General features: G+C 73.4%; 53 protein-coding genes and 1 pseudogene (2 of these 54 cut by a window edge). 28 read left to right on the top strand and 26 right to left on the bottom strand.

The annotated features are described in order from the left end of the window. From RM572_RS01490 to RM572_RS01510, 5 genes are all read left to right on the top strand, one after another. Positions 1-1,004: the 3' portion of a zinc-dependent alcohol dehydrogenase gene (locus tag RM572_RS01490; protein WP_311671431.1), read on the top strand. It extends 43 nt beyond the left edge of the window; only the last 1,004 of its 1,047 coding nucleotides appear in the window; its start codon lies off the left edge, out of view; its stop codon occupies positions 1,002-1,004. Between the two features lie 53 nt (positions 1,005-1,057). Beyond that, positions 1,058-1,921, top strand: coding sequence for a sugar phosphate isomerase/epimerase family protein (locus RM572_RS01495; RefSeq protein ID WP_311671432.1), 864 nt, complete (start codon positions 1,058-1,060; stop codon positions 1,919-1,921). Further along, entirely contained in the window at positions 1,918-3,321 is a 1,404-nt protein-coding gene (locus RM572_RS01500) for an MGH1-like glycoside hydrolase domain-containing protein (RefSeq protein ID WP_311671433.1), read from the top strand. The genes RM572_RS01495 and RM572_RS01500 overlap by 4 nt, the downstream gene beginning before the upstream one ends. Then, positions 3,318-5,297 carry an amylo-alpha-1,6-glucosidase gene (locus tag RM572_RS01505; protein WP_311671434.1) on the top strand — a complete coding sequence of 660 codons (1,980 nt, stop codon included), beginning with the start codon at positions 3,318-3,320 and terminating at the stop codon, positions 5,295-5,297. The genes RM572_RS01500 and RM572_RS01505 overlap by 4 nt, the downstream gene beginning before the upstream one ends. Positions 5,298-5,471: 174 nt before the next feature. Next, a complete protein-coding gene (locus RM572_RS01510; protein ID WP_311671435.1) occupies positions 5,472-5,927 on the top strand; it encodes a PaaI family thioesterase in 456 nt (151 codons plus the stop codon). Positions 5,928-5,947: 20 nt separating this feature from the next. On the opposite strand, the gene RM572_RS01515 is transcribed toward RM572_RS01510, so the two are convergent. After that, positions 5,948-6,325 carry a nuclear transport factor 2 family protein gene (locus RM572_RS01515; protein ID WP_027763769.1) on the bottom strand — a complete coding sequence of 126 codons (378 nt, stop codon included), beginning with the start codon at positions 6,323-6,325 and terminating at the stop codon, positions 5,948-5,950. Next, positions 6,322-7,155, bottom strand: a complete 834-nt coding sequence (locus RM572_RS01520; protein ID WP_311671436.1) for a GNAT family N-acetyltransferase — start codon at positions 7,153-7,155, stop codon at positions 6,322-6,324. Before RM572_RS01520 ends, RM572_RS01515 begins: the two co-directional genes overlap by 4 nt. A gap of 113 nt (positions 7,156-7,268) precedes the next feature. On the opposite strand from RM572_RS01520, the gene RM572_RS01525 reads away from it, so the two are divergent. Beyond that, positions 7,269-7,496, top strand: coding sequence for a dodecin (locus tag RM572_RS01525; RefSeq protein WP_027763767.1), 228 nt, complete (start codon positions 7,269-7,271; stop codon positions 7,494-7,496). A gap of 19 nt (positions 7,497-7,515) precedes the next feature. On the opposite strand, the gene dusB is transcribed toward RM572_RS01525, so the two are convergent. Further along, positions 7,516-8,667, bottom strand: a complete 1,152-nt coding sequence (gene dusB, locus RM572_RS01530; RefSeq protein WP_311671437.1) for a tRNA dihydrouridine synthase DusB — start codon at positions 8,665-8,667, stop codon at positions 7,516-7,518. Positions 8,668-8,773: 106 nt separating this feature from the next. Here dusB and RM572_RS01535 point away from each other — a divergent pair, with 106 nt between their 5' ends. Next, positions 8,774-9,283 (top strand): metallophosphoesterase family protein, encoded by a 510-nt coding sequence (locus RM572_RS01535; protein WP_311671438.1) that lies wholly within the window; start codon positions 8,774-8,776, stop codon positions 9,281-9,283. Between the two features lie 157 nt (positions 9,284-9,440). Then, positions 9,441-10,409, top strand: a complete 969-nt coding sequence (locus RM572_RS01540) for a carbohydrate kinase family protein (RefSeq protein WP_311671439.1) — start codon at positions 9,441-9,443, stop codon at positions 10,407-10,409. An 82-nt stretch (positions 10,410-10,491) separates the two neighbouring features. On the opposite strand, the gene RM572_RS01545 is transcribed toward RM572_RS01540, so the two are convergent. The 3 genes from RM572_RS01545 to RM572_RS01555 all read right to left on the bottom strand — a co-directional run bounded on the left by RM572_RS01545 (position 10,492) and on the right by RM572_RS01555 (position 15,784). Continuing rightward, positions 10,492-12,909, bottom strand: a complete 2,418-nt coding sequence (locus RM572_RS01545) for a SpoIIE family protein phosphatase (RefSeq protein ID WP_311671440.1) — start codon at positions 12,907-12,909, stop codon at positions 10,492-10,494. Between the two features lie 132 nt (positions 12,910-13,041). Next, a complete protein-coding gene (locus RM572_RS01550; protein WP_311671441.1) occupies positions 13,042-14,256 on the bottom strand; it encodes an MBL fold metallo-hydrolase in 1,215 nt (404 codons plus the stop codon). A gap of 145 nt (positions 14,257-14,401) precedes the next feature. Further along, positions 14,402-15,784: a glycine--tRNA ligase gene (locus RM572_RS01555; protein WP_311671442.1), complete on the bottom strand. Its 1,383-nt coding sequence runs from the start codon at positions 15,782-15,784 to the stop codon at positions 14,402-14,404. A gap of 172 nt (positions 15,785-15,956) precedes the next feature. Between RM572_RS01555 and RM572_RS01560 the strand changes: the two genes are divergently transcribed. From RM572_RS01560 to RM572_RS01580, 5 genes are all read left to right on the top strand, one after another. After that, positions 15,957-16,976 (top strand): metal ABC transporter substrate-binding protein, encoded by a 1,020-nt coding sequence (locus RM572_RS01560; protein WP_311671443.1) that lies wholly within the window; start codon positions 15,957-15,959, stop codon positions 16,974-16,976. A gap of 44 nt (positions 16,977-17,020) precedes the next feature. Continuing rightward, positions 17,021-17,785 (top strand): metal ABC transporter ATP-binding protein, encoded by a 765-nt coding sequence (locus RM572_RS01565; protein ID WP_311671444.1) that lies wholly within the window; start codon positions 17,021-17,023, stop codon positions 17,783-17,785. Beyond that, positions 17,782-18,666, top strand: a complete 885-nt coding sequence (locus RM572_RS01570) for a metal ABC transporter permease (RefSeq protein ID WP_311671445.1) — start codon at positions 17,782-17,784, stop codon at positions 18,664-18,666. The genes RM572_RS01565 and RM572_RS01570 overlap by 4 nt, the downstream gene beginning before the upstream one ends. A gap of 82 nt (positions 18,667-18,748) precedes the next feature. Continuing rightward, complete coding sequence (locus RM572_RS01575; protein ID WP_027763758.1) at positions 18,749-19,159, top strand: Fur family transcriptional regulator; 411 nt, start codon at positions 18,749-18,751, stop codon at positions 19,157-19,159. 222 nt (positions 19,160-19,381) lie between these two features. Continuing rightward, positions 19,382-20,260, top strand: a complete 879-nt coding sequence (locus RM572_RS01580) for an aldo/keto reductase (RefSeq protein ID WP_311671446.1) — start codon at positions 19,382-19,384, stop codon at positions 20,258-20,260. 31 nt (positions 20,261-20,291) lie between these two features. Here the strand turns inward: RM572_RS01580 and RM572_RS01585 are convergent, their stop codons facing one another. From RM572_RS01585 to RM572_RS01595, 3 genes are all read right to left on the bottom strand, one after another. Further along, the gene (locus RM572_RS01585) at positions 20,292-21,128 is read right to left on the bottom strand and encodes an isoprenyl transferase (protein WP_311671447.1); all 837 of its coding nucleotides are present in this window, start codon (positions 21,126-21,128) and stop codon (positions 20,292-20,294) included. Between the two features lie 66 nt (positions 21,129-21,194). Continuing rightward, positions 21,195-21,953 (bottom strand): DNA repair protein RecO, encoded by a 759-nt coding sequence (gene recO / locus RM572_RS01590; RefSeq protein ID WP_136184237.1) that lies wholly within the window; start codon positions 21,951-21,953, stop codon positions 21,195-21,197. Positions 21,954-22,084: 131 nt separating this feature from the next. Next, positions 22,085-22,801: a TerB family tellurite resistance protein gene (locus RM572_RS01595; protein WP_311671448.1), complete on the bottom strand. Its 717-nt coding sequence runs from the start codon at positions 22,799-22,801 to the stop codon at positions 22,085-22,087. Between the two features lie 338 nt (positions 22,802-23,139). On the opposite strand from RM572_RS01595, the gene RM572_RS01600 reads away from it, so the two are divergent. Together RM572_RS01600 and RM572_RS01605 are read left to right on the top strand one after the other, a co-directional pair. Beyond that, positions 23,140-23,349: a hypothetical protein gene (locus tag RM572_RS01600; RefSeq protein ID WP_311671449.1), complete on the top strand. Its 210-nt coding sequence runs from the start codon at positions 23,140-23,142 to the stop codon at positions 23,347-23,349. A gap of 115 nt (positions 23,350-23,464) precedes the next feature. Continuing rightward, positions 23,465-23,956: a general stress protein gene (locus RM572_RS01605; RefSeq protein ID WP_136184235.1), complete on the top strand. Its 492-nt coding sequence runs from the start codon at positions 23,465-23,467 to the stop codon at positions 23,954-23,956. Positions 23,957-24,058: 102 nt separating this feature from the next. Here the strand turns inward: RM572_RS01605 and leuA are convergent, their stop codons facing one another. Further along, positions 24,059-25,849, bottom strand: a complete 1,791-nt coding sequence (gene leuA / locus RM572_RS01610; protein ID WP_311671450.1) for a 2-isopropylmalate synthase — start codon at positions 25,847-25,849, stop codon at positions 24,059-24,061. A 287-nt stretch (positions 25,850-26,136) separates the two neighbouring features. Here leuA and RM572_RS01615 point away from each other — a divergent pair, with 287 nt between their 5' ends. Next, positions 26,137-27,219, top strand: coding sequence for a M4 family metallopeptidase (locus tag RM572_RS01615; RefSeq protein ID WP_311671451.1), 1,083 nt, complete (start codon positions 26,137-26,139; stop codon positions 27,217-27,219). 125 nt (positions 27,220-27,344) lie between these two features. On the opposite strand, the gene RM572_RS01620 is transcribed toward RM572_RS01615, so the two are convergent. After that, on the bottom strand, positions 27,345-28,175 hold the full coding sequence (locus RM572_RS01620; RefSeq protein WP_311671810.1) for a lysophospholipid acyltransferase family protein: 831 nt from the start codon (positions 28,173-28,175) through the stop codon (positions 27,345-27,347). 339 nt (positions 28,176-28,514) lie between these two features. Here RM572_RS01620 and RM572_RS01625 point away from each other — a divergent pair, with 339 nt between their 5' ends. Next, positions 28,515-28,784: a protealysin inhibitor emfourin gene (locus RM572_RS01625; RefSeq protein WP_311671452.1), complete on the top strand. Its 270-nt coding sequence runs from the start codon at positions 28,515-28,517 to the stop codon at positions 28,782-28,784. Between the two features lie 97 nt (positions 28,785-28,881). Here the strand turns inward: RM572_RS01625 and RM572_RS01630 are convergent, their stop codons facing one another. Continuing rightward, positions 28,882-30,222 (bottom strand): family 4 glycosyl hydrolase, encoded by a 1,341-nt coding sequence (locus RM572_RS01630; protein WP_311671453.1) that lies wholly within the window; start codon positions 30,220-30,222, stop codon positions 28,882-28,884. Between the two features lie 223 nt (positions 30,223-30,445). Here RM572_RS01630 and RM572_RS01635 point away from each other — a divergent pair, with 223 nt between their 5' ends. The 6 genes from RM572_RS01635 to era all read left to right on the top strand — a co-directional run bounded on the left by RM572_RS01635 (position 30,446) and on the right by era (position 36,071). Further along, positions 30,446-31,549 (top strand): carbohydrate kinase family protein, encoded by a 1,104-nt coding sequence (locus RM572_RS01635; RefSeq protein ID WP_311671811.1) that lies wholly within the window; start codon positions 30,446-30,448, stop codon positions 31,547-31,549. 128 nt (positions 31,550-31,677) lie between these two features. Continuing rightward, positions 31,678-32,766 (top strand): PhoH family protein, encoded by a 1,089-nt coding sequence (locus RM572_RS01640; RefSeq protein ID WP_311671454.1) that lies wholly within the window; start codon positions 31,678-31,680, stop codon positions 32,764-32,766. A 9-nt stretch (positions 32,767-32,775) separates the two neighbouring features. Further along, positions 32,776-33,276 carry an rRNA maturation RNase YbeY gene (gene ybeY, locus RM572_RS01645; protein ID WP_027763745.1) on the top strand — a complete coding sequence of 167 codons (501 nt, stop codon included), beginning with the start codon at positions 32,776-32,778 and terminating at the stop codon, positions 33,274-33,276. Next, positions 33,273-34,634, top strand: a complete 1,362-nt coding sequence (locus RM572_RS01650; protein WP_311671455.1) for a hemolysin family protein — start codon at positions 33,273-33,275, stop codon at positions 34,632-34,634. The genes ybeY and RM572_RS01650 overlap by 4 nt, the downstream gene beginning before the upstream one ends. A gap of 17 nt (positions 34,635-34,651) precedes the next feature. Continuing rightward, the gene (locus tag RM572_RS01655) at positions 34,652-35,035 is read left to right on the top strand and encodes a cytidine deaminase (protein WP_394813508.1); all 384 of its coding nucleotides are present in this window, start codon (positions 34,652-34,654) and stop codon (positions 35,033-35,035) included. A gap of 73 nt (positions 35,036-35,108) precedes the next feature. Next, entirely contained in the window at positions 35,109-36,071 is a 963-nt protein-coding gene (gene era, locus RM572_RS01660) for a GTPase Era (RefSeq protein WP_027763743.1), read from the top strand. Positions 36,072-36,144: 73 nt separating this feature from the next. Here era and RM572_RS01665 read toward each other — a convergent pair whose 3' ends face one another. From RM572_RS01665 to hrcA, 7 genes are all read right to left on the bottom strand, one after another. After that, positions 36,145-37,059 carry a ribonuclease Z gene (locus RM572_RS01665; protein ID WP_311671457.1) on the bottom strand — a complete coding sequence of 305 codons (915 nt, stop codon included), beginning with the start codon at positions 37,057-37,059 and terminating at the stop codon, positions 36,145-36,147. A gap of 46 nt (positions 37,060-37,105) precedes the next feature. Next, positions 37,106-37,483: a histidine triad nucleotide-binding protein gene (locus RM572_RS01670; RefSeq protein ID WP_027763741.1), complete on the bottom strand. Its 378-nt coding sequence runs from the start codon at positions 37,481-37,483 to the stop codon at positions 37,106-37,108. Positions 37,484-37,650: 167 nt separating this feature from the next. Continuing rightward, positions 37,651-38,172, bottom strand: a complete 522-nt coding sequence (locus RM572_RS01675; protein ID WP_311671458.1) for a pyridoxamine 5'-phosphate oxidase family protein — start codon at positions 38,170-38,172, stop codon at positions 37,651-37,653. An 85-nt stretch (positions 38,173-38,257) separates the two neighbouring features. Then, on the bottom strand, positions 38,258-39,007 hold the full coding sequence (locus RM572_RS01680) for a 16S rRNA (uracil(1498)-N(3))-methyltransferase (protein ID WP_311671459.1): 750 nt from the start codon (positions 39,005-39,007) through the stop codon (positions 38,258-38,260). Further along, entirely contained in the window at positions 39,004-40,089 is a 1,086-nt protein-coding gene (locus RM572_RS01685; RefSeq protein WP_311671460.1) for a nitronate monooxygenase, read from the bottom strand. Before RM572_RS01685 ends, RM572_RS01680 begins: the two co-directional genes overlap by 4 nt. 89 nt (positions 40,090-40,178) lie before the next feature. Further along, entirely contained in the window at positions 40,179-41,309 is a 1,131-nt protein-coding gene (dnaJ, locus tag RM572_RS01690; protein ID WP_311671461.1) for a molecular chaperone DnaJ, read from the bottom strand. After that, positions 41,310-42,326, bottom strand: a complete 1,017-nt coding sequence (gene hrcA, locus RM572_RS01695; RefSeq protein WP_027763735.1) for a heat-inducible transcriptional repressor HrcA — start codon at positions 42,324-42,326, stop codon at positions 41,310-41,312. A 216-nt stretch (positions 42,327-42,542) separates the two neighbouring features. Between hrcA and RM572_RS01700 the strand changes: the two genes are divergently transcribed. Both RM572_RS01700 and RM572_RS01705 read left to right on the top strand, forming a co-directional pair. After that, positions 42,543-43,262: an MBL fold metallo-hydrolase gene (locus tag RM572_RS01700; RefSeq protein ID WP_311671462.1), complete on the top strand. Its 720-nt coding sequence runs from the start codon at positions 42,543-42,545 to the stop codon at positions 43,260-43,262. A gap of 22 nt (positions 43,263-43,284) precedes the next feature. Next, on the top strand, positions 43,285-44,145 hold the full coding sequence (locus tag RM572_RS01705; protein WP_311671463.1) for a DUF3097 domain-containing protein: 861 nt from the start codon (positions 43,285-43,287) through the stop codon (positions 44,143-44,145). A gap of 19 nt (positions 44,146-44,164) precedes the next feature. On the opposite strand, the gene RM572_RS01710 is transcribed toward RM572_RS01705, so the two are convergent. From RM572_RS01710 to lepA, 5 genes are all read right to left on the bottom strand, one after another. Further along, positions 44,165-44,716 carry a Uma2 family endonuclease gene (locus RM572_RS01710; RefSeq protein ID WP_311671464.1) on the bottom strand — a complete coding sequence of 184 codons (552 nt, stop codon included), beginning with the start codon at positions 44,714-44,716 and terminating at the stop codon, positions 44,165-44,167. A gap of 75 nt (positions 44,717-44,791) precedes the next feature. Further along, complete coding sequence (locus RM572_RS01715) at positions 44,792-46,390, bottom strand: MFS transporter (RefSeq protein ID WP_394813489.1); 1,599 nt, start codon at positions 46,388-46,390, stop codon at positions 44,792-44,794. A gap of 197 nt (positions 46,391-46,587) precedes the next feature. After that, positions 46,588-47,820: a radical SAM family heme chaperone HemW gene (gene hemW / locus RM572_RS01720; RefSeq protein ID WP_311671465.1), complete on the bottom strand. Its 1,233-nt coding sequence runs from the start codon at positions 47,818-47,820 to the stop codon at positions 46,588-46,590. 70 nt (positions 47,821-47,890) lie between these two features. Beyond that, positions 47,891-49,777: an AMP-dependent synthetase/ligase gene (locus RM572_RS01725; RefSeq protein ID WP_311671466.1), complete on the bottom strand. Its 1,887-nt coding sequence runs from the start codon at positions 49,775-49,777 to the stop codon at positions 47,891-47,893. A 258-nt stretch (positions 49,778-50,035) separates the two neighbouring features. Further along, positions 50,036-51,910 (bottom strand): translation elongation factor 4, encoded by a 1,875-nt coding sequence (lepA, locus tag RM572_RS01730; protein WP_311671467.1) that lies wholly within the window; start codon positions 51,908-51,910, stop codon positions 50,036-50,038. A gap of 257 nt (positions 51,911-52,167) precedes the next feature. Between lepA and rpsT the strand changes: the two genes are divergently transcribed. Then, positions 52,168-52,434 carry a 30S ribosomal protein S20 gene (gene rpsT / locus RM572_RS01735; RefSeq protein WP_027763728.1) on the top strand — a complete coding sequence of 89 codons (267 nt, stop codon included), beginning with the start codon at positions 52,168-52,170 and terminating at the stop codon, positions 52,432-52,434. A 255-nt stretch (positions 52,435-52,689) separates the two neighbouring features. Here rpsT and holA read toward each other — a convergent pair whose 3' ends face one another. After that, positions 52,690-53,679, bottom strand: coding sequence for a DNA polymerase III subunit delta (holA, locus tag RM572_RS01740; protein ID WP_311671468.1), 990 nt, complete (start codon positions 53,677-53,679; stop codon positions 52,690-52,692). Positions 53,680-53,759: 80 nt separating this feature from the next. Between holA and RM572_RS01745 the strand changes: the two genes are divergently transcribed. Both RM572_RS01745 and RM572_RS01750 read left to right on the top strand, forming a co-directional pair. After that, entirely contained in the window at positions 53,760-54,011 is a 252-nt protein-coding gene (locus tag RM572_RS01745; RefSeq protein ID WP_311671469.1) for a hypothetical protein, read from the top strand. Positions 54,012-54,083: 72 nt separating this feature from the next. Beyond that, positions 54,084-54,563: a pyridoxamine 5'-phosphate oxidase family protein gene (locus tag RM572_RS01750; protein WP_311671470.1), complete on the top strand. Its 480-nt coding sequence runs from the start codon at positions 54,084-54,086 to the stop codon at positions 54,561-54,563. A gap of 54 nt (positions 54,564-54,617) precedes the next feature. Here RM572_RS01750 and RM572_RS01755 read toward each other — a convergent pair. After that, a pseudogene (locus RM572_RS01755) lies at positions 54,618-56,287 on the bottom strand (ComEC/Rec2 family competence protein); its annotated part runs 832 nt beyond the window's last position; the annotation flags it as partial.

Raw genomic sequence — 56,287 nt, forward strand, 5'->3', positions numbered from 1 at the left:
TCGCCGAACTCCCGAGCACGCCGCTGCCCCCCGGGCACCTGCGGGTCCGCACCCGCTACTCCGGCATCTCCGCAGGCACCGAACTCACCGCCTACCGCGGCACGAACCCCTACCTGACCCGCACCTGGGACGCCGGGGCGCGGATCTTCCGGGACGGCGCGGCCGGCATCGAGTACCCGGTCGTCGGCTGGGGCTACTCCGAGGTCGGCGAAGTCACCGAGGTGTCCCCCGACGTCGCCGGCACACCCGGCACTCCCGCCGTCGGCGACCTGGTCTGGGGCATCTGGGGCCACCGCAGCGAGGGCGTCGTCCCCGCGGAGAAGCTGAACGGCCACACCCTCCCCGCCGGTCTCGAACCATTGGCCGGCGCGTTCGCCCGGGTCGGCGCCATCGCCTACAACGCGGTGCTGGCCTCCGACATCCACGTCGGCGAGGACGTTGCGGTGTTCGGGCAGGGCGTCATCGGCCTGCTCACCACGCGCCTCGCCCAGCTCAACGGCGCCCGCGTCACCGCCGTCGACGCCCTCGACGGCCGCCTGGAGTGGGCCGCACGCTACGGCGCCGCCCTCACCCTCAACGCCCGCACGGACGACGTCGCCGAAAGGGTCCGGGAGGCCACCGGCGGGCTCGGCGCGGACGTCGCCATCGAGATCAGCGGCGCCTACCCGGCCCTGCACGAGGCGCTCCGCGCGGTCACGGTCGGAGGCCGCGTCGTCGCCTCCGGCTTCTACCAGGGCGACGGCGCCGGGCTGCGGCTCGGCGACGAGTTCCACCACAACCGGGTCCAGCTGGTCTGCTCGCAGATCGGCGGCGTGCCGCAGCAACTCGCCGGCCGCTGGACCGTCGAACGGCTGCAGCAGACCTTCCTGCGGCTCGTCGCCGAGGGGCGGGTCGACGTGGAGTCCCTGGTCAGCCACGTGGTGCCGGTCGCCGACGCCGCCGAGGCGTACGTCCTGCTGGACGAACGGCCGCAGGACGCGCTGCAGACCGTCCTCGAGTTCTGACCCTCCCCCTCCACGCCACGCCACGCACGGAACCCTCCGGAAAGGCCCCCTCCATGTTCAGAACCGCCTGCCAGGAACAACTCCTCCCCGGCGACACCCTCCAGGAGAAGTGGGAGTTCGCCCTGGCCGCGGGATACGACGCCGTCGAGGTGCGCGGAAAGGGCGACTTCGCCTTCCGCGACCGCCTGCCGGAGCTGCGGCAGGCCGCCGCCGACGGCGTCGTCATGCCGACCGTCTGCGTCGACATGCCGCACTTCCTCGGCGCGTTCGACGACGAGCAGCGCAAGGACGCCGTCGCCCAGATGAAGTCGCAGCTCAGCGTCATCGCCGAGATCGGCGGACGCGGCGCGCAGACCCCCGCCTCGTACGGCATGTTCTCCCGTCGGCTCCCGCCGTTCACGCCGCCGCGCGGGGAGGAGGAGGACCGCGAGGTGCTGCTGGAGGGCCTGTCCGAACTCGGCGCACACGCGAAGGCGGAGGGCGTCACGCTTTTCCTGGAACCGCTGAACCGCTACGAGGACCACATGGTCAACCGCCTCGACCAGGCCGTGGACCTGATCCGGGAGGTCGGCCTGGACTCGGTGCGGATCGGTATCGACAGCTACCACATGAACATCGAGGAGTCCGACCCCGCGGCGGCGATCCTCGCCGCCGCCGCGTACATCGGGCACGCCCAGGTCTCCGACTCCAACCGCTTCCAGCCCGGCGCGGGCCACCTGGACTGGCCGGCCTGGCTGGGCGCACTGGACGCCGCCGGCTACACCGGCGAACTGGCCCTCGAATGCCGCCTGACCGGCGACCCGGCGGAGGCCGTACGGTCCGTCCCGCCGTTCCTCACGCGCGCGGCCGGACTGCGGGAGACCGGACTGCGGGAGACCGGACTGCGGCAGGCCGGACTGCGGGAGGCCGACGGATGACCGCGCCCGTCCTCACCCGCCCGCACGGCCCCGCCCACACCCCACAGGGGCGCACGGCGCTGCGCCGCGCCGCCCGCCGGGTGCTCCTGCACAACTGGACCGGCACCTCCACCGTGCCCTCCCACGGCCTGTACCCGCACCAGTGGAGCTGGGACTCCGCGTTCGTCGCCATCGGCCTGCGGCACCTGTCCGTACGCCGGGCGCAGCGCGAGCTGGAGACGCTGACGGCTGCCCAGTGGGGCGACGGGCGGGTACCGCACATCGTGTTCAACCGGGCCGTGCCGCTCGGCGCGTACTTCCCCAGCCCCGACTTCTGGCGTTCCTCCACCGCCGGGGCGGCGGCCGGGGCTCCCCAGGAGGTGGAGACCTCCGGCATCGTGCAGCCGCCGGTACATGCCCTCGCGGCCTGGCTGGTGCACGAGGCCGACCCGGCCGCGTCGCGCCGTCGCGGCTTCCTCCCCCGGCTCTACCCGCGTCTGGCCGCCTGGCACCGCTACCTGGCCGACCGCCGCGACCTGGGCGGCGGCGGGCTGGCCGCCGTGCTGCACCCGTGGGAGCCCGGCATGGACAACAGCCCGTGCTGGGACGGGCCGTTGCAGCGCGTCGAGCCGGTCCCGGCGAGCACGTTCCGCCGCGCCGACCTCGACCACGGCGCCGCCTCCGACCGGCCCACCGACCTGGACTACGGCCGGTACGTGCGGCTCGCCGCCGACTACCGCGACCGCGGCTACCGGGACGGCGGCCCCGGCGGGGCGCACGCCTTCGCCGTGGAGGACCCGGGCACGAACGCGCTGTTCGCCGCCTCCGAGCACGCTCTCGCCAGGATCGCGGCCGAGGTCGGCGCAGCCCCGGGGCCACACGTCCGGCGCGCGGAGGCCCTGACCGACGCACTGGTGACCCGGCTGTGGGACGCGCAGACGGGAGTGTTCCGGTGCCGCGACCTGCGGGCCGACGCGCTCGTGCCCGAAATCGGTGTCGGCGGGCTGATCCCGCTGCTCGTGCCCGGCCTGCCCGCAGACGTGGTGCGGGCGCTGGTGCGTACGGCCGCCGGGCCGCACTTCGGCCTCGGCGACACCGTGCGCATGGCGCCCAGCTACGACCTCGCCGGTCACGCCTTCGACCCCGGCCGATACTGGCGCGGCCCCGCCTGGTTCAACGTCAACTGGCTGCTGGAGCGCGGCCTGCGGCAGCACGGGTACACCGACCGGGCCGACGCCCTGCGGGACGCCGCCCTGGACGCAGCGGGCGGCTCCGGGTTCGCCGAGTACGTCGACCCGTACAGCGGGGAGGCGCGCGGCACCCGCGACTTCAGCTGGACGGCCGCGCTGGCGCTCGACCTGCTCGCCGCCGCGCCCGCGCCCGTGCTTGCTGCACCCACTCCCGAGGAGGACACCGCGTGATCCCCGACTCCCGACTCCTCGTCCACGACGGCACGTTCGCCGTGCTGGACGCCGCCGGCGACGTCACCGGCCGCAGCGGCGCGTCCCCCGACGGGCTGTTCCTGCACGACGGCCGCCACCTCAGCCGGTGGCGGCTGGGCCTGGACGGCTCGGACCCGGACGTGCTGGTGCCGCTGAGGACCGACGGCAGCGGAGGAACGGCCGTGCTGTGTCCGCCGTTCCGCCGCGACCGGCCCCCGGCCTGCACCGTGCACCGTGAGCAGGCCGTGGACTCGGGCGCTCTCGTCGAACGGCTGCGGCTGACGGCCAACGTCGGCCACGAGGTCACCGTCCGCGTGGCGCTCACGGCGGCGGCCGACTTCGCCGACGTGTTCGCCCTGCGCGGCGACCACACCTTCGGCACGCCCGGCGCCGAGCGCAGCGCCGAACCCCTGGCGGACGGCGTCGCGTTCGGCTACCGGCGCGAGGGCTGGCGAGCCGGAACGACGGTCACCGCCCAGCCCCCGCCCGAGTCCGTCACCCCGGTGAACGCGGCGGACGGGCGTCCGGCGGACGGCGGCGACGCGCACCGGCTGGAGTGGACCGTCACCCTCCCGCCGCACGGCAGCGCCCGCATCGACCTCCGGGTGACCGCCCGTCCGCACACCGGTCTCGGCTCCGGCGAGCCGGCCTCCTCGCCCGCCGCCGCGCGCGACCGCGTCTCGGGCGAGGTGGACGCCTACGTCTGCGCCGACCCCGCGCCGGCACGGCTCACCCGGTGGCCGGAACTGCTGCGTGCCTGCGAGCAGGGCCTCGCCGACCTGGCCGGGCTGCGCGTACCCGCCGCCGGACCGGACGACGAGCCGCTGCTTCCGCCCGCCGCGGGCGTGCCGTGGTTCCTCACCCTCTTCGGCCGGGACTCGCTGCTCACCTCCCTGTACGCGCTGCCGTACCGGCCGGACCTGGCCGCCGCGACGCTGCCCGCGCTCGCCGCCACCCAGGCCACCGGAGCCGACCCTTCCCGGGTCGCCCAGCCCGGCAAGATCGTGCACGAGATCCGGCACGGCGAGCTCGCCCACTTCGGCCAGGTCCCGTTCGGCCGCTACTACGGCACGGTCGACGCCACGCCGCTCTTCCTGGTGCTGCTCGGGGAGTACACCGACCACACCGGCGACACGGCGACGGCCCTGCGCCTGGAGCAGCACGCACGAGCCGCCGTGGACTGGATGTTCCGGCACGGCGGACTGGACGAGCGCGGCTACCTCGTCTACGAGTCCGACGCGGGAGGGCTGGCCAACCAGAACTGGAAGGACTCCCCCGGCTCGATCTGCGACGCCGACGGCACCCCCGCGCAGGGCGCCCTCGCCGTCAGCGAGGTGCAGGGCTACGCCTACGACGCGCTGCGCCGTACCGCCCGACTGGCCCGCACGGTGTGGGACGACGCGGCGTGGGCCGACCGGCTGGAGGAGGCGGCCGACGACCTGAAGTCCCGTTTCCGGCGCGACTTCTGGATGGACGCCGAGGACTTCCCCGCCCTCGCCCTGGACGGCTCCGGGCGCCGGGTCACCGCGCTCGGCTCGGACGCCGGGCACCTGCTGTGGTCCGGCATCCTCGACGGCCGTGACGCGCGAGCCGTCGGACGGCGCCTGCTGGAACCGGACTTCTTCAGCGGCTGGGGCGTCCGCACGCTCGCCGCGGGCCAGCCCGCGTACCACCCGCTGACGTACCACCGGGGCAGCGTCTGGCCGCACGACAACGCGGTCATCGCGCTCGGCCTGGCGCGCCACGGCCTGCACGACGAGGCCCGCCGCCTCGCCGAGGGCGTCCTGGCGGCAGCCGAACGCACCGGCTGGCGACTCCCGGAGGTCCTGGCCGGCCACGGCCGCGACGACCACCCGGAGCCCGTCTCCTACCCGCACTCCTGCTCCCCGCAGGCATGGGCGGCCGCGACGCCGCTCGCCCTGCTCACCGCCGTGGGGGCCGCACCGGGCGCCTGACACCCCGGCCCCGCCCCCACCCGCCGCCCCCGGCCGCACTCCCCCCCTCGCGGCCGGGGGCGGTCCCCGTCCGCAGCACTTCCCACACGTGACCTCCCCTCCACAACCCTTGTTAACGGACGTTAACGCATGTCAGGCTGAGCAGCGACACCTGTGGACGAGGAGAGGGCCGCCATGCACGACGCCGACCTGGATCCGGCGCGCGAGAAGCTGATACGCGAGAGCATCGACCGCCAGACCATGCTGGCCACGCTCGGGGTGGAGGTTGCGGAGGTCGGCGCGGGGCGCGTCGTCCTGGAGCTACCCTTCCGCGGCGACATCTGCCAGCAGAACGGCTTCGTGCACGCCGGCGCGATCACGACGGTCGCCGACTCGGCGTGCGGCTACGCCGCGCAGACGCTGATGCCGGAGGGCAGCGACGTCCTCAGCGTCGAGTTCAAGGTGAACCTGCTGCGCCCGGCGGTCGGCGAACGGTTCCGGGCCGAGGCCGCCGTCGTCCGCGCCGGCCGCACCCTCACGGTCTGCTCCGCCGACGTCTTCGCCCTCGCCGCGGACGGCTCCAGCAAGCAGATCGCCCTGATGCAGGCCACCATGACGACCGTTCACCCAGCCCCCCGACCCGCCTCCTGACCCGGTGCCGCACCGTGCGGTCACGCCGCCGGGGTGACGTGGGAGTGGGTGCAGAGCCAGCCGGTGGGCGTGCGGAGGTAGACGTCGGTGGTCCACTCGTCGGCGTGGAACGCCTGGCCGCGGTAGTGGGCGGTGTTGACCACCCGCGCGGTGAGGACGGCGGTGTCCCCGTACACGCGGACCCGGGCCGTGCCCTCGACGGTGCGCATCATCTCGTGCGTCAGGTCGCCGGAGGCGACCAGCGACAGGAACTTCTCCCGGGTGCCGATGCCGTCCTGGTCGACGAGGACCCAGTCGTCCGTCATGTAACGGCCGATGGCGCGCACGTCGTTGGCGACGATCGCGTCCGCCCAGGCCTGGGCGAGTGCGAGGAGGCGTTCCTCGTCGGTGCCGTTCATGCCGGAGCCTCGTTCCTGCGGTGGCCGGGCGAGGAGGGATCGAAGACGTACGGCCTCGTGGTCGTCAGGCGGTGGAAGCCGAGCCGCTCGAGGACCGGGCGGCTGGCGTCGGACGCGTCGACGTGCAGGTAGCGGAAGCCGCGTTCGGCGGCGTGCCGTGCGCGGGCGGCGACCAGCGCACGGTACAGGCCGCGGCCGCGCCACTCGGGAAGGGTGCCGCCACCCCACAGCCCGGCGAAGCCGGTGCCGGCGGGTTCCGGCGGGAGGCTCGACCGGGCGGCGGAGACCGGGCGGTCGCCGGCCAGGGCGACGACCAGGTGCACGGTCTCGGGCGCCGTCTCCAGCACGGGTCCCAGCCAGGAGCGCAGTGACGTGCCGTCGGGGCCGAACACCGCGTCGTGGACCTCGTCCAGGAGGTGCAGGTCGGCCGGGTCGGTGACGGTGTGCAGGCGCACGCCCTCGGGGAGCGCGGCGTCGGTCGGTACCGACGTCACCTCGGCGACCATCACGGCCTCGTCCGGCCCCGGCGTGAAGCCGGCGCGGCGGAGGCGTCCGGCGAGGTCGGCGGGGCGGTCGTGCGCATACACCTTCCACTCGAACGGATGACCGTACGCGGCGAAGGCGCGGAGCTGGGCGGCGATGGCGGCGTCGGCGGTGTCCTCGTCCAGGTCGGACCAGCACACGCCGTGCCAGCCGCGACCGTCCGGGACCACGTGGCGGAGGACGGCGCCCGCGCCGTGGTCGCGTTCGAGCCGCGCGCCCGGGCCCTCGGCGGGCGCGTCGCGCCGTACCACCGCGTCGTAGCGGCGGAGAGCGCTGTGCAGGTCCATGTGTCCATCCCAGCACCGGGGCGGCGGCCGCACCACCGTATTTCCGCGGCGTAGAGCGGCCGGATCGGGGAACCCCGTGAGGCCGGACCGTCCGCGTACGAGTTGGAGGCGCCATGAGCGAGCACACCTACCGGGTGACCGAGATCGTCGGCACGTCGCACGAGGGCGTGGACGCCGCGATCAAGAACGCGATCAGCCGGGCCTCGGAGACGCTGCGGCACCTGGACTGGTTCGAGGTGGCGGAGGTACGCGGACACATCGAGAACGGCCAGGTCAAGCACTACCAGGTGGGTCTGAAGGTCGGTTTCCGCCTGGAGGACGGCCAGTCGGCGGGAGCGTAGGCGGGCCTCGCCTCCGGAGTCAGCCGCCGGAGGTGTCGAGTTCGGCGTCGGGGGTGACGCAGGCGGCGTCGTAGGGGTCGTCGAGCCAGCCGTCGGGGAGGACGACCCGGTTGCGGCCGGCGGTCCGGCCGCGCGGGCCGTCCGCGCCGGCGGCGGGCCAGGGCTGGTCGAGGTCCAGCTCGCCGAGCAGGTCGCCCATCTCGCTCAGCGAGGAGGCGACGGCCAGGCTGCGCCGCATGTCGGAGCCGACGGAGAAGCCCTTGGTGTACCAGGCCACGTGCTTGCGGAAGTCGATCACTCCGCGCGACTCGTCCTCCAGCCATGCGCCCAGCAGCCGCGCGTGCCGCAGCATCGTGTCCGCGACCTCGCGCAGCGTGGGTCGGGCGTAGTCCTCCGCGCCCCGGCCGTCGAACGCGGCGACCAGATCGCCGAAGAGCCAGGGGCGGCCCAGGCAGCCGCGGCCGACGACGACGCCGTCGCACCCGGTCTCGCGCACCATCCGCAGCGCGTCGTCCGCCGACCAGATGTCGCCGTTCCCGAGCACGGGGATGTCGGAGAGCGCACCGACGGTGTCCTTGAGGCGGGAGATGGCGTCCCAGTCGGCGGTGCCGCCGTAGTGCTGGGCGGCGGTGCGGCCGTGCAGGGCGACGGCGGTGACGCCCTCCTCGACGGCGATGCGCCCGGCGTCCAGGTAGGTGAGGTGGTCGTCGTCGATGCCCTTGCGCATCTTCATCGTCACCGGCAGATGTCCCGCGCCCGTCACGGCCTCGCGCAGGATGGCGCGCAGCAGGTTCCGCTTGTACGGCAGGGCGGAGCCGCCGCCCTTGCGGGTGACCTTGGGGACCGGGCAGCCGAAGTTGAGGTCGATGTGATCGGCCAGGTCCTCTTCGACGATCATCCGGACTGCCTTGCCGACGGTCACCGGGTCGACGCCGTACAGCTGGATCGAGCGCGGACGCTCGCCGGCGTCGAAGTGCACCAGCCGCATCGTCTTCTCGTTGCGTTCCACCAGCGCCCGCGTGGTGATCATCTCGCTGACGAACAGGCCGCGGCCGCCCGAGAACTCCCGGCACAGGGTGCGGAAGGGGGCATTGGTGATCCCTGCCATCGGGGCGAGGACCACCGGGGGCGAGACGGTGTGGGGGCCGATCTGCAGCGGCTGTGTCGTCATGGCCGGGGACGGGCCTTTCGTCGGGGAGTCGGGGGCCGGTCCCCCATTGTCGCGCACCCGTGCCCGGTGCCGGACCGGGCGGGTGGGCCGGCCGTACGGTGAGGGGATGCGACTGCTGCTCACCTCCGACACCCACCTCCCGAAGCGGGCCCGGGAACTCCCCGGCGAGCTGCTGGAGCGGGTGGCGGAAGCCGACGTCGTCGTGCACGCGGGCGACTGGGTGGACACGGCGACGCTGGACCTGCTGGAAGCCCGGTCGCGGCGCCTGATCGGGGTGTACGGCAACAACGACGGGCCCGAGCTGCGGGCGCGCCTGCCCGCGACGGCGTACGCGGAGCTGGGCGGGCTGCGCTTCGCGGTGGTGCACGAGACGGGCGGCCGGCAGGGGCGGGAGCGGCGCTGCGCCCAGCGCTTCCCGGACGTGGACGTGCTGGTCTTCGGGCACAGCCACATCCCGTGGGACACGCGGGCGGAGGGTGGCCCGCGGCTGCTGAACCCGGGGTCGCCGACGGACCGACGACGCGAGCCGTACTGCACGTACATGACCGCCGAGGCTGCGGACGGGCGGCTGTCCGGGGTCGTCCTGCACCGTCTGCCGCGCCGTGCCCCTTCCTGACGCAAGCGCGGGGGCGTCCCGGGCCCGCGGGGACGCCGCTCGTGCCCGTTCCGCACCCGTCTCACCGGCCGGACGGCCGGGCCCTCCCCCGCCCTCGTTCGCGCGGCTACGGTGACGGTGATCCGCACGCCGTCGAGCCGAGAGGCAGCCGCTCACCGTGAACTCCCGACCCGCCACCGCGCCCGTCGCAGGTCCCGTCGCCGTGCTGGGCGAGTGCGTCGCGGACGCCTTCGTCGAACCGGGTACGGCCCCGCCGGGCGCCCTCCGGATGGAGGTGCGGGCGGGCGGCGGCCCGGCGAACACCGCAGTGGCCCTGGCCCGGCTGGGCACGCCGACCCGCTTCCTGGGCCGGCTCTCCGACGACGTCTTCGGCCGCCTCTTCCGCACACACCTGGAACGCTCCGGGGTGGACGTGCGGGCGACCGTGCGGGCGGCGGAGCCGAGCACGCTGGCGGTGGCGGACCTGGCCGACGACGGCAGCGCCGCGTACTCCTTCCACGCCCGCGGGACCGCCGACTGGCAGTGGACGGCGGCCGAGCTGAGCGCGGCCACGGACGGGCTGCTGTCCTGCCTGCACACCGGTTCGCTCGCGCTGGTGCGGCCGCCCGGCGGGCAGGCGGTGGAGGCGCAGCTGGCGGACGTGCGGGAGCGGGCGACGGTGTCGGTGGACCCGAACGTGCGGCCGCTGCTGGTCGACCCGGCCGACTACCGGGAGCGGCTGCCGCAGTGGTGCGCGGCGGCGGACGTGCTGCGGCTGTCGGACGAGGACCTGGCGCACCTGCGGCCGGGTGAGAGCCCGGAGCGGGCGGCCGGGTGGTTCCACGAGCACGGGGTGCCGCTGGTGGTCGTGACGCTGGGCGCGCAGGGCGTCTTCGCGTCGCTGGACGGGAAGACGCTGCACGCGGCGACGCCGCGGGTCGAGGTGGTGGACACGGTCGGCGCGGGCGACTCGTTCATGGCCGGGTTCCTGCACGCGCTGCACGCGGCGGGGGCGCTCGGCGGGCGACTGGACGGGCTGACGGCGGCCGGGGTGGAGGCGGCGCTGGCGTTCGGCGCACGGGTGGCCGCGGCGGTGTGCGCGGTGCGGGGTGCGGACCCGCCGTGGGCGGCCGACCTGACCGAGTGAACGGCCGGGACCACGCCCGGCCGGGCGGGACCGCGCGGACAGCCCCCGTCGCCCGCCGTGCCGGATGCGGCGGTGGACGGCGTCAGCGGGCAGCGGGCGGCAGGGGCTGTTCGGCCCAGATGGTCTTGCCCTGTCGGGCGTAGCGGCTGCCCCAGCGGCCGGCGAGCTGCGCGACCAGGTAGAGCCCGCGGCCGCCCTCCTCGGTGCTGCCCGCCCGTCGCATCCGCGGCTGGGTGTTGCTGGGGTCGGAGACCTCGCAGATCAGGGTGCCTGCGCGGATGAGGCGCAGCTCGATGGGACCTCCCGCGTGCCGGACCGCGTTGGTGACCAGTTCGCTGGTGACCAGTTCGGTGGTGAACACCAGGTCATCCAGGTCCCAGTCCACGAGCCGCCGCGCGACCATCCTGCGCGCGTCGGCAACCACCTCCGGGTCGGCCTCCAGCGTCCAGGCGGCGGTGTCGGCGGGCGGCACGGCCCGGGTGCGGGCGAGCAGAAGGGTGATGTCGTCCGGGACCTGCGTGGGGGCCAGCCCGGCGACGACGTCCCGCCCCACCTCGGGGAGCGGACGCAGGAACGGATCGGCCGTGCGCAGACCGTGCAGCAGGGCGGCCATGCCGGTGTCCACGTCGCCGTCGCCCCGCTCCACCAGCCCGTCGGTGAAGAGGGCGAGCACGCTGCCCTCGTCCACGGTGGTCTCCACCGGCTCGAACGGCAGGCCTCCGACGCCCAGCGGCGGACCCGGGCTGACCTCCAGGTATGCGGCGCGGCCGTCCGGGGAGAGCACCGCGAGCGGCGGGTGCCCGGCGCTGGCGGCGGTGACCAGGCGGGACACCGGGTCGTAGGTGACGTACAGGCAGGTGGCACCGAAGGAGTCGTACGGCACCGGCGGCACCGGCGCCTCCGTGCCGGTCCGGTGGTGGCCGGCCCCGGTGCCGATGCTGCTCGGGGACTCGCCGGACTCGACGGTGAGCTGGGAGACCAGGTCGTCGAGGTGGGTGAGCAGTTCGTCGGGCTCCAGGTCGAGGTCGGCCAGGGTGCGGACGGCGGTACGCAGCCTGCCCATGGTCGCGATGGCGTGCAGGCCGTGGCCGACGACGTCGCCGACCACCAGGGCGACCCGGGCGGAGGACAGCGGGATCACGTCGAACCAGTCGCCGCTGACTCCGGTGGACACCTCGGTGGGCAGGTAGACGCTGGCGCTGCGCACGCCGACCGTCTCGCTCTCGGCCGGCGGCAGCAGACTGCTCTGCAGGCTCACCGCGGCCCGGCGTTCCAGGCCGAAGCGGCGGGCGTTGTCCAGCACCAGCCCGACGCGTGAGGCGATCTCGTCGAGCATCTCGACGTCCTTCTCGTCGAACGGGACGTCGCCGGTGCGCCACACGGTGACGCGCCCCAGCAGCAGGCCGCGGGCGCACAGAAGGGCCGACATGCCGCTGCGGGCGCCCTCGACGGCGGCCTCGTCGTCGAAGCGGGGCCGCGCGGCGGGGTCGCGCTGCCACAGGCCGTGGGTGTGCGGGCCGTCGACGTCGATCTCCACCAGCCCGCCGGAGCGCGGGCGTACCGGCAGGTCGCCGGTGGTGGCGGCGCGGCGCAGCAGATGGGTGCCCTGGTCGTCCGGGGCGGGGCTGCGGTGGCCGAAGACGGCCTCGGCGATGTCCACGGCGGCCACGTCGGCGAGGCCGGGCGTCAGCACGTCGGCGAGGTCGCGGGCCGTGCCGGTGACGGAGAGGGAGGACCCGACGAGGGCTGTGGCCCGGTGCAGCAGGTCGAGCCGGGCCCGGGCGCGCTGCTCCTCGGTGGTGTCGTTGAACAGCGTGGTGACGCCGGCGATCTGCCCGTCGGACAGCTGGAGCCGGAAGGCGGCGACGGTGAAGGTGCGCGCCGCGCGCGGGTCGGTGCGGGTGCGGGCGGAGACCTCCTCGCCGATCAGGGGTTCGCCGGTGCGCACCACCCCGCGCAGAAGGTCGTCCACCCGTTCGGCGTCCTCCTGCCGCAGGAAGTCCGCGAGCCGCATGCCGGTCAGGTCGTCGGGCACCCCCGGGTAGTCGAGGAGCGGGGTGTTGGTGCGGACGATCCGCAGGCCGGGGTCGAAAACGGCGAGCCCGACACGTCGCTGGAGGAAGAGTTCCTCGATGAAGGCGTGGTTCTGCCGCCAGCGGGTCATCAGCGGCTGTGGCACGGCGAGAACGAGGCACCGGGAGTCGGGGCCGGCGCTTTCGGTGAGGGTGAGCACCGAGAAGGAGACCTCGACATGGCGGGCGTCGCCGATGCGCAGGGTGGCCGTACCCTCCCGGAACGTGCCGTCGTCCCGGACCGGCGCGGCGGGCCAGTCGTCGGGCTCGGTCAGCAGGGAGGGCAGTGGCCGTCCGCGCAGCTCGCGGGCGGGGCGGCGGAGCAGGTCTTCGGCTCCGGGGGTGCAGCCGAGCACGGTGGCCTCGCCGTCCACGATCAGCGCGGCCACGTTCGCGGGGTGGAACGGGTCCTCGTCGTTGCGGGCCATGCGTCTGCGCACCTCGCTCGCCGTTGCTGCCCTCTCGGACATTGTCGGGCGGTGCGGCCGACGGCGCCCGCCCGCACTGCGGCACCCCAGACCTGAGTCCCCCGTCCGAGTCCGCCTACGCCCTCGGGGCCCTCAGCCGCTCTGGGCCGCCGAGGTCTCCGAGGTGCCGCCGCGACCGGGCGTCCCCTTCCCCCCTCCGCCGTCGGGGGCCGAGCGCCGTACGGCCCCCTCGCCCGCGCGCTCGCCCACGGCCGCGGCGGGCGACGTACGGCCGCCGGCACCTCCGGAGGCGCGCCACCAGGGGGTGTCCGGCAGGTCGCGTGAGGACGGCTCGAAGGAGCCGCCGGGCGGCGGCACGGCCAGCCGGACGCCGGCTTCGGAGGTGGCGGACAGCATCCGCTCGCCGGGCTCGTACCAGGGGTGCGGGGCGAGGTTGAAGGTGCCCCAGTGGATGGGGAGCAGCACGCTGTCAGCGGCGGTGCCGCACAGGTCCAGGTGGGTGCGTACGCCTTCCTCGGGCGTCATGTGGATGTCCGGCCAGTAGTCGCTGTAGGCGCCGACCTGGATCATCGTGGCGTCGAACGGGCCGTGCGCGGAGCCGGTGTCGGCGAACCCGGCGAAGTAACCGGTGTCGCCGCTGTGGAAGACGCGGTGGTCGGGGCCGGTGACGACCCACGACGCCCAGAGGGTGCGCTGCCTGTTGCGGAGGCCCCGGCCGCAGAAGTGGCGCGCCGGGGTGGCGGTGAGGGTGAGCCCGGCGACCCGGGTGGACTCGTGCCAGTCCAGTTCGGTGAAGCGGTCCGGGCGCAGCTTCCAGCGTTCCAGGTGCGCACCGACGCCGAGCGGGACGACGAAGTGCACGTCGGACCGGGCGAGGGCGCGGATGGTCGGCATGTCCAGGTGGTCGTAGTGGTCGTGCGAGACCACCACGACGTCGACGCCGCCGAGGGCCGCCAGGGGCAGCGGCGGCGGGTGGTAGCGGCGGGGGCCGACGAAGGTGAAGGGCGAGCAGCGCTCGCCCCAGACGGGGTCGAAGAGCACCCGCCGGCCGTCGATCTCGGCGAGCACGGTGGAGTGGCCCAGCCAGGTCAGCCGCAGTCCCGACGCGGGCGGCTCGGCCAGGTCGGGGCGGCGGACGCGGACGGGGGCGGCGGGGCGGCGCTCCTTGCGGTTGAGCATCACCCGGGCCATCTCCAGCCGCGAACCTTCCGCGCGGGGGGCCGTGGCGGCGTGGACGGGGTTGCGGAAGGTGCCGGTGGCGGCGTCGTAGTGCGGTGAGCGTTCGATGCGGCGAAGGCGCTCACCTGCCGGTTCGGCGCCGAACGACGCGAGCCGTGGTAGGGACATGGAACCTCCCGTCAGCAGATGTGAGGAGAAACGCTCCGGTGCGTGTGGATGTTCCTCCCCGCAGGACGCCGTTCGCACGCGGGGTGCACGCGTACGGCCCTGAGGAAGGCTCCCCAGGGCCGTACGAGGTTGCCGGTCGGACCGTTCAGCAGCCCAGGAGGCGGCCGGCCAGGTAGCTCTCGATCTGGTCGAGGGAGACCCGGTCCTGCTTCATGGTGTCGCGCTCGCGCACGGTCACGGCGTTGTCGTCCAGGGTGTCGAAGTCGACGGTGACGCAGAACGGGGTGCCGATCTCGTCCTGGCGGCGGTACCGGCGGCCGATGGCGCCGGCGTCGTCGAACTCGATGTTCCAGTGCTTGCGCAGGGTCTCGGCGAGGCCGCGTGCCTTGGGCGACAGCTTCTCGTTGCGGGACAGCGGCAGCACGGCGACCTTGACCGGTGACAGGCGCGGGTCGAGGCGCATCACGGTGCGCTTCTCCATCTTGCCCTTGGCATTCGGCGCCTCGTCCTCGACGTAGGCGTCGAGCATGAACGCGAGCATGGCGCGGTTGACGCCGGCCGCGGGCTCGATGACGTACGGCGTCCAGCGCTCGCCGGCCTCCTGGTCGAAGTACGACAGGTCCTGGCCGGAGGCCTTGGAGTGCGCGCCGAGGTCGTAGTCGGTGCGGTTGGCGACGCCCTCCAGCTCGGAGAACTCACTGCCGCCGAAGTGGAAGCGGTACTCGATGTCGGCGGTGCGCTTGGAGTAGTGGGAGAGCTTCTCGGCCGGGTGCTCGTACCAGCGGATGTTCTCCTCGCGGATGCCGAGGTCGCGGTACCAGTTCCAGCGCTGCTCCATCCAGTACTCGTGCCACTTCTCGTCCTCGCCCGGCTTGACGAAGAACTCCATCTCCATCTGCTCGAACTCGCGGGTGCGGAAGATGAAGTTGCCCGGCGTGATCTCGTTGCGGAACGACTTGCCCATCTGCGCGATGCCGAACGGGGGCTTCTTCCGCGAGGTCTGCTGGACCTGCGCGAAGTTCGTGAAGATGCCCTGGGCGGTCTCGGGGCGCAGGTAGGCGACGGAGCCGGAGTCCTGGGTCGGGCCGAGGTGGGTGGCGAGCAGGCCGGAGAACTGCTTGGGCTCGGTGAAGGCGCCCTTGTTGCCGCAGTGCGGGCAGTTGACGTCGGCGAGGCCCTTCTCCGGCATCCGGCCGTGCTTCGCCTCGTACGCCTCCTCCAGGTGGTCGGCACGGAAGCGCTTGTGGCAGGAGGTGCACTCGGTGAGCGGGTCGGAGAACGTGGCGACGTGCCCGGACGCCTCCCAGACCTCGGAGGCAAGGATGACCGACGAGTCGATGCCGACGACGTCCTCGCGCGAGGTGACCATGGAGCGCCACCACTGGCGCTTGATGTTCTCCTTCAGCTCCACGCCGAGCGGGCCGTAGTCCCAGGCGGCACGCTGACCACCGTAGATCTCGCTGCAGGGGTATACGAAGCCACGGCGCTTGCTCAGGCTGACGATGGTGTCGATCTTGTCGGCGGCCACGGTGCTCTCTTCATCAACGACGACGGAATACCTCAGATTACCGGCGGGACAGGGTCCCGGATCAAATCGGCGACCGCCTCCGGCGGTCGGGCGGGCGGGGCCTCCCGAGTGAGCGAGATCACCCATTCGGGGCATTTGACAATCATTTCCACGTGGCGTGAAAATGACTGTCATGAACGCTCGCTCCACGTCCTCCCGCCGCCCCCTCATACGCACGGCCGCCCCGGCGGTGGCGGCCGTGCTGGGCCTGCTGCCGCTGACCGCCTGCGGCGGCGACGCGGGCGCCGACGACGGCCGGGTCGACGTGGTCGCGTCCTTCTACCCGATGGAGTTCCTGGCCGAGGAGATCGGCGGCGAGCACGTGGACGTCACCGGCCTCACCTCGCCCGGCGTCGAGCCGCACGACCTGGAACTCGCCCCGAAGCAGGTCGGCATGCTCAGCGACGCCGACCTGGTCGTCTACCTGAAGGGCCTCCAGCCGGCCGTGGACGAGGCCGTCGAGCAGGCCGAGGCCGAGCACGTCGCCGAGGCCACGGCGTACACCTCGCTGGAGAAGCACGGAGGCCACGCGGGCCACGACCACGGCGGCGAAGAGGCGCACGGGCACGAGGACGGTCACGCCCACGAGGAAGGCGGGGGCCACGCGGGCCACGACCACGCCACCGAGGGCGGCGGCGACCCGCACGTCTGGCTCGACCCGGTGCGCTACGCCGAGATCGCCGAGGGCGTCGGGAAGCAGCTCGCGCAGGCCGACCCCGAGCACGAGAAGGCGTACCGGGAGAACACCGAGGACCTGGTCGGCCGCCTGAAGACGCTCGACGACGACTTCCGCACCGGCCTCGAGGGCCGGAAGACCGACACCTTCGTCACCACCCACGCCGCGTTCGGCTACCTCGCCGACCGGTACGGGCTGCACGAGGAGTCGCTCTCCGGCGTCGACCCGGCCTCCGGCTCCATCAGCGCCGCCCACATCAAGGAACTGCACGAGATCGTGAAGGAGGACGACGTGAGCACCGTCTTCTTCGCGAGCCGCGCCAGCGACGACGCCGCGGACACCCTCGCGCAGGACCTGAACCTGCGGACGGGCGTCCTCTCCTCGCTGGAGTCCGTCGAGGACACCGGCACCCAGGACTACCTCTCCGTCATGCGCCAGAACCTCCAGGCCCTGCGCACCGCGCTCGACACGCAGTGAGCCCACCGCTCCCGCAGACGCAGCACACCACCGAAGGAGCCGCCGTGACGCAGCAGCCGGAAGCCGCCATCTCCCTCCGCGAAGCCACCGCCGTGCTCGGCGGCCGCCAGGTGCTGCGCGGCGTCGACCTGACCGTCGGACGCGGCGAGGTCGTCGCGCTGCTCGGCGCGAACGGCTCGGGCAAGTCCACCACCGTGCGCGCCGTCCTCGGGCGTACCCCCCTCGCCTCGGGCTCGCTGGACCTGTTCGGCATCCCGCTGCGCCGCTTCCGCGACTGGCGCCGCGTCGGCTACGTCCCGCAGCGTTCCACCGCCACCGCAGGGGTGCCGGCCACGGTCCGCGAAGTCGTGTCCTCCGGCCGTCTCGGTCGCCGCCGCTTCCTCCCGCTCGGCGGCGGCGACCGGGACGCGGTCGACCGCGCGCTGCACGTCGTGGGCATGGCCGGACGGGCCGGGGACGCCGTGGGCGCCCTGTCCGGCGGCCAGCACCAACGGGTGCTCATAGCCCGCGCCCTCGCGGGCGAACCGGATCTGCTGATCATGGACGAGCCGTTGGCCGGCGTGGACCTGGTCAGCCAGCGCGTGCTGGCCGAGGCGCTGCGCGAACAGGTCGGCCGCGGTACCTCGGCCTTGCTGGTGCTGCACGAGCTGGGCCCGCTCGCGCCGCTCATCGACCGCGCGGTGGTGCTGGAGGACGGCTGCGTCCAGCGCGTCGACGACCCGGACCGGCTGCACGACCTGGCCTGCCACCCGCACGACACCCCGGCGGCCGAGCCGGCCCCGGCGATCAGGACCGGACTGCTGTCATGACCGAGATGCTCTCCTACGACTTCATGCAGCGGGCGCTGCTCGCCGCCCTGCTCGTCGGCGTCACCGCCCCGGCCGTCGGCATCTACCTGGTGCAGCGCCGCCAGGCGATCATGGGCGACGGCATCGGCCACGTCGCCCTCACCGGCGTCGCGCTGGGCTTCCTGCTCTCCACCAGCCCGGTGTGGACGGCCGTGCTGGTCGCCGCGCTGGGCTCGGTCGGCATGGAACTCATCCGCTCCTACGGCCGGACGCGTGGCGACGTGGCGCTCGCCCTGCTGTTCTACGGCGGCATCTCCGGCGGCATCATGCTGATCAACCTGACGCCGGGCGAGTCCAACGCCAGCCTGAACACCTACCTCTTCGGCTCCATCACCACGGTCTCGGAATCCGATCTGGTCACCATCACGGTGCTGGCCGTGCTGGTCGTCCTCGTCGCGTTCGGCCTGCGGCGGCAGCTGTTCGCCGTGTGCCAGGACGAGGAGTTCGCCAAGGTGACCGGGCTGCCCGTGCGGTGGCTGAACCTGCTGCTCGCGGTCACCGCCGCGGTGACCGTCACCGTGGCCATGCAGGTGGTCGGGCTGCTCCTGGTCAGCGCGCTGATGGTGGTGCCCGTCGTGGCCGCGCAGCAGCTCACCCGCGGCTTCGCGGTGACGCTGGCGCTGGCCGTCGGCTTCGGAGTGCTGGTCACCTTGTCCGGCACGGTGACCTCCTACTACGCGGCCGTGCCGGCGGGGGCCGGCACCGTGCTGCTGGCCATCGCGCTGTTCGGCCTGACCTCGGTGGCCGCGGTGCCGCTGGCCCGCCGGCGGGGGGCGCGGGCCACCGAGGGGGATCCGTCGGGCACCCTGGAGGGAGAGCACGCCACGGCAGGCGTCCGCTAGCTCGCTGCGCGGGCCGGTCGGAGCCACCTGGCACAATGGCGAGCCGACCCGCACGGCAGCTCGACGAGTGGAGGAGGCAACGGTGGCGACCGCAGGTCCCCCCGTCCGCGGACGGTCGACCCGGCAGCGCGCAGCCGTGGCGGCCGCGCTGGCGGAGGTCGAGGAGTTCCGCAGCGCACAGGAGCTGCACGACATGCTCAAGCACCGCGGCGACTCCGTGGGGCTGACCACCGTCTACCGGACGCTCCAGTCCCTCGCCGACGCCGGCGAGGTCGACGTGCTGCGCACGGCCGAGGGCGAAGCCGTCTACCGCCGCTGCCACAGCGACGACCACCACCATCACCTGGTGTGCCGGCACTGCGGCAAGGCCGTCGAGGTCGAGGGCCCTGCCGTCGAGCGGTGGGCCGAATCCGTCGCCGCCGAACACGGCTTCGTGGACGTCGGCCACACCGTCGAGATCTTCGGCACCTGCGGCGACTGCGCGAAGGACTGACACCCGCCCGCCCCGCGGCTCCCCGCCCGCGCGGCTCCCGGGGCTCCGGCTCCCCGCCCGGCCGGGTGAAGGAGTGACACCGGCCCCCACCCGGCGTGCCGGGCCCGTCCCCGCTCCGCCGCGCGACCACCCTGGTCGTGCCGGGCGGAACGTGCCGCTCCGGCCCGGCGGGGCGGATCGTGCCGCTCCGGCCCGGCGGCGCGGATCGTGAGGAGCGGAACGATGACGACGGACTGGTCCGCGGTCGGCACCGTCCGCATCGGCCCGGACCTTGAGGTGCGGCGACTGGGTTTCGGCGGAGCGTGGCTGACCGGCCCCGGCACCTACGGCCCGCCCGCCGATCCGGACGCGGCGCGCGCGGTGGTGCGCCGCGCCGTCGAGGCCGGTGTCCAGCTGGTCGACACCGCCGACTGCTACGGGCCGGAGATCAGCGAGACGCTGATCTCCGAGGCGCTCACCCCGTACCGGGACCAGGTGGCGGTCTCCACCAAGGGCGGACGACGGGCGCTCGGAGGCGGCTCCTGGCAGGCCGACGGCCGCCCGGAACACCTGCGGCGCGCGTGCGAGGGCAGCCTGCGGCGGCTGCGGCGGGACACGATCGACCTCTACCAGCTCAACGCCGTCGACCCGGCGGTTCCCGTGGAAGAGTCACTGGGAGCCCTGGTGGAACTGCGCGACGCGGGGAAGATCCGGCACATCGGCGTCTGCAACGTCACGGTCGCACAGCTGGAGGCGGCGCTCGCCGTCACCGCGGTCGCGTCGGTGCAGGAGCGGTACGACCTGACGACCCGGGACCACGAGGACGTGCTCGACGCGTGCGCGGCGCGGGGCCTCGCCTTTCTCCCCTGGTTCCCGCCGGCGAACGCGCTGCGCGCCGCACCGGGCTCCGCGCTCGCCCGGGTCGCCCGGTCCCACGAGGCGTCCCCCGCCCAGGTCGCGCTGGCCTGGCTGCTGCGGCGGTCACCCGTGACCCTGCCGCTGCCCGGAACCACGGACCCGCAGGGGTGGGAGGAGGACCTGGCGGCTCTCCGGCTGCGGCTGTCCGAGGCCGAGGTGGACGCGCTGGCGGCACCCGTCCCGCCGCCCGGCGGGCGCCCCTGATCCGCTGCGGGACCCCGCCGGGGCGGCGGGTTCAGCCCTGCTGCGGGGTGGTGGACACCTCGTTGGGCCGGGCACCGCCGAAACGGCGGTCGCGGCGGGCGTACTCCAGGCAGGCGTCCCACAGATTGCGGCGGTCGAAGTCCGGCCAGAGGACGTCCTGGAAGACCATCTCGGCGTACGCGCTCTGCCATATCAGGTAGTTGGAGGTCCGCTGTTCCCCGGAGGGGCGCAGGAAGAGGTCGACGTCGGGCATGTCCCGGTAGTAGAGGTACTTCGCGAACGTCTTCTCGCCGACCTTGTCCGGGTCCAGGCGTCCCGCGGCCACGTCCGCCGCGATCGCCTTCGCGGCGTCGGCGATCTCCGCACGGCCGCCGTAGTTGACGCAGAAGTACAGCGTCATCGCGTCGTTGTGCTTCGTCTGCTCCTGCGCGACCTGGAGCTCCTGGACGACGGACTTCCACAGCTTCGGCATCCGGCCCACCCAGCGGATGCGGATGCCGAGGGCGTCCATCTCGTCGCGGCGACGGCGGATGACGTCCCGGTTGAAGTTCATCAGGAAGCGGACCTCTTCGGGCGAGCGCTTCCAGTTCTCGGTGGAGAAGGCGTACAGCGACAGGTTCTTGACGCCCATCTCCAGGCAGCCCTTGAGCACGTCCAGCACGACGCCCTCGCCGACCTTGTGGCCCTCGGTGCGCGGCAGGCCGCGCTCCTTCGCCCACCGGCCGTTGCCGTCCATCACGACCGCGACGTGGTTCGGGACCAGCTCGGCCGGGATCTGCGGGGGACGGGCTCCGGACGGGTGCGGCTCGGGGAGGGCGTAGGCGGCTGATCCGCGACGCTGCCGGGACAGCATTCCGCGACGGGCCATGGGTCTCAGCTCCATCGGATCGTGCGAGGACTTCTCCCCGGGAGCCTAGTCCACCCCGGGAGACCCCTACGCCGGGCCGCCGTTCCGCACGTAGCGCAGGGAGCGCAGGCCGCGCTCCAGGTGCCAGTGCAGGTAGGCGGAGACCAGCCCGTTGCCCTCGCGGACGTGCCGGGGCTCGGCGGCGTCCGCGGCCGGCCAGTCGCCGGTCAGCAGTGCCCCCAGCAGCCGTACGGCTTCCGGGGACGGCACCACGCTCCCGGGCACCCGGCAGTCGCCGCACACCGTGCCGCCCGCCGCGACGGAGAAGAACCGGTTGGGCCCGTGGATGCCGCACTTGGCGCAGTCGTCGAAGCTGGGCGCGTAGCCGTTCACGGCGAGGGAGCGGAGCAGGAAGGCGTCCAGCACCAGGCCCGGCGCGTGCTCGCCGCCGGCCAGCGTGCGCAGGCCGCCGACGAGCAACAGGTACTGCTGCACGGCCGGTTCGCCCTCGTGGTCGGTGAAGCGTTCCGCGGTCTCCAGCATCGCGGTGCCGGCGGTGTAGCGGTCGTAGTCGCCGACGATGCCGCTGCCGTACGGCGCGATGGTCTCGGTCTGCGTGCACAGCGGCAGCCCGCGGCCGACCAGGTCGCTGCCGCGGGCGAAGAACTGCACGTCGACGTGACTGAAGGGCTCCAGCCGGGCGCCGAACTTGGACTTGGTGCGGCGTACGCCGCGGGCCACCGCCCGCACCCGGCCGTGGCCGCGCGTGAGCAGCGTGATGATCCGGTCCGCCTCGCCCAGTTTCTGGGTGCGCAGCACGATGCCGTCGTCGCGGAACAGGCTCATGGGGTCATTCTCCCGTACGGCCCGCCCCGCCGGCGTCGCCGGGGGCGATCAGCACGGACGCGTACGCCGCGATCACCAGCTGCGCCCGGTCCCGCACCGCGAGCCTGCGCGTTCTCGGGGAGGCAGGGCCGTCAGGAGGGGGTGCGGGCGGCGGCCAGCAGGCGTTCGGTGTCCGCGGGGCGCAGCGCGAGGGCGCAGCCGACGGATTCCAGCATGTCGCGTTCGGCGGGTTCGTACGGGCCGTCGGCGAGGGCGATGGCGGCGCCCTGGAGCAGCAGCGCCTCGCGGCCGGCGGCGGCGAGGTGCGGCGCGAGGGGTTCCAGCGCCTCGCACAGTTCGATGTGCACGGCCATGTGGTGGTCGGCGGCGGCGAGGGCGTCGGGGAACTCCGGCCCGCCGGGTTCATGGGCAGCCGGGTCGTACAGCGGGTCCGCGCAGAGCGCGGCCAGCCTCTCCAGCAGGGAGTCCTCGTCGCACTCGGGGTAGCCGGCGGCACGTACGGCCTCCACGGCCGCCTCCAGGGTGGCCCGCGAGTCGGCGCCGGAGGCCGCCAGGACGGACAACGCGACGGAGTGCACGGCCTCCCGCAGCATGGTGGCCAGCCGGTTGGTGGTGGGGTGGTCCAGCGCCCCGGTGTCGTCGTGGCGGCGGCAGGCGGCGCACTCGACGACCGGCGGCACGTCGCCGCGCGGTACGAGCGGGATGCCGAGCACGGCGAAGCGGCGGCGTCCGGCGCGCAGCCGGTAACTGCGGTCGCCGCCGCAGCCGGTGCAGAAGAACTCGCCGTCGTCGAGGGTGCGCCAGCTGGTGCGGACGCCTGCGAGGCCCGCGAGGCGCGGGCCGGCCACCGGACGGTCTCTCGGGTCTCGGGAACGCACCACGCACCTCCATCACACTTCGGCAGCGCTGCCGGGTCGAGTGATGTTAACCACAGTCCCGAACCCCCGTCAGCCCCTTCGCAGAGCGGAATGCGCTTGCCGGGCGGAAACCGGCCGTGGAACTGCATTCCTTGCGCGAAGCGGAATGCAGCTCTCGGCGGCCGTCCGGTGACACGGGTGGACGGCGGAGCGGCGGCGCGGGCACCGGGGCCTCCCCGCACACCGAGGCAACCGGGCCTTTTGGCGCCACGCCCGGGCGGGAATGCTGTGACCATGACATTTCTGGCGAGACGGAGGGGGCTTCTGACATGACGACTCTCATCGTGGCGGTGGGCGGGACGGCGGTGCTCCTCGGCTGGCTGCTGTGGCGCATCGTGCGCCGGGAGCGGCGGCGCATCAGGCTGGGGCACGGCTTCCGGCCGGAGAGCAAGGGGCTGGCGGACATCCGGGAGGCGCGCCGCTCGGCGCGGACGGTGCGGGAGGTGGGCGCGCTCCACCCGCCGCGTGACCGGGGCTGACATGGACCGGGCCGGGGGTGACGGGCGGCGTCCGGGTCCGGGGAACCTCCCGGCATGGAGCGGCGGGACCGGGTTACCCGTGGGCCCGCAGACGTCCCCGAGGGAGGTCCCCGGCATGTCCACCATCGATCCTCAACCCAGAAACCCGGTCAGCGACGCCTGGAACACGGTGGCGAGCTACGACTCGTACGAGAAGGCGCAGACCGCCGTCGACACGCTGTCGGACGCGCACTTCCCGGTCGAGCACATCGACATCGTGGGGTCGGACCTCCGGCTGGTCGAGCACGTGACCGGCCGGCTCACCAAGGGGCGCGCGGCCGGGGCCGGCGCGGCGACCGGTGCCTGGTTCGGCCTGTTCATCGGCCTGCTGGTGGGCCTGTTCACGCCCGGCCCGACGTGGCTCGGGCTGATCATCGGCGGCCTGCTGATCGGCGCCCTGTGGGGCGCGGTCTTCGGCTTCGTCGGGCACGCCGCGACCGGGGGCCGCCGGGACTTCTCCTCGACGCGCTCCCTGGCCGCGTCCCGCTACGACGTGATCGCCCGCGGCGGACGGGTGGAGGAGGCGCGGGGCATCCTCCAGCGCGAGGGCCTCTCCGGCGCCGCATGACCGGGGCGCGTGCGTCGCGCCCGCCGGTGGGCCCGGCGGGCGGGACGCAAAACGCGCACGCCGGCCTGCGGCAGGTGGCGGAGCGCCTGCGGGGCGGGCCGCTCAGTGCCGGGACGCCCGGTTGACCGCGGAGACGACGGCCTGCAGCGAGGCGCGGACGATGTTCGCGTCGATGCCGACGCCCCACAGCACCTTGTCGCCGATCGCGCACTCGATGTACGAGGCGGCCTGCGAGCCGGCGCCCTCGCTCATCGTGTGCTCGACGTAGTCCAGCAGGCGCACGTCCACGTCGACGGCCTGGAGGGCGTCGAAGAAGGCGGCCAGCGGGCCGTTGCCGCTGCCGGTCAGGACGGCGTCCTCGCCGTCGACGACCGCCTGCACGGTGAGCGCGGTGGCCTCCTCGCCGCCCCCTTCGCTGGAGGTCGCGGTCTGCACGCCGTGCAGCGCCACACGGCCCCAGCTCGCCTCCGGGGTGGGCAGGTACTCGTCCTGGAAGACGGACCAGATCTCGGCCGGAGTGACCTCTCCGCCGTCCGCGTCGGTGCGGGCCTGGATGATCTTCGAGAACTCGACCTGCATCCGGCGCGGCAGCGACAGGCTGTGGTCGTTCTTCAGGACGTAGGCGATGCCGCCCTTGCCGGACTGCGAGTTGACCCGGATGACCGCCTCGTAGGAGCGGCCGACGTCCTTGGGGTCGATCGGCAGGTACGGGACCTCCCAGGTGACCTCGCAGGCGGGCTTGCCGGCCCGCTCGGCACGCGCCTCCATGTCCTCGAAGCCCTTCTTGATGGCGTCCTGGTGGGAGCCGGAGAAGGCGGTGTAGACGAGGTCGCCGACGTACGGGTGCCTGGGGTGGACCTCCATCTGGTTGCAGTACTCGGCGGTGCGCTTGATCTCGTCGATCCGGGAGAAGTCGATCTGCGGGTCGACGCCCTGGGAGAAGAGGTTCATGCCCAGCGTCACCAGGTCGACGTTGCCGGTGCGCTCGCCCTGGCCGAACAGGCAGCCCTCGACGCGGTCGGCACCGGCCATCAGGGCCAGTTCGGCGGCGGCCACCGCGGTTCCGCGGTCGTTGTGCGGGTGGACGGACAGGCACACGTGCTCGCGCCGGGACAGGTGGCGCGACATCCACTCGAACCGGTCGGCGTGCGTGGAGGGCGTGGAACGCTCCACGGTGGCGGGCAGGTTGAGGATGATCTCGCGGCCGTCCTCGGGCTGCCAGACGTCCATCACGCCCTCGCAGACCTCCAGGGCGAAGTCCAGCTCGGTGTCCGTGAAGATCTCGGGGCTGTACTGGTAACCGAAGACGGTCTCGTCGGTGAGGATCTTCTCGGCGTACTCCGTCACCAGCCGGGTGCCGTCGACCGCGATCTGCTTCACCTCCTCGCGGGAGCCGCGGAAGACGATGCGGCGGAACGCGGGCGCCGTGGCGTTGTACAGGTGGACCGTCGCACGGTGGGCGCCGCGCACCGACTCCACGGTGCGCTCGATCAGCTCCTCGCGCGCCTGGGTGAGGACGGAGATCGTCACGTCCTCCGGAATCGCGTCGTCCTCGATGATCGAGCGGACGAAGTCGAAGTCGGTCTGACCGGAGGAGGGGAAGCCGACCTCGATCTCCTTGTAGCCCATCGACACCAGCAGGTCGAACATCGCGCGCTTGCGGGCCGGCGACATCGGGTCGATCAGGGCCTGGTTGCCGTCCCGCAGGTCGGTGGACAGCCACCGCGGGGCCTCGGTGAGGCGCCGGCCCGGCCAGGTGCGGTCGGGAATGTCGACGGTCTCGTACCGGCCGTACCGGTGGAAGGGCATCCCGGAGGGGCGCTGGCGCACGGTGGCGGCGGTGATCGGCGTGGCGGGCCGTACGGAGGTCGGCTCCGGCTGGGAAGTGGTCATGTCGCGCGGGGCTCCTTGGCTTCAGGCTTCGGGACCGACGGTGGCAGCACCGGACTCCGCGGGGAGGGGGTCGGCCGTGAAGACTTACGAACCCTCGCCGCGGCAGCTAAGGAGAAGCAGCCCGCAACGCATGATGGCGCCACGTTAGCGGACCCCCGGCCGGTCCGCCGGGGGCGTATCACCATGCGGACCACCACCGGGGGCGGCGCGCGGGCGGTGCAACTCCTTCTCGCGAATCATGACAGCAGCCGGTGACAATCCCGTGACCGAATGCCACATTGCTGGACATGAACCCTCACACGGACGTTCACCCGCCGCTTCCTCCCCGCTGCGGCATCGTGCCGCCCCATCTTCTGGACCGGCTCGCCCGGTCGGACGACCCGGTGCTCGCCGCGCCCGCGCGTCGCACGCTGGAGCGGGACGCCGCCCAGCGCACCCGCCGCCACCTGGTCGCGCGGGCCACTCCCGCCCAGCCGCTGCCGCCCCGCCCGGCGGCCGAGCCCGCGCCGCGCCGCGCCGTGTACGACGCGCAGAACCGCGAGGAGCTGCCCGGGCGGCGGGTGCGGTCCGAGGGCGAGGGCCCGGTGCGGGACGCCTCGGCCAACCGCGCCTACGCCGCGCTGGGCGCCACCTTCGCGCTGTACCTCAGCGCCTACGGGCGGGACTCGATCGACGGTTCGGGCCTGCCGCTGGACGCGACCGTGCACTACGGCGAGCAGTACGCCAACGCGTTCTGGGACGGCGGACGGATGGTGTTCGGGGACGGCGACGGCGAGGTCTTCCGCGATTTCACCCTCGCGGTGGACGTCATCGGACACGAGTTGACGCACGGAGTCACGCAGTACACCGCCAACCTGCACTACAGCGGCCAGTCGGGGGCGCTGAACGAGTCGGTGTCCGACGTCTTCGGCGCGCTCATCAAACAGTACGAGCGGGAGGAGACCGCGGCGGACGCGGACTGGCTGATCGGCGCGGAGCTGTTCACCGACCGGGTGCAGGGCCGGGCGCTGCGGTCGATGAAGGAGCCGGGGACGGCGTACGACGACGACGTGCTGGGCAAGGACCCGCAACCGGGCCACATGGACGACTTCGTGCACACCACCGACGACAACGGCGGCGTGCACATCAACTCCGGCATCCCCAACCGGGCGTTCCAGCGGTTCGCGGTGACGCTCGGCGGCCGGGCGTGGGAGCGGGCGGGGCAGGTCTGGTACGACACGCTGACGTCCGGTTCGCTCAGCCCGGACGCCGACTTCGCGGACTTCGCGGCGGCGACCCTGGCCGCCGCGAGGGAGCAGCACGGGCCGGGCGAGGTCACCAAGGCGCTGTCCCAGGCATGGACGGACGTGGGCGTGCCGGTCTCCGGCTGACCGCGGCGGTGTGTGCGCCCCGGGGCGGGCCGTCTCGGAGACTCCCCTCCCGCCTCCCCCGCTCCTCCCCTCCCGCCGCTCACGCGACGGGCGGGGGCGGGGAGGCGGAGCTGCGGCGGGTGCGGTCAGAACAGCGAGTCGCGCTGCCGCACCATCTCGTTGAGCCGGTGCTGGACGGTGTCCTTGACCTCGCCGGCGAGCTTGTCCACCACCAGCGCGTCGTCCGCCGCGCCGGGCGGGAAGGTGTCCGTGTGGACGGGCGGGTCGAAGCGGATGGTCCACTTCGTCGGCAGCGGGACCAGCCCGAGGACGCCCAGCAGCGGAAAGGTGGGGGTGATCGGGAAGTACGGCAGCTTCAGCATCCGGGCGAGAGTGCGGGACTCGCCGATCATCGGATAGATCTCCTCGGCGCCCACGATCGAGCAGGGCACCATCGGCCGCCCGGTGCGCAGCGCCACCGCGGCGAAGCCGCCGCGGCCGAAGCGCCGGAGCCGGTAGCGCTCGTCGAACGGCTTGCCCAGGCCGCCGTAGCCCTCCGGCATGACGCCGACCAGCGCGCCCTCCAGGAGCAGGCGTTCGGCGTTCTCCGGGCAGGCCCGCACGTGTCCCAGCTTGCGCGCCAGGTCGCGGACCACGGGGAGCTGGAAGGCGAGATCGGCGGCGAGCATCCGCAGGCGGCGGTGGTCCGGGTGATGGTCGCGCAGGCAGAGCTGGAGCATCAGCGCGTCCAGCGGGAGGGTGCCGGAGTGGTTGGCCACCACCAGCGCCGAGCCGTCGGCCGGGACGTGCTCCAGACCCTGCACCTCGACGCGGAAGTACTTCTCGTACAGGGGCCGCAGGGCGGGCATCAGGGCGTCGTCGACGAGGTCGGGGTCGAACCCGAAGTCGTCCACGGCACCGTCGTCGGAGGTGAGCCGGCCGTAGAACTCGACGCCGGAGGCGACGAGTTCCTGCATCAGCTGGGTCGCCAGGGATGGCCCGCCCTCGAAGGGCTTCTCGTCGTTCGGCACGGCCTCGACTCTCCTCGGGTGTCGGTGAAGCGCGGCACGGCGGGGCCGGGCAGGTCCCACCGCTCCGCGTCCTGCTGGTCGTGAGGTGGCCGCGTCCCGTGGCAGTCGGGGCTCCCGGCCCGTGAAGCAGTCAGTCTTTCCTCCGTCACCCTCCGTGTCACCGACCAACTTGCTGTTCTCTGCCGTGAACGGCCGGGGGTCTCGGTCAGGAGGTCCACCGTTCGTCGAGACGCGCTCGAGCCGGGCCTACCGCGCTTCGCGCGGGCGGTGCGGGAGGATGGAGGCATGCGTATCACCGTCATCCGCACGGGCGGCTTCGGGGGCGTGACCCGGCGGGCCATGCTGGACACCGGCGACCTCCCGGACTCCGGCGAGGTGGCCGCCCTCGCCGACCAGGCCGTGGCCGAGGGACACCGGGACGAACGCCCGGTCGGCGTCCCGGACGGCTTCCACTACGAGATCGAGGCCGACGGCGCCACGGCCTACTGCGCCGACCCCCGCCTCACCGACGCCCAGCGCACCCTCATCACCCGCGTCCTCAAGGAAGGTGCGTGAGCGCCGTCCGGCATGCGCGGGCGTAGTCCAGGTACCCGGCTTCCGGGCCGAGGCCGACGCCGCAGCGCAGGTCGTCAGGTCCGGCCTACGGAGACGGTCACCCGGCGCCGCAGTTGCCCTGCGCGGCCAGGATGCGGGCCGCGACGGCCGGTGAGTCGACCAGGGGATGGAGCCCCAGCGCCCGCAGCGCCGCACGCCGGGAACCGGTGTCGGCGGCCTCGATCGTCGCCCGCTCCACCGCCTTCAGCTGGAGCATCAGCCCCAGTTCGGCCTCCCCCGGCGCCGTCACCGCGTCCCACCGCGGCCGTACGCCGTCCGCGTCCGCCGCGCACACCGTCTCCACGACGGCGTCGTCCGGCAGCCCGGTCACCCTCCCGCCGCCGCGCACGTTGAGGATCAGCTCGGCCCGGGTGTCGCCCGCGAGGGCGTGCATCAGAGCGAGCGCGACCCGGTCGTAGCCGCCGCCGTCCAGATCGCAGGTGTCGCGCTCCCAGCCGCCGCTCGCCTCGCGGCTCTCGGCCATGTACGTCTCCTCGCGCTCCAGCCGCGTACGTTCCCACAGCTCCAGCGCGCGTTCCGGTTCCCGCCCGGCCGCCGCGAAGAACGCGCGCTGCTGCCGGTCGAGGAAGGCTCCCCGCGTCTCGGGGGCCTCCCGCACGGCGGCGAGCGTCTCACGACGGAAGTAGTAGTAGTGCAGGTACTCGTTGGGCAGGCTGCCGAGCGCGCGCAGCCAGGGGCCGCCGAACAGGCGGCCCTCCTCGAAGGAGGCCAGTGCCGCGTCGTCGGCGAGCAGCCCGGGCAGCAGGTCGCGGCCGGCGGCCGTGAGGGACCGCAGCCAGCCGAGGTGGTTGAGGCCGAGGTAGTCGTAGCGGACGGCCGCCGGGTCGGCGCCCGCGGCGCGCGCCGCGCGGCGCACCAGGCCGACCGGCGAGTCGCAGATGCCGACGACCCGGTCGCCCAGCACCCGCGCCATCGCCTCGGTGACGATGCCGGCGGGGTTGGTGAAGTTGATCACCCACGCCCCGGGGGCGACGGCGCGGACGCGTTCCGCGATGCGCATCGCGACGGGGACCGTGCGCAGCGCGTACAGCACGCCGCCCGCGCCGACCGTCTCCTGCCCGAGGACGCCCTCGGCCAGCGGAACGCGTTCGTCGCGCACCCGTCCCTCCGTGCCGCCGACGCGGATCGCGGAGAAGACGAAGTCGGCGCCGCGCAGCGCGTCGTCCAGGTCCGCCTCCACGCGGACGGGCACGGGGTGGCGTTCCTCGCGGGCCTGTGCGGCGAGCACCGAGGCGACGACGCCGGCGCGGGCGGCGTCGGTGTCGTGGAGGACCAGTTCGGTGCAGCGTCCCGCCGCGTCCCGGTGTGCCTCTGTCAGCAGGGCACGGTAGACCAGAGGTACACGGAATCCGCCGCCGCCCAGAATCGTCAGCCGCATGCTGCGGAACGTACCGCACGGCGGCGGGCGCACGGGCGGTGTCGCCGGCGGGGTCGGCGCGGGACACTGGCCGGGAGGAGCACGAGGAGAGACGGTGAGCACGGCAGGCACGGACGGCACAGCAGGCACCACCGGCGCGCACGGCACGACCGGCGGGCGCGGCACGCACCACGAGGACGGCGTCCCGGACCGCCCCGACACGCAGGGAGACGCCACCGAACGGCTGGACCCGCTCGCCGCGCTGCGCCGCCCGGACGATCCCGCCTGCGACGTCTACCTGACGGGCACGGTCTTCCTGGACATCATCTTCACCGGCCTGGACGCCGCCCCGGTCCGCGGCACCGAGTCCTGGGCACGCGGCATGGGCTCCAGTCCGGGCGGGGTCGCCAACATGGCGGCCGCGCTGGCCCGCCTCGGCCTGCGTACGTCGCTGGCGGCCGCCTTCGGCGACGACATGTACGGCGACTACTGCCGGGACTCCCTCGAACGCGGCGAGGGCATCGACCTGTCGATGTCGCACACGGTGCCCGGCTGGCACTCCCCGGTGACGGTCTCCATGGCGTACGAGGGCGAGCGGACGATGGTCTCGCACGGCCACGTGGCGCCGCCGCGCGATCCGGCGCTGGAGGGCGACCGCGAGTGTCCGCCCCGGGCACGGGCCTGCGTGGCGTCGCTGGTGCCGGGGGAGCCGCAGGAGTGGGTGGCGACCGCCGCCGGGCGCGGCAGCCTGGTGTTCGCCGGGGTCGGCTGGGACGACTCCGGCCGCTGGGACCTGGCGGCCCTGCCCGAGCTGGGCCACTGCGAGGCGTTCCTGCCCAACGCGGCCGAGGCGATGCGCTACACCCGGACCGAGTGCCCGCTGCGGGCCGCGCGGGCGCTCGCCGAGCGGGTGCCGCTGGCGGTGGTCACCCTGGGCGCCGACGGCGCCTACGTCGCGGACGGCCGCACCGGTGAGACCGCGCGGGTCCCGGCCATCGCGGTGGAGGCCCTGGACACCACGGGCGCGGGCGACGTGTTCACCGCGGGTTTCCTCACCGGCACCCTCGCGGGCTGGCCGCTGGAGGACCGGCTGGCCTTCGCGGGTCTGACGGCGGCGCTGTCGGTGCAGGAGTTCGGCGGTTCGCTGTCGGCGCCCGGCTGGCCGGAGGTCGGGGCCTGGTACGAGGGGGTGCGGCAGTACACGCTGTCGCCGGAGGCCGCAGCCGCGGCCGGGCAGGACCCGGAGGCGCTGCGCCGGTACGCGTTCCTGGACGCGCTGCTGCCCCGCTGCGGCAGGCCGGGGCCACTGCGCCGGGCGGTCCCCACGATCGGGTTCCGCCGGGCGTGACCCCACCGGGGCGCCGGCAGGGCAGCCGTGCGGCGGAAATCCCCTCGGGCGTGTCGGTGGGTCGGCGTATTCTTGAGGAACCAGTCGTCGCAGCACGGAGAGGGATGAGCAGGCCCCAGAGGCCGCCCATGACGCAGACAACCACGAACCAGGACACCGCCCGTTTCGCCGTCCCGTCGAAGCACCCGATGGTGACCGTGCTCGGCTCCGGCGACTCCCTGCTGCGCGTGATCGAGGAAGCCTTCCCCGAGACCGACATCCACGTCCGGGGCAACGAGATCACCGCCACCGGTGCGCCCGACGAGGTCGCGCTGATCCAGCGGCTCTTCGACGAGATGATGCTGGTGCTGCGCACCGGTCAGCCGATGACCGAGGACGCGGTGGAGCGCACCATCTCGATGCTCCGCAAGGCGGAGACCGGCGAGGGCGGCGGACACGCCGCGCCGGCCGAGGTGCTGACGCAGAACATCCTGTCCAACCGCGGCCGCACCATCCGCCCGAAGACGCTCAACCAGAAGCGGTACGTCGACGCGATCGACCAGCACACCGTCGTCTTCGGCATCGGCCCGGCCGGCACCGGCAAGACCTATCTCGCCATGGCAAAGGCGGTGCAGGCCCTCCAGTCGAAGCAGGTCAACCGCATCATCCTGACCCGGCCGGCGGTCGAGGCGGGCGAGCGGCTGGGCTTCCTGCCCGGCACCCTGTACGAGAAGATCGACCCGTACCTGCGCCCGCTGTACGACGCGCTGCACGACATGCTGGACCCGGACTCGATCCCGCGGCTGATGGCCGCCGGCACGATCGAGGTGGCGCCGCTGGCCTACATGCGCGGCAGGACGCTCAATGATGCGTTCATCATTCTGGACGAGGCGCAGAACACCAACCCGGAACAGATGAAGATGTTCCTCACCCGGCTCGGCTTCGAGTCCCAGGTGGTCGTCACCGGCGACATCACGCAGGTCGACCTGCCGGGCGGCACCAAGAGCGGCCTCCGCCAGGTGCGGGACATCCTGGACGGGGTGGACGACGTGCACTTCGCGATGCTGAACAGCTCGGACGTGGTCCGGCACAAGCTGGTCGGCCGCATCGTCGACGCCTACGACCGGTACGACGAGCAGAACGGCACGGAGAACGGCGGCACCCCCGAAGGGGGTTCCCGCCGCCGGAGTGGCAAGGACCGCGCGCACGACCGCGCCCGAGGCAACGGGAAACGCTGAGCACCGCACATGTCCATCGACGTCAACAACGAGTCCGGGCGCCCCTTCGACGAGGAGTCCGTGCTCGACATCGCCCGCTACGCCCTGAACCGGATGCGCATCCATCCGCTGGCGGAGCTGTCCCTGATCGCCATCGACACCGACGCCATGGAGCAGCTCCACCTCCAGTGGATGGACCTGCCCGGGCCGACGGACGTGATGTCCTTCCCCATGGACGAACTACGGCCGCCCGCCCGGGACGAGGAGGAGCCCCCGCAGGGCCTCCTCGGTGACGTCGTGCTGTGCCCGGACGTCGCGTCGAAGCAGGGCGCCGACGCACCGACCCGGCACTCGATGGACGAGGAGCTGCAACTGCTCACCGTCCACGGCGTGCTGCACCTGCTGGGCTACGACCACGAGGAACCGGCCGAGCGGGCCGAGATGTTCGGCCTCCAGTCCGCGATCGTGGACGGCTGGCGCGCCGAACGCGGCCTGGAAGGCCCCTCCCCGGCCCCCACCACCACCTCATGACCGCGCAGCTGCTCGTCGGCGCCGGGGCCCTGGTGATAGTGGCCTGGCTCGCGGCCTGCGCCGAGGCGGGTCTGGCACGCACCACCAGCTACCGCGCCGAGGAGGCCGTACGCTCCGGCCGGCGCGGAGCGGCCAAGCTCGCCACCGTCGCCTCCGACCCGACCCGCTACCTCAACCTCGCCCTGCTGCTGCGGGTGGCCAGCGAGATGGCCGCCGGCGTGCTCGTCACCTACGCCTGCCTGCGGTCCTTCGACCGGACGTGGGAGGCGCTGACCCTCGCCATCGCGGTGATGGTGCTGGTGTCCTACGTCGCCGTGGGCGTCTCGCCGCGCACCATCGGCCGGCAGCACCCGCTGAACACCGCCACCGCCGCGTCGTACGTCCTGCTGCCGCTGGCCCGCATCCTGGGCCCGCTGCCGCAGCTGCTGATCCTCGTCGGCAACGCGCTGACGCCGGGCAAGGGTTTCCGCAAGGGCCCGTTCGCCAGCGAGGCGGAGCTGCGTGCGCTGGTGGACCTCGCCGAGCAGGAGTCGCTGATCGAGGACGAGGAGCGGAAGATGGTGCACTCCGTCTTCCAGCTCGGCGACACGCTCGTGCGCGAGGTGATGGTGCCGCGTACCGACCTGATCACCATCGAGCGCTTCAAGACCGTCCGCCAGGCCCTGACCCTGGCGCTGCGTTCCGGCTTCTCCCGCATCCCGGTGGTCGGCGAGAGCGAGGACGACGTCCTGGGCATCGTCTACCTCAAGGACCTCGCCCGGAAGGTGCACATCAACCGGGAGAACGAGAGCGAGCTGGTCTCCACGGCCATGCGGCCGGCCGCCTTCGTGCCCGACACGAAGAACGCCGGCGACCTGCTGCGCGAGATGCAGCAGGACCGCATCCACGTCGCCGTCGTCATCGACGAGTACGGCGGCACCGCGGGCGTGGTCACCATCGAGGACATCCTGGAGGAGATCGTCGGCGAGATCGCCGACGAGTACGACAAGGAGCAGGACCCGGTGGAGGACCTGGGCCACGGCCGCTACCGCGTCACCGCGCGGCTGGACCTGGGCGACCTCGGGGAGCTCTACGACCTGGTCGGCTGGGACGACGAGGACGTGGAGACCGTCGGCGGGCTGCTCGCCAAGAGCCTGGGCCGCGTCCCGATCGCCGGTGCGACCACCACGGTGGACGTGACGGAGGACCACTCCGACCCGACACTCACCGCCCTGCGCCTCACCGCGGAGTCGCCGGCGGGCCGCCGCAACAGGATCACCACGGTCCTCGTCGAGCCGATACGGTCGGCCGAGGCCGCCGCCCCCGCCGGGACGAAGGTCCCCGCCGACCGTCACGACCACGACCACCACCCGGCATGACGACCGGGCGGGCGCATATGCTCGCCTGCATGAGTGAGCAGGGTGAGCAGGCGGCCGCGCAGGACATGGACCCGGAGGACCGCAAGATCGTCACGCTGGCGCGGTCGGCGCGGGCGCGGAACGGCGTGCCGGAGGGCGCGGCCGTGCGGGACGAGACCGGGCGGACGTACGTGGCCGGCTCGGTCGCGTTGCCGTCGCTGCCGTTGAGCGCGCTGCGCACGGCCGTGGCGATGGCCGTGGCGTCCGGCGCGAAGAGCCTGGAGGCGGCGGCCGTGGTGACCGAGGCCGGGCGGCTTCCGGACGAGGACCTGGCGGCCGTGGGCGACCTCGGCGGCGCCGGCACGCCGGTGCTGCTGGCGGGCCCGGACGGCGCGCTGCGCGGCACGCTGCGGACGGGCTGACCGGGGCCGTGGGGCGAGGCCGCGCGGCCGCCGCGGCGGGCGCTGGTCGGGGCTGCCGCTGCGATCGGGGAGAATGGTCGCCATGAGTGACCCCTCCCCCTCCTCCCCCGCGGCGGCGGACGCCGCGCACCGTTCGGGCTTCGCGTGCTTCGTCGGCAGGCCGAACGCCGGCAAGTCGACGCTGACCAACGCACTGGTGGGCACGAAGGTCGCGATCACCTCCAACCGCCCGCAGACCACGCGGCACACCGTGCGCGGCATCGTGCACCGTCCGGACGCGCAGCTCGTGCTGGTCGACACCCCGGGCCTGCACAAGCCGCGCACGCTGCTCGGCGAACGGCTCAACGACGTGGTGCGCACCACCTGGGCCGAGGTCGACGTGATCGGCTTCTGCCTGCCCGCGGACCAGAAGATCGGGCCCGGCGACCGTTTCATCGCCAAGGAGCTGGCCGGCCTGAAGCGCAAGCCCAAGGTCGCGATCGTCACCAAGACCGACCTGGTCGACTCCGAGACGCTGGCCGAGCAGCTCATCGCGGTGGACCGGCTCGGCAAGGAGCTGGGCTTCGAGTGGGCGGAGATCGTGCCCGTCTCGGCGACCGCGGGCAAGCAGGTCGAGCTGCTCGCCGACCTGCTGGTGCCGCTGCTCCCCGAGGGGCCTGCGCTCTACCCGGACGGCGACCTCACGGACGAGCCGGAGCAGGTCATGGTCGCCGAGCTGATCCGTGAGGCGGCCCTGGAGGGCGTGCGGGACGAGCTGCCGCACTCCATCGCGGTGGTCGTGGAGGAGATGCTGCCGCGCGAAGGGCGGCCGGCGGACCGCCCGCTGCTGGACGTGCACGCCAACATCTTCATCGAGCGGCCGAGCCAGAAGGGCATCGTGATCGGCCCCAAGGGGCGCCGCCTGAAGGAGGTCGGCACCACGTCCCGCAAGCACATCGAGGCGCTGCTGGGCACTCCGGTCTACCTCGACCTGCACGTGAAGGTCGCCAAGGACTGGCAGCGCGATCCCAAGCAGCTCCGCCGCCTGGGTTTCTGAGGCCCGGCTCCTCCGGGCGGACGCATGCGTGATCCGTGCGGCACGGTGCGTGCCCGGGGCGCGGACGGGCGCTTCAGGCGCGGCGCCTGGGCAGGGGGACGCGGTCCAGGTCGCGGGCGGTGGTGAGTTCGCCGTCGAAGCCGGCCGCGCGGGCCTGCGCGGCGAAGGCGGCGGGGTCGGGGTAGCGCTGGCTGAAGTGCGTGAGCACCAGGTGCCGCACCCCCGACTCCGCCGCGACGCGGCCCGCCTGACCGGCCGTCAGGTGGCCGTACTCCCCGGCGAGCGCGGTGTCCTCGTCCAGGAACGTCGACTCGATGACCAGCATGTCGCAGCCCTCCGCGAGCGCGTACACGCCGTCGCAGAGCCGGGTGTCCATGACGAACGCGAACCGCTGGCCGGGACGGGGAGCGCTGACCTCCTCCAGGGTGACGCCGCGCAGGGAGCCGTCGCGCCGGAGACGGCCCACGTCCGGGCCCGTGATGCCGTGCGCGCGCAGCCGTTCCGGCAGCATGCGGCGCCCGTCCGGCTCGGCGAGGCGGTAGCCGTACGCCTCCACGGGGTGGGAGAGGCGGTGCGCGGTGAGGGTGTAGGCGGCGCTCTCGTACAGCACGGCCTGCTCGGCGTCGGGGACGGGCTCCGTGCGCAGGGGGACGGTCTCCCGGTAGGCGGTGGCGTGACGCAGCCGGTCGAAGAAGTGCGCGCCGGACGCCGGGTAGTGGGCGGTCACCGGGTGCGGCACCCGGTCGAGGTTGATGCGCTGCAGGACCCCGGCGAGGCCGAGGGAGTGGTCGCCGTGGAAGTGGGTGACGCAGATGCGGTCGACGTCGTGTGCGGCGACCCCGGCGTACAGCATCTGCCGCTGGGTGCCCTCGCCCGGGTCGAAGAGCAGGCCCTCGCCGTCCCAGCGCAGCAGGTAGCCGTTGTGGTTGCGGTGCCGGGTCGGCACCTGGCTGGCGGTGCCGAGGACGACGAGTTCGCGGACGGACATGGCCGGGTCCTGTCGGGGCGGGCTGCGGCGGGCGGCCGTGGGCGGCTCAGCCGGGCGGCCAGTTGAGGCCGCGGCCGCCGAGCACGTGGGCGTGCGCGTGGAAGACGGTCTGGCCGGCACCCGTGCCGGTGTTGAAGACGACGCGGTAGCCCGTGCCCGGTCCGCCCTCGGCGACCGCGATGCCCTCCTCCTCGGCGACCGCGGCCGCTTCGCGCAGCACGTCGGCGGCGATCTGCGGCGCCTCCACCGCCAGTGTGACGGCGTCCTGGTGGTGCGCCTTCGGGATCACCAGAACGTGGGTGGGGGCCTGCGGGTTGATGTCGCGGAAGGCGAGAGTCGTCTCCGTGTCGCGTACGACGGTCGCGGGGACGTCCCCCGCGACGATCTTGCAGAACAGGCAGTCGGCCTGCGGTTCTCCCGCCACGGTGGCGCCTCCGGCTGTGCGTCGTCGGTGTACCCAGCGGATCGTACCGCCCGGGCGGCTGCGGGACGTGCGCACGCCCCGGCACGGTCGCGCGCATGCGTGTGCGGGCCGCTCGTGCGGCCGCTGGACGCCCATGGGTGTCCGCGCGAGCGATGCCCTGATGGAGGTCAGGCGGAGGCCGGGAAGCGGTAACGGGTCTGGCCGTGCGGGTCCTTGGCGAACGCGAGCACCTTGACGGGCTCCACGCGGAACACGGCGGCCGCGTCGTCGCCGGAGCCGAACACCCCGTCGCCGACGTCGAAGTGCCAGTCGTCGCCGTACTTCGTCTCGTAGGCCTCGGCGATCTCCCGGAGTGCGGCGCGGCCGGTGACGGGGACGGCGACGCCCTCGACGACGACGTCGAGGCCGCGGTTCCAGGCGTTCGCGCCGGTCGTCAGCGCGACCCGGCGGCCGTGCCCGAGGTTGCGGGCCTTCTGTTCGCGCAGGCCGGTGCAGAAATGGACCTCCTGCCCGGCGCCCCCGGTCACGCCGATCAACGGCGTCACGTGCGGGCGGCCGTCCCGGCGGACGGTGGTCAGCCAGTACAGCTCGGCCTCCCGGAGCGTCCGGGCGACCTCCGCCCACGGTGTGGCGACGGCCTCCGGCGCGCCGAACCGGACGTCGATCTCGGGCGCGGGGACGAGGGTCATGGCGGACCTCCTGCGGGACGGGGTGCTCTCACAGGGGGACGACTCCTCGCACCGGGCGAAATCATCGCCGCCCCGGCGCGGGCCGTCAGGACCAGCGGCCGGTGCGGGTCAGCAGGAGGGAGGTCGCGGCGGTGCCCGCCGTGGAGGTGCGCAGCACCGTGCGGCCCAGCCGGTACGGCTCGGCGCCCGCCTCCGCGAACACGGCCAGCTCCTCCGGGGAGACGCCCCCCTCGGGACCGACGACCAGCACGACGTCCCCGTCCACCGGGAGCGGAGCGGTGGCCAGCGGCGCGGCACCCTCCTCGTGCAGCACGGCGGCGAACGCGGCACCGGACAGCAGCGGCGCCACCTGCGCGGTCGTGGCCGGTTCGGCGACGTGCGGAAACCGCAGGCGCCGGGACTGCTTGCCCGCCTCGCGCGCGGTGGCACGCCACTTCGCCAGCGACTTGGCGGCGCGTTCGCCGCGCCACTGCGTGATGCACCGGGACGCCGCCCAGGGCACGATCACGTCCACGCCGGTCTCCGTCATCGTCTCCACGGCCAGCTCGCCCCGGTCGCCCTTGGGCAGCGCCTGCACGACGGTGATCCGGGGACGGGGTACGGGCTCGGACCGGACGTCGGTGACGGCGACCTCCAGCCGGTCCTTGCCCTCGACGGCGGCGACCGTGCCGTGGGCACCGGTGCCCGCGCCGTCGGTGAGGACGATCGACTCGCCCACACGCATGCGCCGCACGGAGACGGCGTGCCGGCCCTCCGGACCCGTCAGCCACACGCTGCCGGCCCCGGTGAGGGGCGGCGCGTCCGGCCCGTCGAGCAGGAACACGGGAGCGGTCACGCCTCCACCTCCCGTCCCGTCGACGCGGCGCGGGCGGAGGCCAGTTCACCGGCGAGCACCTCGACGAGCCGCGCGGCGGGCATCGTACGGGCCAGCCGGTGGCCCTGGCCCGCCCACAGCGCCAGACCCTGCGGGTCGCCGGCCTTCCCGGCGGCACGGCGCAGGCCGGTGGTGAGGTGGTGGACGTCCGGGTAGGCGGCGGGGGCGTGCGGACCGTGCTCGCGCACGAACCGGTTGACCAGGGCGCGCGCCGGGCGCCCGGAGAAGGCACGGGTCAGCTCCGTGCGGTCGTAGAGCGGGTCCGTCAGCGCCCGCTTGTGCTCGGCGTGCGCACCGGACTCGGGACACACCAGGAACGCGGTGCCGAGCTGAGCGGCGCTCGCACCGGCAGCCAGCACCGCGGCGATCTGCGACCCGCGCATCAGCCCGCCGGCGGCGACCAGCGGCAGGCGCACCGCCTCGCCGACGAGGGCCAGCAGCGTGAGCAGTCCGGTCGCGCGGCAGCCGCCGTCCGCCGCCGGGTCGTCGTGGTGGGTGCCCTGGTGGCCGCCCGCCTCCGCGCCCTGCACGCACACCGCGGCGGCGCCGCGGTCCTGGGCGGTGAGCGCCTCGTCCACGGAGGTGACCGTGACGACCGTCGACGTGCCCGCCTCCGCGAAGCGGCGCAGCACGCGCTCCTCGGGGCAGCCGAAGGTGAACGACACCAGCGGCACGGGGTGCTGGAGGAGGATCGCGACCTTCGCGTCGTAGGCGTCGCTGCCGCCCCGGTCGGTGTCGCCGAGTGCGGCGTCGTAGCGGTCCGCCTCGGGGGCGAGACGCTCGCGGTAGGCGGCCACGGCAGCCGGCCCGGCGACCGGCTCCTGGGGCAGGAAGAGGTTGACGCCGAAGGGGCGGGGAGTGAGCCGGCGCAGGTGGCGCGTCTCCTCGTACATGGCCTCCGGCGTCTTGTAGCCGGCGGCGAGCATGCCGAGACCGCCGGCCCCACTGACGGCGGCGGCGAGTTCCGGGGTGGAGGCGCCGCCCGCCATGGGGGCCTGGACGACCGGATGACGCAGCAGGGGGAGGGAGAGGTCGGGGGCCATGTGACCATCCTGTCACGCCCCGTACGCCACCCCGGGCGGGGGCGGCGGTCGCACGCCCACCCGGCGGGCGGGCGTGCGACCCGGCGGGGTCAACGGCCGTTGAACGCGTCCTTGAGGCGGTGGAAGAGGCCCTGCTGCCCCGGCTGGAACTGGCCCTGGGGACGTTCCTCGCCGCGCAGCGTCGCCAGGCGCCGCAGCAGGTCCTCCTGCTCCGGATCCAGCTTGCTCGGCGTCGTCACCTCGACGTGGACGATGAGCTGGCCGCGGCCGCCGCCGCGCAGGTGCGTGATGCCGCGCTCGTGCAGCGGGATCGACTGGCCGGACTGGGTGCCGGGCCGGATGTCGATCTCGTCCATGCCGTCCAGCGTCTCCAGCGGCACCTTCGTGCCGAGAGCGGCCGCCGTCATCGGGATGGTGACCGTGCAGTGCAGGTCGTCGCCGCGGCGCTGGAAGACCGAGTGCGGGGTCTCGTGGATCTCGACGTAGAGGTCGCCTGCCGGACCGCCGCCCGGGCCGACCTCGCCCTCGCCGGCGAGCTGGATGCGCGTGCCGTTGTCGACGCCGGCCGGGATCTTGACCGTGAGGGTGCGCCGCGAGCGCACCCGGCCGTCGCCGGCGCACTCGGGGCACGGCGTGGGCACGACCGTGCCGAAGCCCTGGCACTGCGGGCACGGGCGCGAGGTCATGACCTGGCCGAGGAAGGAGCGGGTCACCTGCGAGACCTCGCCGCGGCCGCGGCACATGTCGCAGGTCTGCGCCGACGTGCCCGGTGCGGCACCCTCGCCGGAGCAGCTGCCGCACACGGTGGCGGTGTCGACCTGGATCTCCTTGGTGGTGCCGAACGCGGCCTCGTTCAGGTCGATGTCCAGCCGGATCATCGCGTCCTGGCCGCGCCGGGTGCGCGAGCGCGGGCCGCGCTGGGACGCCGTGCCGAAGAAGGCGTCCATGATGTCGGAGAAGTTGCCGAAGCCACCGCCGCCGAAGCCGCCCGCGCCGCCGCCGGGACCCGCCGGGTCGCCGCCGAGGTCGTAGACCTGCTTCTTCTGCGGGTCGGAGAGCACCTCGTACGCGGTGTTGATCTCCTTGAACCGGTCCTGCGTCTTCGGGTCCGGGTTCACGTCCGGGTGCAGTTCGCGCGCCAGCCTGCGGAAGGCCTTCTTGATCTCGTCCTGCGAGGCGTCGCGCTGCACGCCGAGGACGGAGTAGTAGTCCGTCGCCACTTAGCTCTCCGCCAGGATCTGTCCGACGTAACGTGCCACTGCGCGTACCGCTCCCATCGTTCCGGGGTAGTCCATCCGGGTCGGCCCCACCACGCCGAGCTTGGCGACCGCCTCGTCGCCCGAACCGTAACCGACCGAAACCACGGATGTGGAACTCAGCCCCTCGTGAGCGTTCTCGTGACCGATTCGCACGGTCATGCCCGAGTCGGTGGCCTCGCCGAGCAGCTTCAGCAGGACGACCTGCTCCTCCAGCGCCTCCAGCACGGGCCGGATGGTGAGCGGGAAGTCGTGGCCGAAGCGGGTGAGATTGGCGGTGCCGCCGATCATCAGCCGCTCCTCGGTCTCCTCGACCAGCGTCTCCAGCAGGGTGGCGAGAACGGTGGAGACGGTGCCGCGGTCGTCCGCGTCGAAGGAGTCGGGGAGGTCCTGCACCAGCCGGGGCACGTCGGTGAAGCGCTGGCCGGCGGTGCGGCCGTTGAGCCGTGCGCGCAGGTCGGCGACGGTGTTCTCGCCGATCGGCGCGGGACAGTCGACCATGCGCTGCTCGACACGTCCGGTGTCGGTGATCAGCACCAGCATCAGGCGGGCCGGCGCGAGGGCCAGCAGCTCCACGTGCCGCACCGTCGAGCGGGTCAGCGACGGGTACTGCACCACCGCGACCTGCCGGGTGAGCTGCGCGAGCAGCCGCACGGTGCGGCCGACGACGTCGTCCAGGTCGACGGCGCCGTCGAGGAAGTTGTGGATCGCGCGGCGCTCCGGCGAGGACAGCGGCTTGACGCCCGCCAACTGGTCGACGAAGAGCCGGTAGCCCTTGTCGGTGGGGATGCGTCCGGCGCTGGTGTGCGGCTGCGCGATGTAGCCCTCGTCCTCGAGCGCCGACATGTCGTTGCGCACGGTCGCCGGGGAGACCTTCAGGTTGTGCCGCTCCGTGAGCGCCTTCGAGCCGACGGGCTCCTCGGTGCCGACGTAGTCCTGGACGATGGCGCGCAGCACCTCGAGTCTGCGTTCACTGAGCACGCGCACACCTCCGTCCCAGGGCCGTCCGCCGTGCTGCCCGGCCGCTGCTGGCCTGGCACTCTCCTTGGTCGAGTGCCAGCGGTTTCCCAGCAAGTGTACGGCCGGGGGACGTGGCCGGGGCAAGGGCGGCTCCACTGCGGTTCGGTGGCGATTCCGTGGCGGTCGGGAGCGGGTCGGCGCGAGGACGCGGGGTGCGCCCCGTTAGCGTCGGAAGACATGGACATCGGTTGGGAAGAGCTCGCGCCGGGCGTGCTGCGCGCGCGGCTGCCGCGGTGGGACGCCACGGTGGGCGCCGTGGCGGGTGCGGAGGGAGCGCTCGTGGTCGACACCGGCTCCAGTCTGGCCGAGGGCGCTGCGGTCCGTACGGCGGTGCGCGAACGGCTCGGGCTGCCGGTGGCCCGGGTCGCGCTCACCCACGCGCACTTCGACCACGTGCTGGGCACCGCCGCCTTCGCGGGCGTGCAGGTGTACGGCGCGGTGGGGCTGGAGCGCGTCCTGCGGCACGACCGGGAGGCGATCCAGCGGGACGCGGTGCGGCACGGCCTGGACCCGGCCGCCGCGGCGCAGGCCACGGACGCCCTGGTGCTGCCCCAGCACGCGGTGAGCGGGGAACTGACACTGTCCCTCGGCGGCGGACGACAGGTGCTGCTCGCCAACGTGGGGCCCGGCCACACCGGCCACGACCTGGCCGTGCTGGTGCCGGGGCGCGAGCCCGGCGCGCGGGAGGTGGTGTTCTGCGGCGACCTGGTGGAGGAGTCCGGAGAACCGCAGGCCGGGCCGGACGCCCTGCCGGCCCGCTGGCCCGCCGCACTGGACCGGCTGCTGTCCCTCGGCGGCGAGGACGCGGTGTACGTGCCGGGGCACGGTGCGGTGGTCGAGGCGGCGTTCGTCCGCGCCCAACGCGACGCACTGGCACGGCGTTTCGCCCGGCCGTGACGCCTGCGGCCAGAATGGGCGGATGCGCAGCCGCCGGTACGACCCCGACCTCACCCCGCCCTGGAAGCGCCGCACGGCCGCGGTGCCCGAGGTGCCCGCCGACCCGGACCTCGTCGTGGAGGAGGCCGGGACCGGCTTCTGCGGCGCGGTGGTCCGGTGCGAGAAGACGGCGCAAGGGCCGACGGTGACGCTGGAGGACCGGTTCGGCAAGCACCGCGTGTTCCCGATGGAGCCGCGCGGCTTCCTGCTGGAGGGAGAGGTCGTCACCCTGGTGCGGCCCGCGTCCGTCGCCCCCGCGGCGCCTGCCGCCGCCGGGCGCACGGCTTCCGGCTCGGTCGCCGTGCCGGGTGCACGGGCCCGCGTCGCACGGGCCGGACGGCTCTATGTGGAGGGGCGGCACGACGCGGAACTGGTGGAGAAGGTCTGGGGCGACGACCTGCGCGTCGAGGGCGTGGTGGTCGAGTACCTGGAGGGCGTCGACCACCTGGCCGGAATCGTGGACCTCTTCGGCCCCACCTCCGACGCACGGCTGGGCGTGCTCGTCGACCACCTGGTGCCCGGGTCGAAGGAGTCCCGGATCGCGGCGGACGTGACCGCGACGTGGGGCGCGGAACGGGTGCTGGTGGTGGGCCACCCGTTCGTCGACATCTGGGAGGCGGTCAAGCCCGCGGCGCTCGGCATCGACGCCTGGCCGCGGGTGCCGCGCGGGCAGGACTGGAAGACGGGCGTGTGCGAGGCGCTGGGCTGGCCGGCGAACACCGGGGCCGCGTGGCGGCGCATCCTCGGCGCCGTCCACTCCTACCGCGACCTGGACCCGGGCCTGCTCGGCCCGGTGGAACACCTCATCGACCACGTCACCGTGGGCGGCCCGATCGGCGGCTGACCCCACTGACGTGACCGGCTCAGGTCAGGGTCCGGAACTCGACGGTCTCGAGGGAGACGCCCAGCACGTCCACCGGCATCGGTTCGCCGAACTTCGTCGTCCGCTCCACCCGGTAGTCGGCCGCCTCACCCTCGCCCGCCGGTTCGGTGAACAGCACGCAGCGGCCGGCCAGCGGGTCGATCAGCAGGTAGGCGGGGATCCGCCCCGCCGCGTACATCGACCGCTTCACCCGGTAGTCGCGGTCCACGCTCGTCCTGGAGACGACTTCGACCACCAAGGTCAGCGCCGGGGCGGGCACCAGCCTGCCCGGCCCTTCGAAGGCTCCACGCTCGTGCACCACGAGGTCGGGTTCCGGTTCACTCGCCTCGCCCGGAATGGCGATGTCCTGGGTCTGGAGCCGGTGCCACCTGTCCGCCGGGATCTGATCGGCGACGGCCTGAACGATCACGTTGTGGACCCAGTCGGGCCCGGCCATCATCACGATTTCCCCCCGCAACAGCTCTGCCTTGTATCCCTCCGGTACCTCGAGTCGCTCGAAGAGCTCTATCACCCGGTCGTCCACGACGGTCATTCTAGAACCTCCCCTCCCGGTAGTGCACTCACAGTAATCACCGCAGCACGACGGCGCATGCCACCACCGGTCGGTTCACTTGTTCGAGTGACGGGCTGGGTCCTCGCGGTCACCGACCCGGCCACCGGGATGCAGGTGGGCGCAGAGGAAGGCGAGAGCCATCGCCCCGGCCATGCAGGCGAACACGACCTGGGTGGCCTCGGCGAAGTCCATGCGCACGGCGTCCATCGTCTCCCGCATGAACGACGACACCGCGCCGCTGCCGCCGGGCTCCGACTCGTCGCCGTGGCCCGTGACGGACTCCGCCACGCGACGCGCGACCTCGGCGGACCGCTCCCCCGTGAAACCGCGGCGCTCGAAGGTGTCCAGCACCCGGTCCGTCGTGACATGGGTGAGCACGGTGCCGAAGACCGCCAGCCCGACGGCGGCCGCGAAGTTGCGCAGGGTCTGCGTGATGCCGGTGACCTCGCCGTACGAGGCGGAGAGGGCCCGGTTCACGGCGTCCGTCGAGGCGGGCGACAGCAGGAACCCGATGCCCGCGCCGGCCATCACGATGTACGGCCACTGGTCGTTCAGCGACAGCTCGGTCGCACGGTGCGCCCACAGCGCGAACCCGGCGGCGCCCAGCGCGGTCCCCAGGAGCATGGGGTGCTTGGCGCCCCGGGTGTCGAGCATCCGGCCGCCCAGCTGGGACGCCACACCGAAGCCGGCGAAGAACACCAGCATGTAGATCCCCGCCTCGTTCGGTGACGCACTGAGCGACACCTGCGCATAGACCGAGGCGAAGAAGAACACCGGCACGAACGCGGTCATCGCGAAGAACAGCACCAGGTTGTCCGCGACGAACGCCCGGTCCCGGAACACCGCCATGGTGATGAGCGGATGACGCGTGGTGCGCAGTTCCACGCGGACGAACAGTGCCAGGATCAGCAGCCCGCCGGCGATGCACGCCCAGGTGGCGACGCTGCTCCAGCCCCACGCGGACGCCTGCATCAGCCCCAGGACGCTCAGGCCCATGCCCGCAGCCACGAGGACGGCGCCGGTCACGTCGAGTGTCTCGCGACGCGGTTCGTCGCGGATGCGGGCGAGCAGCGTGAGCACGATGGCGATCAGGGCGACGGGGATGTTCACCCAGAAGATCGCCCGCCACGTCCACGAGGTCAGCCAGCCGCCGAGGATCGGGCCCACGGCGGTCAGGCCGCCGGACAGCCCGAAGAACAGCGCGAGCGCGCTGCCGCGGCGCTCCAGGGGGAAGACGGCGACCACGACCGCGAGGGCGGCCGGGAACATCAGCGCCGCGCCCAGGCCCTGCGTGGCGCGGAAGCACACCAGCCACACCTGGGCGAAGGAGTCGTCGGGGACGAAGCCGCACAGCGCCGAGGACACGACGAACAGGACCGTGCCGATCAGCATGACGCGACGGTGACCGTAGAGGTCGGACAGCCTGCCGCCGAGCGCGAAGAAGGCCGCGAGGGAGAGGAGATAGGCGTTGACGATCCACTGCACGCCGGACGACGACAGCGACAGCTCGTCGGAGATCTCGGGGGCCGCGATGGCCACGATCGTCTGGTCGATGAAGGTCATCGACACGGCGAAGAGCATGGCGGCCAGGGTCAGCCCCAGGCTCCCGGTACGGCGTGCCCCGGAGGGCGTGCCGGCGGTCTGTCGGCCCATGTCTGGCATGCTCGCCCGGCCCGGGGCGCGGGGCACCTTGCCCCCAGCCGTCCGGGTGACTCCTCGGCACCTCGCTCGCGCCACGACCGACCGCCGCCACGCCGGGCGGGAGGCGTCCCCCGTGCGGGAGGCGCAGCGCGGACGCCGAACGCTCCGGGCGAGCGGGCAGCGGGCGGGCTGCCGCCCGGCCCGAGAGGTCAGTCCGTGAGGGCGCGGACGACCGCGTCCGCGAGGAGGCGCCCCCGGAGGGTGAGGACGGCGCTGCCGGCGGCGTAGGGGCCGGGCTGGAGGAGGCCGTCGTCCAGCGCGCGGCGCGCGCCGGCCAGCCCGGCGGGGGTGAGGAGCCCGAGCGGGCATCCCGCCGCGAGCCGCAGCTCCAGCAGGATGCGTTCGACGCGCCGGTCCTCCGCGTCGAGCACTTCGCGCCCCGCACCGGGCGACCGGGACTCCCCCAGCGCCTGGGCGTACGCACCGGGGTGCTTCACGTTCCACCAGCGCACGCCGCCGACGTGGCTGTGCGCGCCGGGGCCCGCACCCCACCAGTCGGCACCGGTCCAGTACAGCTCGTTGTGGCGGCACCTCCCGGGCTCCGAGGCCGCCCAGTTGGAGACCTCGTACCAGGCGAACCCGGCTGCCGTCAGCGCCTCCTCGGCGATGAGGTAGCGGTCGGCGTGCACGTCGTCGTCGGTCGTCGGCACCTCGCCGCGCCGGATCCGGCGGGCGAGCTGCGTACCCTCCTCGACGATGAGCGCGTACGCCGACACGTGGTCGGGTCCGGCACCGATCGCCGCGTCCAGGGAGGCCCGCCAGTCGTCGTCGGTCTCGCCCGGCGTGCCGTAGATCAGGTCGAGGTTGACGTGGTCGAACCCGGCGGCGCGGGCCTCGGCGACGCACGCCTCCGGACGGCCCAGAGTGTGGCTGCGGTCCAGGACGCGCAGCACGTGCTGCCGCGCGCTCTGCATGCCGAAGGAGATCCGGTTGAAGCCGGCCTCCCGCAGTTCGGCGAGGTAGCGGGCGTCGACCGACTCCGGGTTGGCCTCGGTGGTGATCTCCGCACCGTCGGCGAGGCCGAATGCGTCCCGGACCGCCGCCAGCATCCGGCCCAGGTCGGCGGCCGGGAGGAGCGTGGGCGTGCCACCGCCGACGAAGACGGTCTCCGCGGGGCGGGGGTCGTCACCGAGCACCTTGCGCGCGAGGCGGATCTCCTCGGCGAGGCTGTCGGCGTAGTTCTCGCGGGAGGCGAGGGCGCCGCCGGAGCCGCGCAGCTCGTTCGCGGTGTAGGTGTTGAAGTCGCAGTAGCCGCAGCGGGTCGCGCAGTACGGGACGTGCAGGTAGAAGCCGAGCGGACGGTCGGCCGCACCGGCGGTCGCGGAGGCCGGCAGCGTGCCGTCGTGCGGCACGGGCTCGCCGTCGGGGAGTGCGGAGGGCATGGGGCCATTGTGGCCCGCCCGCGCCGCGTTCCCGTCCCCGAGCCCGTGCCGCCCGCCGGGGCGGGCCGGGTCAGGCCTCGCGCGACCCGGCGTACATCTCCTCGATGAGGTGACCGAACTCACGCTCCACGGCGGGCCGCTTCAGCTTGAGGCTGGGCGTCAGCTCGCCGTGCTCGACGTCCAGGTCCCGCGGCAGGATGCGGAACTTCTTGATCGTCTGCCAGCGCTGGAGGCCGGAGTTGAGCTGCTCGACGTAGTCCTCGACCATCTTCCGGACCTGCTCGGAGGCGACGACCTCGCTGTACGGCCTGTCCTTCAGCCCGTCCTGATCGCCGGCCCACTGCATCAGCGACACCTCGTCGAGGGCGATGAGGGCCGTGCAGAAGTTCCGGTCGGCGCCGTGCACCAGGATGTTGGAGACGTACGGGCAGATCGCCTTGAACTGGCCCTCGACCTCGGCGGGCGCGATGTACTTGCCGCCGGAGGTCTTGATCAGGTCCTTCTTGCGGTCGGTGATGCGGAGGTAGCCGTCGGTGGAGAGTTCGCCGATGTCGCCGGTGTGGAACCAGCCGTCCTCCTCCAGCACCTCGGCGGTCTTGTCGGGCAGCTGGTGGTAGCCCTCCATGATGCCGGGGCCGCGCAGCAGGATCTCGCCGTCGTCGGCGATGCGGACCTCCGTGCCGGGCAAGGGCTTGCCGACGGTGCCGGTGCGGTAGGCCTCGCCGGGGTTGACGAAGCTGGCCGCACTGGACTCGGTGAGGCCGTAGCCCTCGAGGATGTGGATCCCGGCGCCCGAGAAGAAGTAGCCGATGTCGGGGGCGAGGGCGGCCGAGCCGGAGATGCAGGCGCGCAGGTTGCCGCCGAAAGCCTCCCGGATCTTGGCGTAGACCAGCTTGTCGGCGACCGCGTGCTTCGCCTTGAGGCCCACCGGGGCGGAGGCGACGCCGGTGCGGCGGAAGTTGTCCTGGGTGACCTTCCCGTACTCGCGGGCCACGCCGGCGGCCCACAGGAAGATCTTGTACTTGACGGGGCTGCCCGCCTTCGCCTTGGCGGCCACGCCGTTGTAGACCTTCTCGAAGATGCGCGGCACGGCGGCCATGTAGCTGGGCTGCACCACCGGCAGGTTCTCGATGATCTTGTCGATCCGGCCGTCGACGGCCGTGACGTGACCGACCTCGACCTGCGCGGCGGTCAGCACCTTGCCGAAGACGTGCGCCAGCGGTAGCCACAGGTACTGCACGTCGTCCTGGGTGACCAGCCCGGTCTGGGCGATGGCCTTGGCCATGTACGACCAGCAGTCGTGCGGCAGCCGTACGCCCTTGGGCTTGCCGGTGGTGCCGGAGGTGTAGATGAGGGTGGCGAGCTGGTCGGCGCGCAGCGCGGCGACCGTCTCCTTGACGCACTCGGGGTGGGTGTCCAGGTAGACGCGTCCGCGACGGGCGAGTTCGGAGAGGGAGAGGACCCAGTCCTCCGGGTCCCCTTCGGCGGACACGGCGTCCGCCTCCTCGATCACCACGACGTGGCTCAGCTCGGGCAGTTCGCTCCGCTTCTCCCGCGCCTTGGCGAGCTGGGAGGCATCCTCGGCGATCAGCACGCGGCTGGAGGAGTCGGCGAGGATGTACGCCGTCTCCTCCGCGTTCGTGCTCGGGTAGACGGTGGTGGTGGCCGCGCCGGAGCAGAGGATCGCGAGGTCGCTCAGGATCCAGTCCACGCGGGTGTTGGAGGCGATCGCGACGCGCTCCTCGGGGCGCACGCCGAGGGCCGCGAGGCCGGCGGCGACGGAGAAGACGCGGTCGGCCGCCTCACCCCAGCTGTAGGACCGCCACTCGTCCGGGCCGCCGGCGGCCGGCACGGGGTAGCGGTACGCCTCCGCGTCGGGGGTGGCCTGCACCCGCTCCAGGAAGAGCGTCGCCACGGAGGGCGGCCGGTTCTCGATCAAGGGCTGTGTGTCGCTCACGACATCCTCCGGGCGCGCGTGAAGTACATGCTCGGTGACTCTCCCTTGTGACTCGCGAGTAACCGGGGAGACGCGCTCAGACTAAGCGCCACGGACCTCCCGCGTAAGGGGTCCGGGGTCGTGTCGATACCGGAGCGTGACCGAGGGCGCGGCGGAACGGGCGGGCTCTCACATGATCGCCACACGCTTCACGGCGCGCCCGGAGGCACGCCGTGAAGGGGAACGGGCGGCGCCGGTCGTCACGACCGGCGCGCGCGGCTACTTCTTCGCCTTCGAGTCGCCACTCTCGTCGGAGGACAGGGCGGCGATGAAGGCCTCCTGCGGGACCTCGACCCGGCCCACGACCTTCATCCGCTTCTTGCCCTCCTTCTGCTTCTCCAGCAGCTTCCGCTTACGGGAGATGTCACCGCCGTAGCACTTGGCGAGGACGTCCTTGCGGATGGCGCGCACCGTCTCGCGGGCGATCACCCGGGAGCCGACGGCCGCCTGGATGGGCACCTCGAACTGCTGGCGGGGGATCAGCTCGCGCAGCTTGGTCGCCATGCGCACACCGTAGGAGTACGCCTTGTCCTTGTGCACGATCGCGGAGAAGGCGTCGACCTTGTCGCCCTGGAGGAGGATGTCGACCTTGACCAGGTCGGCGACCTGCTCGCCGGTCGGCTCGTAGTCGAGCGAGGCGTAGCCGCGGGTCTTGGACTTCAGCGCGTCGAAGAAGTCGAAGACGATCTCGGCCAGCGGCAGCGTGTAGCGCAGTTCGACGCGGTCCTCGGAGAGGTAGTCCATGCCCTGGAGGTTGCCGCGCCGCGCCTGGCACAGCTCCATGATCGCCCCGACGAACTCGCTGGGGGCCAGTAGCGTGGCCCTGACCATCGGCTCCTCCACCTCGGCGATCTTGCCGACGGGGAACTCGGTGGGGTTGGTGACGGTGTGCTCGGTACCGTCCTCCATCCGCACCTGGTAGATCACGTTGGGCGCGGTGGCGATCAGGTCGAGGTTGAACTCGCGCTCCAGCCGCTCCCGGATCACCTCCAGGTGCAGCAGCCCCAGGAAGCCCACGCGGAAGCCGAAGCCGAGCGCAGCGGAGGTCTCCGGCTCGAAGCTCAGCGCGGCGTCGTTGAGCTGCAGCTTGTGCAGGGCCTCGCGCAGTTCCGGGTAGTCCGAACCGTCCAGCGGGTACAGGCCGGAGAACACCATCGGCTTGGGGTCCTTGTAGCCCGCCAGCGGCTCCTCGGCGCCCTTGTTCTGCTGGGTGACGGTGTCGCCGACCTTCGACTGGCGGACGTCCTTCACACCGGTGATCAGGTAACCGACCTCGCCGACGCCGAGACCGTCGGCCGCCGTCATCTCCGGCGCGTTGGTGCCGATCTCCAGCAACTCGTGGGTCGCGCCGGTGGACATCATCCGGATGCGCTCGCGCCGTCCGAGCTTGCCGTCGACGACCTTCACGTAGGTGACGACGCCGCGGTAGGCGTCGTAGACGGAGTCGAAGATCATCGCGCGGGCGGGCGCGTCCGCCACGCCGACCGGGGCCGGAACCTGGCGCACGACCTCGTCCAGCAGGGCCCCGACGCCCTCGCCGGTCTTCGCGGAGACCTTGAGGACGTCCTCGGGCTCACAGCCGATGAGGTGCGCCAGCTCGGCCGCGAACTTCTCCGGCTGCGCGGCGGGCAGGTCGATCTTGTTGAGCACCGGGATGATCGTGAGGTCGTGCTCCATCGCCAGGTAGAGGTTGGCGAGGGTCTGGGCCTCGATGCCCTGGGCGGCGTCGACCAGCAGGACGCAGCCCTCGCAGGCGGCGAGGGAACGGGACACCTCGTAGGTGAAGTCGACGTGGCCCGGGGTGTCGATCATGTTCAGGATGTGCGGGGCGGCGGCTGCGTCCGCCTCCTCCGTCGGCTTCCACGGCAGCCGTACGGCCTGGGACTTGATCGTGATGCCGCGCTCACGCTCGATGTCCATCCGGTCGAGGTACTGGGCGCGCATCTGGCGCTCCTCGACGATGCCCGTCAGCTGGAGCATGCGGTCGGCGAGGGTCGACTTGCCGTGGTCGATGTGCGCGATGATGCAGAAGTTGCGGATCAGCGCCGGGTCGGTACGGCTCGGCTCCGGCACGTTCGATGGGGTCGCGGGCACGCAGGGTCCTGTCGGGTCTGGATAAGAGTCGGCTTCGTCGCTTCGGAGAACGCTAGTCGCCCCCATCGTCCCATGCACATGCCGTGCGGACGGCACCGGCGGCCGTACGCGCCCGTACGCGGGCCCGGCGGGCGTACGGCGGCGGGCGATTCGGCGGGCCGGGCCGCTGCTGGTAGCCTGGGCCGCTGTGCCTGCGTGCATGCTCGTGCACGTCGGACACACCCAGAAGACCGTACTGAACCCGCAAAGGCTCATTCGTGGCGAACATCAAGTCCCAGATCAAGCGGATCAAGACCAACGAGAAGGCCCGCCAGCGCAACAAGGCGGTCAAGTCCGAGCTGAAGACCGCGATCCGTCGCACCCGCGAGGCCGTGGCCGCCGGTGACCTCGAGAAGGCCACCGAGGCCGCCCGCGTCGCCTCGCGCAAGCTCGACAAGGCCGCCAGCAAGGGTGTCCTGCACAAGAACAACGCCGCCAACAAGAAGTCGGCGCTCGCGCAGAAGGTCGCGTCCCTCAAGGGCTGACCTCTTCTCGGTCGGACCGCTTCGACGGACCGGTACGGCCCCGGCGGGCCCTCTCACTCCGCCGCGTACCGGAACCGAGACTCGGCACCGCGCCGCACGCGGCCTGCGTTCGCCACGCGGGTGCGGCGCACCACAAAGATCGCACCGAAGCCCCCGTCCACGGCCTTTCCCCAGGCCACGGACGGGGGCTTCGGCGTGCGCGGGGGGCCGACGGGACGAGCGCGGGTCGGCGGGAGAGCGGCCTCGCCCGCGGTGTCAGCGGGAGCGGGCGGCGCGGGAGACGGCGATGACGGCCTGTTCCAGGGCGTACTCCGGGTCGTCGCCGCCGCCCTTCACACCCGCGTCGGCCGCGGCGACGGCGCGCAGCGCCGAGGAGACGCCGTCCGCGGACCAGCCGCGCATCTGCTGGCGCACCCGGTCGATCTTCCACGGCGGCATGCCCAGCTCGCGGGCGAGGTCGCCGGGGCGCATGCCGCGCGGCGCCGACGCCAGCTTGCCGATCGACCGCACACCCTGTGCGAGGGCGCTGCTGATCAGCACCGGGGCCACGCCGGTCGCCAGCGACCAGCGCAGCGCCTCCAGCGCCTCCGCCGTGCGTCCCTCGACCGCGCGGTCGGCCACGGTGAAGCTGGACGCCTCCGCGCGGCCGGTGTAGTAGCGGGCGACGACCACCTCGTCGATGGCGCCCTCGACATCGGCGGCCAGCTGCGCGCAGGCGGAGGCCAGCTCGCGCAGGTCGCTGCCGATCGCGTCGACCAGCGCCTGGCACGCCTCGGGCGTCGCCGAACGGCCGGCGGTGCGGAACTCGGCGCGGACGAAGGCGAGTCGGTCGGCGGGCTTGGTGAGCTTCGCGCAGGCCACCTCGCGAGCGCCGGCCTTGCGGGCGGCGTCCAGCAGGCCCTTCCCCTTGGGGCCGCCCGCGTGCAGCAGAACGAGGGTGATCTCCTCGGCCGGCGAGGCGAGGTACGCCTTGACGTCCTTGACGCTGTCCGCCGCCAGGTCCTGCGCGGACCGCACCACCACGACCTTGCGCTCCGCGAACAGGGACGGGCTCGTCAGCTCCGCCAGCGTGCCCGGCTGGAGCTCGGGGGACGTCAGGTCGCGCACGTCGGTGTCGGGGTCGGCGGCGCGGGCCGCGGTCACCACCTGCTGCACGGCGCGGTCCAGGAGCAGTTCCTCCTGCCCCACGGCCACCGTGACGGGCGCGAGCGGGTCTTCGGACGTCTTCTTACGGGTACCGGCCATCGCCCACCAGCATCCCACGCCCCACCGACAGCGCCCGCCCCTCCTCTCCGGCGTTCCCCAGGTTCCCGGACAATGACCGGGTGACGCAGCACGTACGACACATCCTGGTCCTTCCCGACCGCGACGCCGCCGAGGAGGTCGCCGACGCACTGACCGAGCGCTTCGGCGCCGGCCCGGACGAGCCGCAGCTCGTGCGGGAGGCGCTGGCGGGCGAGGACGACGCGGAGGACGCCCAGTGGCTGGTCGTCCTGGAGGACGGCGACGGCTCCTACGACGCGGAGGCGCTGGCCCTGCTCGCCGAGGAGTACGAGGGCTGGCGCGAACGGGAGTAGGCCCCGGGGCGGAGAGCGGCTCGGGCCGCCGCCCGATGTGGCGCGGCACACGCCATCCCTACGGTGCCGGTCATGACGACGACACGCCCCGCACCCCGCCCGGCCGACCAGCGCAGAGAGGCGGTACTGGAACGTCTGCGCACGGAGGAGGACGTCTGGGTGGCCACGGCCAACCCCCGGGGCGTGCCGTGCCTGGTGCCGCTGTCCGTGCACTGGGACGGTGACGCGGTGTGGCTGTCCACACGGGGCGCCAACCCCACCGGGCGCAACCTCCTGGAGACGTCCGCGGTCCGGATCTCGTTCGGCGACACCCGGGACGTGGTGCTCATCGACGGGTCCGTGGAGGCGTTCTCGCTGGACGAGGTGGACCCGGCGGACGCCGACGCGTTCGCCGCACGCTGCGGCTGGGACCCGCGCCGCGCCAAGCGGCCCGGCTCGCCCTATCTGTACTTCCGCGTCACCCCGACGGACGTGCAGGCGTTCCACGGCGAGCACGAGCTGACGGGGCGCCACCTGATGCGCGACGGCCTGTGGACGGTCCCGGCGGACTGACCGCACCGGAGGTGCGCGGGCCGAGGTGACGGACGGGGTGCCGTCCGGCATGACGGCGACGGCGAGCGCCCCGGAGGTGTCCGTGCGGCGCACCAGGGCGCCGTGGCGGTGCAGCAGACGGAGAGTCTGCGGCGCGGGGTGGCCGTACGGGTTCCCGGCGCCGGCGGACACCAGGGCGATCCGCGGGGCGAGGCGGGCGAGGAGCGCCGGGTCCTGGTAGGCGGAGCCGTGGTGAGCGACCTTGAGGACGTCCACCGGGCCGAGGCCGGGGCGGGTCTCCAGCAGGCGGCGCTGGGCCGGGGGTTCGAGGTCGCCGGGGAGCAGGACCGTGAGCCCGGCGACGCGGACCAGCAGCGTGAGGCTGGCGTTGTTGGCCACGTCCTCGTCCTCCCCCTCCGCCGGGGCGCCGGTGTGCCGCGGCCCCGCGAGTGGCCACAGCACCTCCCAGGAGAGCACGCCGAGGGTGCGTCGCTCGCCCGCCGGGGCACGCACCAGCGGCACTCCCGCCCGTCCCGCGACGCGGTGCACGAACGCGGCCTGGCCGGCGGGTTGCTGCACATGGGTGGCCTGGATGGCGCCGACCTCGCGGCCGCGCAGCGCGCCGGGGAGTCCGGCGACGTGGTCGGCGTGGAAGTGGGTCAGGACGAGGAGCGGGATGGCGGTCACGCCGAGCGTGGTCAGGCACGCGTCCACCGCGTCGGGGTCGGGTCCGGCGTCGACGAGGACGGCGGTCCCGTCGCCCCCCGCGAGGACGACGGCGTCGCCCTGACCGACGTCGCACATCACCAGCCGCCAGTACGGCGGTGGCCATCCGGACAGGGTGCGGGTGAGCGGGGCGGGGCGGGCGAGCGCCGCCAGGAGGAGCAGGGCGACGGCGGCGCAGAGCCAGGGACGGCCCGGCAGGCGGCGTGCCAGGACCGCGAGGGCCAGGACGAGCAGGCTCAGGAGGAGTGCTCCCGGCCAGGTGTCGGGCCAGGGCACGGTGGCTCCGGGCACGGACGCGCCGGTCCGGGCGATGCGGGCGATCGCCGCGGTCGGCCAGCCGCCGAGCCAGGCCAGCCCTTCGGCGAGGGCGGGCGAGAGCGGCGCGGTCAGGAGCGCCGCGAAGCCGAGGACGGTGGCGGGAGCGACGACGAACTCGGCGAGCAGGTTGCAGGGAACGGCGACCAGGCTGACGTGGGCGGCGAGCACGGCGACGACGGGCGCGCAGACCGCCTGTGCGGCGGCGGCCGCGGCGAGGGCTTCGGCCGGCCGTCCCGGAACCCCGCGGCGACGCAGTGCACGGCTCCAGCGCGGGGCGAGAGTGAGGAGCGAGCCGGTCGCGAGAACGGAGAGCAGGAAACCGGGATCACGCGCGAGCCGCGGGTCGTGGAGCACGAGGAGAAGGACGGCGGCGGCGAGGGCGGGAAGCAGGGAACGCCGGCGGCCGGTGCCGATGGCCAGGATGGTGATCAGGCCGCAGGCGGCTGCCCGCAGCACGCTGGGCTGGGGACGGCACACGAGGACGAAGCCGAGCACGACCAGGGCGGCGAGTACGGCGGTGACCCGCAGGGGGATGCCGAGCCGGGGCGCGAGGCCGCGACGTTCCGCGAGGCCGGCTCTGCCCGGCGGTCCGATGAGCAGGACCAGCAGGACGGTCAGGTTTCCTCCGCTGACGGCGAGCAGGTGCAGCATGTCGGTGGCGTGGAAGGCGGCGTCGAGGTCGTCGGGGATGCGGGAGGTGT

Origin of the sequence: Streptomyces hazeniae (assembly GCF_031845485.1) — a bacterium.
In the GTDB taxonomy this organism is placed as follows: domain Bacteria; phylum Actinomycetota; class Actinomycetes; order Streptomycetales; family Streptomycetaceae; genus Streptomyces; species Streptomyces hazeniae.

Excerpts from the sequence above, each read along its gene's own strand:
- RM572_RS01570 (WP_311671445.1), top strand. The coding sequence starts at position 17,782 with ATGACCGAGATGCTCTCCTACGACTTCATGCAGCGGGCGCTGCTCGCC.
- RM572_RS01495 (WP_311671432.1), top strand. The coding sequence starts at position 1,058 with ATGTTCAGAACCGCCTGCCAGGAACAACTCCTCCCCGGCGACACCCTC.
- dusB (WP_311671437.1), bottom strand. The coding sequence starts at position 8,667 with ATGACGACACAGCCGCTGCAGATCGGCCCCCACACCGTCTCGCCCCCG.
- RM572_RS01700 (WP_311671462.1), top strand. The coding sequence starts at position 42,543 with ATGGACATCGGTTGGGAAGAGCTCGCGCCGGGCGTGCTGCGCGCGCGG.
- RM572_RS01520 (WP_311671436.1), bottom strand. The coding sequence starts at position 7,155 with ATGGACCTGCACAGCGCTCTCCGCCGCTACGACGCGGTGGTACGGCGC.
- recO (WP_136184237.1), bottom strand. The coding sequence starts at position 21,953 with ATGAGCCTGTTCCGCGACGACGGCATCGTGCTGCGCACCCAGAAACTG.
- RM572_RS01655 (WP_394813508.1), top strand. The coding sequence starts at position 34,652 with ATGCTCGCCTGCATGAGTGAGCAGGGTGAGCAGGCGGCCGCGCAGGAC.
- RM572_RS01545 (WP_311671440.1), bottom strand. The coding sequence starts at position 12,909 with ATGGCCCGCAACGACGAGGACCCGTTCCACCCCGCGAACGTGGCCGCG.
- RM572_RS01510 (WP_311671435.1), top strand. The coding sequence starts at position 5,472 with ATGCACGACGCCGACCTGGATCCGGCGCGCGAGAAGCTGATACGCGAG.
- RM572_RS01750 (WP_311671470.1), top strand. The coding sequence starts at position 54,084 with ATGACGACGACACGCCCCGCACCCCGCCCGGCCGACCAGCGCAGAGAG.
- ybeY (WP_027763745.1), top strand. The coding sequence starts at position 32,776 with ATGTCCATCGACGTCAACAACGAGTCCGGGCGCCCCTTCGACGAGGAG.
- RM572_RS01550 (WP_311671441.1), bottom strand. The coding sequence starts at position 14,256 with ATGTCCCTACCACGGCTCGCGTCGTTCGGCGCCGAACCGGCAGGTGAG.
- RM572_RS01585 (WP_311671447.1), bottom strand. The coding sequence starts at position 21,128 with ATGGCCCGTCGCGGAATGCTGTCCCGGCAGCGTCGCGGATCAGCCGCC.
- RM572_RS01715 (WP_394813489.1), bottom strand. The coding sequence starts at position 46,390 with ATGGGCCGACAGACCGCCGGCACGCCCTCCGGGGCACGCCGTACCGGG.
- RM572_RS01650 (WP_311671455.1), top strand. The coding sequence starts at position 33,273 with ATGACCGCGCAGCTGCTCGTCGGCGCCGGGGCCCTGGTGATAGTGGCC.
- RM572_RS01665 (WP_311671457.1), bottom strand. The coding sequence starts at position 37,059 with ATGTCCGTCCGCGAACTCGTCGTCCTCGGCACCGCCAGCCAGGTGCCG.
- RM572_RS01615 (WP_311671451.1), top strand. The coding sequence starts at position 26,137 with ATGAACCCTCACACGGACGTTCACCCGCCGCTTCCTCCCCGCTGCGGC.
- era (WP_027763743.1), top strand. The coding sequence starts at position 35,109 with ATGGTCGCCATGAGTGACCCCTCCCCCTCCTCCCCCGCGGCGGCGGAC.
- holA (WP_311671468.1), bottom strand. The coding sequence starts at position 53,679 with ATGGCCGGTACCCGTAAGAAGACGTCCGAAGACCCGCTCGCGCCCGTC.
- RM572_RS01630 (WP_311671453.1), bottom strand. The coding sequence starts at position 30,222 with ATGCGGCTGACGATTCTGGGCGGCGGCGGATTCCGTGTACCTCTGGTC.
- RM572_RS01525 (WP_027763767.1), top strand. The coding sequence starts at position 7,269 with ATGAGCGAGCACACCTACCGGGTGACCGAGATCGTCGGCACGTCGCAC.
- RM572_RS01675 (WP_311671458.1), bottom strand. The coding sequence starts at position 38,172 with ATGACCCTCGTCCCCGCGCCCGAGATCGACGTCCGGTTCGGCGCGCCG.
- RM572_RS01600 (WP_311671449.1), top strand. The coding sequence starts at position 23,140 with ATGACGACTCTCATCGTGGCGGTGGGCGGGACGGCGGTGCTCCTCGGC.
- RM572_RS01640 (WP_311671454.1), top strand. The coding sequence starts at position 31,678 with ATGACGCAGACAACCACGAACCAGGACACCGCCCGTTTCGCCGTCCCG.
- RM572_RS01515 (WP_027763769.1), bottom strand. The coding sequence starts at position 6,325 with ATGAACGGCACCGACGAGGAACGCCTCCTCGCACTCGCCCAGGCCTGG.
- hemW (WP_311671465.1), bottom strand. The coding sequence starts at position 47,820 with ATGCCCTCCGCACTCCCCGACGGCGAGCCCGTGCCGCACGACGGCACG.
- RM572_RS01710 (WP_311671464.1), bottom strand. The coding sequence starts at position 44,716 with ATGACCGTCGTGGACGACCGGGTGATAGAGCTCTTCGAGCGACTCGAG.
- RM572_RS01500 (WP_311671433.1), top strand. The coding sequence starts at position 1,918 with ATGACCGCGCCCGTCCTCACCCGCCCGCACGGCCCCGCCCACACCCCA.
- RM572_RS01605 (WP_136184235.1), top strand. The coding sequence starts at position 23,465 with ATGTCCACCATCGATCCTCAACCCAGAAACCCGGTCAGCGACGCCTGG.
- RM572_RS01580 (WP_311671446.1), top strand. The coding sequence starts at position 19,382 with ATGACGACGGACTGGTCCGCGGTCGGCACCGTCCGCATCGGCCCGGAC.
- RM572_RS01560 (WP_311671443.1), top strand. The coding sequence starts at position 15,957 with ATGAACGCTCGCTCCACGTCCTCCCGCCGCCCCCTCATACGCACGGCC.
- leuA (WP_311671450.1), bottom strand. The coding sequence starts at position 25,849 with ATGACCACTTCCCAGCCGGAGCCGACCTCCGTACGGCCCGCCACGCCG.
- RM572_RS01625 (WP_311671452.1), top strand. The coding sequence starts at position 28,515 with ATGCGTATCACCGTCATCCGCACGGGCGGCTTCGGGGGCGTGACCCGG.
- RM572_RS01705 (WP_311671463.1), top strand. The coding sequence starts at position 43,285 with ATGCGCAGCCGCCGGTACGACCCCGACCTCACCCCGCCCTGGAAGCGC.
- RM572_RS01685 (WP_311671460.1), bottom strand. The coding sequence starts at position 40,089 with ATGGCCCCCGACCTCTCCCTCCCCCTGCTGCGTCATCCGGTCGTCCAG.
- RM572_RS01620 (WP_311671810.1), bottom strand. The coding sequence starts at position 28,175 with ATGCAGGAACTCGTCGCCTCCGGCGTCGAGTTCTACGGCCGGCTCACC.
- RM572_RS01535 (WP_311671438.1), top strand. The coding sequence starts at position 8,774 with ATGCGACTGCTGCTCACCTCCGACACCCACCTCCCGAAGCGGGCCCGG.